The sequence below is a fragment of the Pseudonocardia sp. UM4_GMWB1 genome (genome assembly GCF_017312155.1).
Taxonomy (GTDB): Bacteria; Actinomycetota; Actinomycetes; order Mycobacteriales; family Pseudonocardiaceae; genus Pseudonocardia; species Pseudonocardia alni.
In genome coordinates, this window is sequence record NZ_QJPN01000001.1 from 1298725 (window position 1) to 1354256 (window position 55532).

General features: G+C 74.6%; 64 protein-coding genes (2 of these 64 only partly in view). 51 read left to right on the top strand and 13 right to left on the bottom strand.

Annotated elements, in window-relative coordinates:
• From rpsC to truA, 25 genes are all read left to right on the top strand, one after another.
• Positions 1–546: the 3' portion of a 30S ribosomal protein S3 gene (gene rpsC, locus DMP15_RS06370; protein WP_020622933.1), read on the top strand. The gene continues 300 nt to the left of window position 1, outside the view; 546 of the gene's 846 nt are visible here — the last part of the coding sequence; its start codon lies beyond the left edge, outside the window; it ends in the stop codon at positions 544–546.
• Positions 547–549: 3 nt separating this feature from the next.
• Positions 550–969, top strand: a complete 420-nt coding sequence (gene rplP / locus DMP15_RS06375) for a 50S ribosomal protein L16 (protein WP_020622932.1) — start codon at positions 550–552, stop codon at positions 967–969.
• Positions 969–1214: a 50S ribosomal protein L29 gene (gene rpmC, locus DMP15_RS06380; protein WP_020622931.1), complete on the top strand. Its 246-nt coding sequence runs from the start codon at positions 969–971 to the stop codon at positions 1212–1214. Before rplP ends, rpmC begins: the two co-directional genes overlap by 1 nt.
• The gene (gene rpsQ / locus DMP15_RS06385) at positions 1211–1486 is read left to right on the top strand and encodes a 30S ribosomal protein S17 (protein WP_062397834.1); all 276 of its coding nucleotides are present in this window, start codon (positions 1211–1213) and stop codon (positions 1484–1486) included. The genes rpmC and rpsQ overlap by 4 nt, the downstream gene beginning before the upstream one ends.
• Before the next feature lie 8 nt (positions 1487–1494).
• On the top strand, positions 1495–1863 hold the full coding sequence (rplN, locus tag DMP15_RS06390; RefSeq protein WP_010228481.1) for a 50S ribosomal protein L14: 369 nt from the start codon (positions 1495–1497) through the stop codon (positions 1861–1863).
• A 13-nt stretch (positions 1864–1876) separates the two neighbouring features.
• A complete protein-coding gene (gene rplX, locus DMP15_RS06395; protein ID WP_062403788.1) occupies positions 1877–2203 on the top strand; it encodes a 50S ribosomal protein L24 in 327 nt (108 codons plus the stop codon).
• Position 2204: 1 nt separating this feature from the next.
• Positions 2205–2768 carry a 50S ribosomal protein L5 gene (gene rplE / locus DMP15_RS06400; protein ID WP_073576466.1) on the top strand — a complete coding sequence of 188 codons (564 nt, stop codon included), beginning with the start codon at positions 2205–2207 and terminating at the stop codon, positions 2766–2768.
• Positions 2769–2772: 4 nt separating this feature from the next.
• The gene (locus DMP15_RS06405) at positions 2773–2958 is read left to right on the top strand and encodes a type Z 30S ribosomal protein S14 (protein WP_020622927.1); all 186 of its coding nucleotides are present in this window, start codon (positions 2773–2775) and stop codon (positions 2956–2958) included.
• 121 nt (positions 2959–3079) lie between these two features.
• A complete protein-coding gene (rpsH, locus tag DMP15_RS06410; protein WP_062397829.1) occupies positions 3080–3478 on the top strand; it encodes a 30S ribosomal protein S8 in 399 nt (132 codons plus the stop codon).
• Positions 3479–3495: 17 nt separating this feature from the next.
• Entirely contained in the window at positions 3496–4035 is a 540-nt protein-coding gene (rplF, locus tag DMP15_RS06415; protein WP_062397827.1) for a 50S ribosomal protein L6, read from the top strand.
• Positions 4035–4448 carry a 50S ribosomal protein L18 gene (gene rplR, locus DMP15_RS06420; protein WP_073576465.1) on the top strand — a complete coding sequence of 138 codons (414 nt, stop codon included), beginning with the start codon at positions 4035–4037 and terminating at the stop codon, positions 4446–4448. Before rplF ends, rplR begins: the two co-directional genes overlap by 1 nt.
• 34 nt (positions 4449–4482) lie before the next feature.
• Positions 4483–5118: a 30S ribosomal protein S5 gene (gene rpsE / locus DMP15_RS06425; protein ID WP_062397823.1), complete on the top strand. Its 636-nt coding sequence runs from the start codon at positions 4483–4485 to the stop codon at positions 5116–5118.
• A gap of 5 nt (positions 5119–5123) precedes the next feature.
• A complete protein-coding gene (gene rpmD / locus DMP15_RS06430) occupies positions 5124–5309 on the top strand; it encodes a 50S ribosomal protein L30 (RefSeq protein ID WP_062403786.1) in 186 nt (61 codons plus the stop codon).
• The gene (gene rplO, locus DMP15_RS06435; protein ID WP_312888760.1) at positions 5306–5767 is read left to right on the top strand and encodes a 50S ribosomal protein L15; all 462 of its coding nucleotides are present in this window, start codon (positions 5306–5308) and stop codon (positions 5765–5767) included. Before rpmD ends, rplO begins: the two co-directional genes overlap by 4 nt.
• Positions 5768–6047: 280 nt before the next feature.
• Positions 6048–7358 (top strand): preprotein translocase subunit SecY, encoded by a 1311-nt coding sequence (gene secY, locus DMP15_RS06440; protein WP_161152694.1) that lies wholly within the window; start codon positions 6048–6050, stop codon positions 7356–7358.
• A 128-nt stretch (positions 7359–7486) separates the two neighbouring features.
• Positions 7487–8041 carry an adenylate kinase gene (locus tag DMP15_RS06445; RefSeq protein ID WP_161152695.1) on the top strand — a complete coding sequence of 185 codons (555 nt, stop codon included), beginning with the start codon at positions 7487–7489 and terminating at the stop codon, positions 8039–8041.
• 56 nt (positions 8042–8097) lie between these two features.
• Complete coding sequence (gene map, locus DMP15_RS06450) at positions 8098–8943, top strand: type I methionyl aminopeptidase (protein WP_073576462.1); 846 nt, start codon at positions 8098–8100, stop codon at positions 8941–8943.
• Positions 8944–9229: 286 nt separating this feature from the next.
• Positions 9230–9451 carry a translation initiation factor IF-1 gene (infA, locus tag DMP15_RS06455; RefSeq protein WP_010228514.1) on the top strand — a complete coding sequence of 74 codons (222 nt, stop codon included), beginning with the start codon at positions 9230–9232 and terminating at the stop codon, positions 9449–9451.
• Between the two features lie 61 nt (positions 9452–9512).
• Positions 9513–9626 (top strand): 50S ribosomal protein L36, encoded by a 114-nt coding sequence (rpmJ, locus tag DMP15_RS06460; protein WP_020622917.1) that lies wholly within the window; start codon positions 9513–9515, stop codon positions 9624–9626.
• A 174-nt stretch (positions 9627–9800) separates the two neighbouring features.
• Positions 9801–10181 (top strand): 30S ribosomal protein S13, encoded by a 381-nt coding sequence (gene rpsM / locus DMP15_RS06465; protein ID WP_020622916.1) that lies wholly within the window; start codon positions 9801–9803, stop codon positions 10179–10181.
• The gene (rpsK, locus tag DMP15_RS06470) at positions 10181–10588 is read left to right on the top strand and encodes a 30S ribosomal protein S11 (protein ID WP_020622915.1); all 408 of its coding nucleotides are present in this window, start codon (positions 10181–10183) and stop codon (positions 10586–10588) included. Before rpsM ends, rpsK begins: the two co-directional genes overlap by 1 nt.
• 17 nt (positions 10589–10605) lie before the next feature.
• The gene (gene rpsD / locus DMP15_RS06475; protein WP_060710555.1) at positions 10606–11211 is read left to right on the top strand and encodes a 30S ribosomal protein S4; all 606 of its coding nucleotides are present in this window, start codon (positions 10606–10608) and stop codon (positions 11209–11211) included.
• A 91-nt stretch (positions 11212–11302) separates the two neighbouring features.
• Positions 11303–12355, top strand: coding sequence for a DNA-directed RNA polymerase subunit alpha (locus DMP15_RS06480; protein WP_062397812.1), 1053 nt, complete (start codon positions 11303–11305; stop codon positions 12353–12355).
• Between the two features lie 2 nt (positions 12356–12357).
• On the top strand, positions 12358–13026 hold the full coding sequence (gene rplQ / locus DMP15_RS06485) for a 50S ribosomal protein L17 (protein WP_073576461.1): 669 nt from the start codon (positions 12358–12360) through the stop codon (positions 13024–13026).
• Positions 13023–13925, top strand: a complete 903-nt coding sequence (truA, locus tag DMP15_RS06490; protein ID WP_073576864.1) for a tRNA pseudouridine(38-40) synthase TruA — start codon at positions 13023–13025, stop codon at positions 13923–13925. Before rplQ ends, truA begins: the two co-directional genes overlap by 4 nt.
• A gap of 115 nt (positions 13926–14040) precedes the next feature.
• On the opposite strand, the gene DMP15_RS06495 is transcribed toward truA, so the two are convergent.
• Positions 14041–14511 (bottom strand): hypothetical protein, encoded by a 471-nt coding sequence (locus DMP15_RS06495; RefSeq protein WP_073576460.1) that lies wholly within the window; start codon positions 14509–14511, stop codon positions 14041–14043.
• 125 nt (positions 14512–14636) lie between these two features.
• On the opposite strand from DMP15_RS06495, the gene DMP15_RS06500 reads away from it, so the two are divergent.
• The 3 genes from DMP15_RS06500 to DMP15_RS06510 are packed head-to-tail and all read left to right on the top strand — an operon-like array spanning position 14637 to position 17426.
• Positions 14637–16046 (top strand): purine-cytosine permease family protein, encoded by a 1410-nt coding sequence (locus DMP15_RS06500; RefSeq protein WP_073576459.1) that lies wholly within the window; start codon positions 14637–14639, stop codon positions 16044–16046.
• Positions 16043–16972 carry an isopenicillin N synthase family dioxygenase gene (locus DMP15_RS06505; protein WP_073576458.1) on the top strand — a complete coding sequence of 310 codons (930 nt, stop codon included), beginning with the start codon at positions 16043–16045 and terminating at the stop codon, positions 16970–16972. Before DMP15_RS06500 ends, DMP15_RS06505 begins: the two co-directional genes overlap by 4 nt.
• A 10-nt stretch (positions 16973–16982) precedes the next feature.
• Entirely contained in the window at positions 16983–17426 is a 444-nt protein-coding gene (locus DMP15_RS06510) for a nucleoside deaminase (protein ID WP_073576457.1), read from the top strand.
• A gap of 3 nt (positions 17427–17429) precedes the next feature.
• Here the strand turns inward: DMP15_RS06510 and DMP15_RS06515 are convergent, their stop codons facing one another.
• Positions 17430–18083, bottom strand: coding sequence for a TetR/AcrR family transcriptional regulator (locus DMP15_RS06515; protein WP_301549009.1), 654 nt, complete (start codon positions 18081–18083; stop codon positions 17430–17432).
• Positions 18084–18217: 134 nt separating this feature from the next.
• Between DMP15_RS06515 and DMP15_RS06520 the strand changes: the two genes are divergently transcribed.
• Positions 18218–19120: a metal-dependent hydrolase gene (locus tag DMP15_RS06520; protein ID WP_073576455.1), complete on the top strand. Its 903-nt coding sequence runs from the start codon at positions 18218–18220 to the stop codon at positions 19118–19120.
• A 1-nt stretch (position 19121) separates the two neighbouring features.
• Here DMP15_RS06520 and DMP15_RS06525 read toward each other — a convergent pair whose 3' ends face one another.
• The 5 genes from DMP15_RS06525 to DMP15_RS06545 are packed head-to-tail and all read right to left on the bottom strand — an operon-like array spanning position 19122 to position 24270.
• Complete coding sequence (locus DMP15_RS06525; RefSeq protein ID WP_083658782.1) at positions 19122–19769, bottom strand: ABC transporter ATP-binding protein; 648 nt, start codon at positions 19767–19769, stop codon at positions 19122–19124.
• Positions 19766–20785: an oligopeptide/dipeptide ABC transporter ATP-binding protein gene (locus DMP15_RS06530; RefSeq protein ID WP_083658781.1), complete on the bottom strand. Its 1020-nt coding sequence runs from the start codon at positions 20783–20785 to the stop codon at positions 19766–19768. Before DMP15_RS06530 ends, DMP15_RS06525 begins: the two co-directional genes overlap by 4 nt.
• A complete protein-coding gene (locus tag DMP15_RS06535; RefSeq protein ID WP_062397799.1) occupies positions 20782–21684 on the bottom strand; it encodes an ABC transporter permease in 903 nt (300 codons plus the stop codon). The genes DMP15_RS06530 and DMP15_RS06535 overlap by 4 nt, the downstream gene beginning before the upstream one ends.
• Positions 21677–22678: an ABC transporter permease gene (locus tag DMP15_RS06540; RefSeq protein WP_062397797.1), complete on the bottom strand. Its 1002-nt coding sequence runs from the start codon at positions 22676–22678 to the stop codon at positions 21677–21679. The genes DMP15_RS06535 and DMP15_RS06540 overlap by 8 nt, the downstream gene beginning before the upstream one ends.
• The gene (locus tag DMP15_RS06545) at positions 22675–24270 is read right to left on the bottom strand and encodes an ABC transporter substrate-binding protein (protein WP_337825539.1); all 1596 of its coding nucleotides are present in this window, start codon (positions 24268–24270) and stop codon (positions 22675–22677) included. The genes DMP15_RS06540 and DMP15_RS06545 overlap by 4 nt, the downstream gene beginning before the upstream one ends.
• A 128-nt stretch (positions 24271–24398) precedes the next feature.
• Between DMP15_RS06545 and eccB the strand changes: the two genes are divergently transcribed.
• On the top strand, positions 24399–25820 hold the full coding sequence (gene eccB / locus DMP15_RS06550; RefSeq protein ID WP_179761821.1) for a type VII secretion protein EccB: 1422 nt from the start codon (positions 24399–24401) through the stop codon (positions 25818–25820).
• A gap of 8 nt (positions 25821–25828) precedes the next feature.
• On the opposite strand, the gene mycP is transcribed toward eccB, so the two are convergent.
• Both mycP and eccD read right to left on the bottom strand, forming a co-directional pair.
• On the bottom strand, positions 25829–27190 hold the full coding sequence (gene mycP / locus DMP15_RS06555; RefSeq protein ID WP_167409994.1) for a type VII secretion-associated serine protease mycosin: 1362 nt from the start codon (positions 27188–27190) through the stop codon (positions 25829–25831).
• A gap of 59 nt (positions 27191–27249) precedes the next feature.
• Positions 27250–28638 carry a type VII secretion integral membrane protein EccD gene (gene eccD, locus DMP15_RS06560; protein WP_337825540.1) on the bottom strand — a complete coding sequence of 463 codons (1389 nt, stop codon included), beginning with the start codon at positions 28636–28638 and terminating at the stop codon, positions 27250–27252.
• Between the two features lie 121 nt (positions 28639–28759).
• On the opposite strand from eccD, the gene eccCa reads away from it, so the two are divergent.
• The 9 genes from eccCa to DMP15_RS06605 all read left to right on the top strand — a co-directional run bounded on the left by eccCa (position 28760) and on the right by DMP15_RS06605 (position 38201).
• Entirely contained in the window at positions 28760–32629 is a 3870-nt protein-coding gene (eccCa, locus tag DMP15_RS06565) for a type VII secretion protein EccCa (RefSeq protein WP_337825541.1), read from the top strand.
• The gene (locus DMP15_RS06570) at positions 32626–33909 is read left to right on the top strand and encodes a type VII secretion-associated protein (RefSeq protein WP_337825542.1); all 1284 of its coding nucleotides are present in this window, start codon (positions 32626–32628) and stop codon (positions 33907–33909) included. Before eccCa ends, DMP15_RS06570 begins: the two co-directional genes overlap by 4 nt.
• Before the next feature lie 156 nt (positions 33910–34065).
• The gene (locus DMP15_RS06575; RefSeq protein WP_073576448.1) at positions 34066–34368 is read left to right on the top strand and encodes a WXG100 family type VII secretion target; all 303 of its coding nucleotides are present in this window, start codon (positions 34066–34068) and stop codon (positions 34366–34368) included.
• A gap of 14 nt (positions 34369–34382) precedes the next feature.
• Positions 34383–34673 carry a WXG100 family type VII secretion target gene (locus tag DMP15_RS06580; RefSeq protein ID WP_161152003.1) on the top strand — a complete coding sequence of 97 codons (291 nt, stop codon included), beginning with the start codon at positions 34383–34385 and terminating at the stop codon, positions 34671–34673.
• Positions 34674–34907: 234 nt separating this feature from the next.
• Positions 34908–35351: a 50S ribosomal protein L13 gene (rplM, locus tag DMP15_RS06585; protein WP_062397782.1), complete on the top strand. Its 444-nt coding sequence runs from the start codon at positions 34908–34910 to the stop codon at positions 35349–35351.
• Positions 35352–35380: 29 nt separating this feature from the next.
• Entirely contained in the window at positions 35381–35947 is a 567-nt protein-coding gene (gene rpsI, locus DMP15_RS06590; protein ID WP_073576859.1) for a 30S ribosomal protein S9, read from the top strand.
• An 11-nt stretch (positions 35948–35958) separates the two neighbouring features.
• On the top strand, positions 35959–37296 hold the full coding sequence (glmM, locus tag DMP15_RS06595; protein WP_100878726.1) for a phosphoglucosamine mutase: 1338 nt from the start codon (positions 35959–35961) through the stop codon (positions 37294–37296).
• Between the two features lie 180 nt (positions 37297–37476).
• Entirely contained in the window at positions 37477–37761 is a 285-nt protein-coding gene (locus DMP15_RS06600; protein WP_073576445.1) for a hypothetical protein, read from the top strand.
• A complete protein-coding gene (locus tag DMP15_RS06605; protein WP_337825543.1) occupies positions 37755–38201 on the top strand; it encodes a hypothetical protein in 447 nt (148 codons plus the stop codon). The genes DMP15_RS06600 and DMP15_RS06605 overlap by 7 nt, the downstream gene beginning before the upstream one ends.
• 234 nt (positions 38202–38435) lie before the next feature.
• On the opposite strand, the gene DMP15_RS06610 is transcribed toward DMP15_RS06605, so the two are convergent.
• Positions 38436–39329, bottom strand: a complete 894-nt coding sequence (locus tag DMP15_RS06610; protein ID WP_304580152.1) for a dienelactone hydrolase family protein — start codon at positions 39327–39329, stop codon at positions 38436–38438.
• A gap of 118 nt (positions 39330–39447) precedes the next feature.
• On the opposite strand from DMP15_RS06610, the gene glmS reads away from it, so the two are divergent.
• The 8 genes from glmS (at position 39448) to rimI (ending at position 48612) form a co-directional block, all read left to right on the top strand.
• Positions 39448–41307, top strand: a complete 1860-nt coding sequence (gene glmS, locus DMP15_RS06615) for a glutamine--fructose-6-phosphate transaminase (isomerizing) (protein ID WP_073576442.1) — start codon at positions 39448–39450, stop codon at positions 41305–41307.
• Between the two features lie 87 nt (positions 41308–41394).
• Positions 41395–42981, top strand: a complete 1587-nt coding sequence (locus DMP15_RS06620) for an NAD(P)H-hydrate dehydratase (RefSeq protein WP_337825544.1) — start codon at positions 41395–41397, stop codon at positions 42979–42981.
• 51 nt (positions 42982–43032) lie between these two features.
• Positions 43033–44457, top strand: a complete 1425-nt coding sequence (argG, locus tag DMP15_RS06625; protein ID WP_073576440.1) for an argininosuccinate synthase — start codon at positions 43033–43035, stop codon at positions 44455–44457.
• 38 nt (positions 44458–44495) lie between these two features.
• Positions 44496–45704, top strand: coding sequence for an alanine racemase (gene alr, locus DMP15_RS06630; RefSeq protein WP_435827700.1), 1209 nt, complete (start codon positions 44496–44498; stop codon positions 45702–45704).
• Positions 45701–46951, top strand: a complete 1251-nt coding sequence (locus DMP15_RS06635) for an alpha/beta fold hydrolase (RefSeq protein WP_100878719.1) — start codon at positions 45701–45703, stop codon at positions 46949–46951. Before alr ends, DMP15_RS06635 begins: the two co-directional genes overlap by 4 nt.
• On the top strand, positions 46948–47424 hold the full coding sequence (gene tsaE / locus DMP15_RS06640; protein ID WP_073576438.1) for a tRNA (adenosine(37)-N6)-threonylcarbamoyltransferase complex ATPase subunit type 1 TsaE: 477 nt from the start codon (positions 46948–46950) through the stop codon (positions 47422–47424). Before DMP15_RS06635 ends, tsaE begins: the two co-directional genes overlap by 4 nt.
• 10 nt (positions 47425–47434) lie before the next feature.
• A complete protein-coding gene (tsaB, locus tag DMP15_RS06645) occupies positions 47435–48124 on the top strand; it encodes a tRNA (adenosine(37)-N6)-threonylcarbamoyltransferase complex dimerization subunit type 1 TsaB (RefSeq protein WP_179761834.1) in 690 nt (229 codons plus the stop codon).
• The gene (rimI, locus tag DMP15_RS06650; protein WP_161152245.1) at positions 48121–48612 is read left to right on the top strand and encodes a ribosomal protein S18-alanine N-acetyltransferase; all 492 of its coding nucleotides are present in this window, start codon (positions 48121–48123) and stop codon (positions 48610–48612) included. Before tsaB ends, rimI begins: the two co-directional genes overlap by 4 nt.
• On the opposite strand, the gene DMP15_RS06655 is transcribed toward rimI, so the two are convergent.
• Together DMP15_RS06655 and DMP15_RS06660 are read right to left on the bottom strand one after the other, a co-directional pair.
• Positions 48591–49502, bottom strand: coding sequence for an aldo/keto reductase (locus DMP15_RS06655; RefSeq protein ID WP_073576435.1), 912 nt, complete (start codon positions 49500–49502; stop codon positions 48591–48593). The two genes, rimI and DMP15_RS06655, sit on opposite strands and share 22 nt — an antisense overlap.
• 18 nt (positions 49503–49520) lie before the next feature.
• The gene (locus DMP15_RS06660; RefSeq protein WP_337825546.1) at positions 49521–51113 is read right to left on the bottom strand and encodes an alkaline phosphatase D family protein; all 1593 of its coding nucleotides are present in this window, start codon (positions 51111–51113) and stop codon (positions 49521–49523) included.
• 279 nt (positions 51114–51392) lie between these two features.
• On the opposite strand from DMP15_RS06660, the gene groES reads away from it, so the two are divergent.
• Together groES and groL are read left to right on the top strand one after the other, a co-directional pair.
• The gene (gene groES, locus DMP15_RS06665; RefSeq protein WP_020623960.1) at positions 51393–51683 is read left to right on the top strand and encodes a co-chaperone GroES; all 291 of its coding nucleotides are present in this window, start codon (positions 51393–51395) and stop codon (positions 51681–51683) included.
• A 119-nt stretch (positions 51684–51802) separates the two neighbouring features.
• The gene (gene groL, locus DMP15_RS06670; protein ID WP_073576434.1) at positions 51803–53425 is read left to right on the top strand and encodes a chaperonin GroEL; all 1623 of its coding nucleotides are present in this window, start codon (positions 51803–51805) and stop codon (positions 53423–53425) included.
• A 119-nt stretch (positions 53426–53544) separates the two neighbouring features.
• Here groL and DMP15_RS06675 read toward each other — a convergent pair whose 3' ends face one another.
• Positions 53545–53886: a WhiB family transcriptional regulator gene (locus DMP15_RS06675; protein ID WP_337825547.1), complete on the bottom strand. Its 342-nt coding sequence runs from the start codon at positions 53884–53886 to the stop codon at positions 53545–53547.
• A gap of 117 nt (positions 53887–54003) precedes the next feature.
• Here DMP15_RS06675 and DMP15_RS06680 point away from each other — a divergent pair, with 117 nt between their 5' ends.
• Both DMP15_RS06680 and DMP15_RS06685 read left to right on the top strand, forming a co-directional pair.
• Positions 54004–55026 carry a hypothetical protein gene (locus DMP15_RS06680; RefSeq protein ID WP_337825548.1) on the top strand — a complete coding sequence of 341 codons (1023 nt, stop codon included), beginning with the start codon at positions 54004–54006 and terminating at the stop codon, positions 55024–55026.
• A gap of 202 nt (positions 55027–55228) precedes the next feature.
• Positions 55229–55532, top strand: partial view of a response regulator transcription factor gene (locus tag DMP15_RS06685; protein ID WP_010225624.1) — the 5' portion only. It continues 293 nt past the right edge of the window; the window shows 304 of its 597 coding nt (coding positions 1–304); its start codon is at positions 55229–55231; its stop codon lies off the right edge, out of view.

The window sequence follows — 55532 nt, forward strand, 5'->3', positions numbered from 1 at the left end:
AACATCCTCGAGGTCAAGAACTCCGAGTCCGACGCGCAGCTCGTCGCCCAGGGCGTCGCCGAGCAGCTGTCGAACCGGGTCGCGTTCCGGCGTGCGATGCGCAAGGCCATCCAGTCGGCCATGCGCAGCCCGCAGGTCAAGGGCATCCGGGTCCAGTGCTCGGGCCGCCTCGGCGGTGCCGAGATGTCGCGGTCGGAGTTCTACCGCGAGGGTCGGGTCCCGCTGCACACGCTGCGTGCGGACATCGACTACGGCCTGTTCGAGGCCCGGACCTCCTTCGGCCGCATCGGCGTGAAGGTCTGGATCTACAAGGGCGACGTCGTCGGTGGCCGCCGCGAGGGCGTCCCGGCCGCCGCCGAGGCCCCGGGCCGTGGCCCGCGCCGTGAGCGTCCGGCCCGGCGCCGTTCCGGTGCCTCGGGCACCACTGCGACCAGCACCGAGGCCGGGCGTGCCGCGCAGAGCGCGGGCCAGGCCGGCGGCGCCGCGACGGCGACCGCCGAGGCCCCGGCCTCCGGTGAGAACCAGAGCAACGGTGGGGAGAGCTGACCGATGCTGATCCCACGCAAGGTCAAGCACCGCAAGCAGCACCGTCCCAAGCGCAAGGGCATGGCCAGCGGTGGTACCGCGGTCACCTTCGGCGACTGGGGCATCCAGGCGCTGGAGCCGGCCTACGTGTCGAACCGGCAGATCGAGTCGGCGCGTATCGCGATCAACCGGCACATCCGTCGTGGCGGGAAGATCTGGATCAACGTCTTCCCGGACATCCCGATGACCAAGAAGCCGGCCGAGGTCCGCATGGGTTCCGGTAAGGGTTCGCCCGAGAAGTGGGTCACGAACGTCAAGCCGGGCCGGGTGCTCTTCGAGATGAGCTTCCCGAACCGCGAGGTGGCGCACGAGGCCCTGACCCGTGCGATCCACAAGCTGCCCATGAAGTGCCGGATCGTGTCCCGTGAGGGTGGTGACATCTGATGGCGAGCAGTGGCAACACCAAGGCCGCCGAGCTGCGCGAGCTCTCCGACGAGGAGCTGGTCGTGCGTGTCCGGGAGGCCAAGGAGGAGCTGTTCAACCTCCGCTTCCAGATGGCCACCGGGCAGCTGGACAACAACCGGCGGCTGCGGGCCGTCCGTCACGACATCGCGCGGTGCTACACCGTGATGCGCGAGCGTGAGCTCGGCCTTTCCGCCGCACCGACCGAGAGCGAGGGCGCGGCGTGAGCGACGAGCAGAAGAACGACGAGCGCGGGGAGCGCAAGGTCCGCGAGGGCCTGGTCGTGTCCGACAAGATGGAGAAGACGATCGTCGTCTCCCTCGAGGACCGGGTGAAGCACCCCCTGTACGGCAAGGTCATCCGCCGGACCAGCAAGGTCAAGGCGCACGACGAGGGGAACACCGCCGGTATCGGCGACCGTGTCCGCCTCATGGAGACCCGTCCGCTGTCGGCGACCAAGCGCTGGCGGCTGGTGGAGATCCTCGAGAAGGCCAAGTAGGAGTCGAAGTGATCCAGCAGGAGTCGCGGCTGCGCGTCGCCGACAACACCGGTGCCAAGGAGATCCTGTGCATCCGGGTGCTGGGCGGCTCCGCGCGGCGCTACGCCGGGATCGGCGACGTCATCGTCGCCACGGTCAAGGAGGCCATCCCCGGCGCCGGCGTGAAGCGTGGTGACGTCGTCAAGGCGGTCATCGTGCGCACCAAGAAGGAGAAGCGCCGTCCCGACGGCAGCTACATCCGTTTCGACGAGAACGCCGCCGTGCTGATCAAGGCGGACAACGGACCTCGGGGGACCCGTATCTTCGGCCCGGTCGGGCGCGAGCTGCGCGACCGCAAGTTCATGAGGATCATCTCCCTGGCCCCGGAGGTGCTCTGACATGAAGGCGAAGATGAAGGTCAAGAAGGGCGACACCGTTCTGGTGATCGCCGGCAAGGACAAGGGTGCACGGGGCAAGGTCATCGCGGCCTACCCGGAGCGCCAGCGCGTGCTGGTCGAGGGCGTGAACCGGATCAAGAAGCACACCCGGATCAGCCAGAACCAGCGCGGGGCCGAGAGCGGCGGGATCGTCACCCAGGAGGCCGCCATCCACGTCTCGAACGTGATGGTGTGCGACTCCGACGGCAAGCCGACCCGTATCGGCAAGAAGGCCGTCGAGGGCGAGGACGGCACCACCCGCCGCGTCCGGATCTCCAGGCGCAACGGGAAGGAGATCTGAGATGACCACGGCTGAGAAGACCGCGCCGAGGCTCAAGCAGCGGTACCGCGACGAGATCCTCGACAAGCTCCGCGAGGAGTTCGGCTACACCAACGTCATGCAGATCCCCGGCCTGACCAAGGTCGTGGTGAACATGGGTGTCGGTGACGCCGCCCGCGACTCGAAGCTGATCGACGGTGCGCTGCGGGACCTGGCCACCATCACCGGCCAGAAGCCGCAGCTGCGTCGCGCCACCAAGTCCATCGCGCAGTTCAAGCTGCGCGAGGGCATGCCGATCGGTGCGAAGGTGACCCTCCGCAACGACCGGATGTGGGAGTTCCTCGACCGTCTCCTGACCATCGCGCTGCCCCGTATCCGCGACTTCCGCGGCCTCGAGGGCAACCAGTTCGACGGGCGTGGCAACTACACGTTCGGCCTGAACGAGCAGTCGATGTTCCACGAGATCGACCCGGACTCCATCGACCGGCCGCGGGGCATGGACATCACGGTCGTGACCACCGCGACCACGAACGCCGAGGGCCGGGCGCTGCTGCGCCACCTGGGCTTCCCGTTCAAGGAGAGCTGAGCGAATGGCGAAGAAGGCGCTCATCAACAAGGCGAACGCGAAGCCGAAGTTCGCCGTGCGGGGTTACACCCGCTGCAACAAGTGCGGCCGGCCGCGTGCCGTGTTCCGCAAGTTCGGCCTCTGCCGCGTGTGCCTGCGAGACATGGCGCACGCCGGCGAGCTGCCGGGTGTGAGCAAGTCCAGCTGGTGATCCGACCGCCCCGCGTCCGCGGGGCAGCGGATCCGATCGCCGCAGGCCCGCACCGGTGCGGTGCCCCGCACAGGGGCACCGCGCCGGTACGAGGAACCACGGCGGGAAAGAGACAGACACCATGACGATGACCGATCCGATCGCAGACATGTTGACCCGTCTGCGGAACGCGAACTCGGCCTACCACGACCGCGTCGTGATGCCCCACTCGAAGCTGAAGGTCGCCATTGCGGAGATCCTTCAGAAGGAGGGCTACATCGCGGCACACCACACCGAGGACGCCGAGGTCGGCAAGTCCCTGGTCGTCGAGCTGAAGTACGGCCGCAACCGCGAGCGCAGCGTCGCCGGTCTGCGCCGGGTCTCCAAGCCCGGTCTGCGTGTGTACGCGAAGTCGACGAACCTGCCGCGGGTCCTGGGTGGCCTCGGCATCGCGATCATCTCGACCTCTCAGGGTCTGATGACCGACCAGCAGGCCTACCGGAGCGGCGTGGGCGGGGAAGTCCTCGCCTACGTCTGGTGAGAGAGGGGTAACGAACGATGTCACGCATCGGAAAGCTGCCCATCACCGTCCCGTCCGGCGTGGAGATCACCATCGACGGCCGCACGGTCACCGCGAAGGGCCCCAAGGGCACCCTGTCGCACACCGCCGTAGAGCCGATCACGATCGAGCGCGATGACGACGGCACGGTGCTGGTGAAGCGGCCGAACGAGGAGCGCGAGACCAGGGCCTACCACGGCCTGACCCGCTCCCTCGTCAACAACATCGTGGTCGGCGTCAGCGCCGGCTACGAGAAGAAGCTGGAGATCCACGGCGTGGGTTACCGCGTGCAGCTGAAGGGGCAGAACCTCGAGTTCGCCCTGGGCTACTCGCACCCGGTCGTCATCGAGCCGGCGGAGGGCATCACCTTCGCGGTCGAGTCGCCGACCCGGTTCTCGGTCTCCGGCATCGACAAGCAGCTGGTCGGCGAGACCGCTGCCAACATCCGGAAGCTGCGCCGCCCCGACCCGTACAAGGGCAAGGGTGTGCGGTACGCCGGCGAGCAGGTCCGCCGCAAGGTCGGAAAGACGGGTAAGTGATGGCCGAGACGAACGAGACGGTGTCGGGTTCCGCCCGCCGCCGGATGGCGTCCCAGGTGGCGCGCAAGCGCCGCGACTCGCGCATCCGCCGGCACGCCCGGCTCCGGAAGAAGATCTCCGGGACGCCGGTGCGTCCGCGGCTGGCGGTCAACCGCTCCTCGCGGCACATCACCGTCCAGCTGATCGACGACCTGGCCGGCCACACGCTGGCCTTCGCGTCCTCGCTGGACACCGAGGTCCGAGGCCTCGACGGCGACAAGAAGGCCAAGGCGGCCAAGGTCGGCGAGATCATCGCCGCCAAGGCCAAGGAGGCGGGCATCTCCGCGGTCGTGTTCGACCGCGGCGGGCTGGCCTACCACGGCCGCATCGCGGCCCTGGCCGACGCCGCCCGCGAGGGAGGCCTGGAGTTCTGATGAACCAGACCGAGAAGATCGAAGGGACTGTCTGATGCCGGGACGTACGCGGCGTGACGGCGGAGCCCCGGGTGGTAGCGGTGGGAACGACAACCGCAACAACCGGGACCGCCGGGACGGTGGCCGTGGCGGGGCGGCCCAGGACAAGACCCCGTACATCGAGCGGCTGGTCACGATCAACCGCGTGGCCAAGGTCGTCAAGGGCGGCCGCCGGTTCAGCTTCACCGCGCTGATGATCGTCGGCGACGGTGACGGCCTGGTGGGCGTCGGCTACGGCAAGGCCAAGGAGGTGCCGGCCGCGATCGCCAAGGGCGTGGAGGAGGCGAAGAAGAACTTCTTCCGCGTCCCCCGCATCGGCGGCACGATCGTGCACCGCGTGCAGGGTGAGGCCGCCGCCGGCGTCGTCATGCTGCGCCCGGCCTCCCCGGGTACCGGTGTCATCGCCGGCGGCCCGGTCCGCGCGGTGCTGGAGTGCGCGGGGATCTCGGACATCCTGTCCAAGTCCCTCGGCTCCGACAACGCCATCAACATCGTGCACGCCACGGTGGCGGCGCTGAAGTCGGTGCAGCGTCCGGAGGAGGTCGCGGCCCGCCGCGGCCTGCCGCTGGAGGACGTCGCCCCGGCGAGCATGATGCGCCAGCGCGCCGAGGCCGACGCGGCGAAGGTGTGAGCGACATGGCCACGTGGAAGATCACCCAGGTGAAGAGCCGGATCGGCTGCAAGCAGAACCAGCGCGACACGCTGCGCTCGCTCGGCCTGCGCAAGATCCGGCAGTCGGTGGTGCGTGAGGCGGACCCGCAGACCCGCGGTTACGTCCACACGGTGCGCCACCTCGTGACCGTGGAGGAGGTGCAGTCGTGAGCGAGAACGAGAACTCCGTCATCAAGCTCCACGACCTGCGGCCGGCCCCGGGCTCGAAGAAGGCGCGGACCCGTGTGGGTCGCGGTGAGGGCTCGAAGGGTAAGACCGCCGGTCGCGGTACCAAGGGCACCAAGGCCCGCAAGACGGTGTCCCCGCGCTTCGAGGGCGGGCAGATGCCGCTGCACATGCGGCTCCCGAAGCTCAAGGGCTTCAAGAACCGCTTCAAGGTCGAGTACCAGGTCGTGAACGTCGGCGAGCTGGCCGCCCTGTTCCCGAAGGGCGGCGAGATCGGTCCGGCCGAGCTGGTCGAGGCGGGCGCGGTTCGCAAGAACCAGCTCGTGAAGGTCCTCGGCGAAGGCGAGCTCTCGGGCGTCGCCCTGACCGTGAAGGCTCACAAGTTCTCCGCGTCTGCGCGCGAGAAGATCTCGGCGGCCGGCGGCTCGGTCTCCGAGCTGTAGGCCCCACCGCACGTCCCCCGGCGCCGTCCGTGGCGCCCGCTCCACCCCAGGTGGACCGGGCCCGTGGGCGGCGCCGAGGCGTTTCCGGGCCGCTGTTACAGTCACGTCCGGACCGAGTGTCCACCGATTACCTGGCGCGCCTCGAGGCGCGCAGCCCCCGCCGGTACACACCGGCCCGGGTGTCCCGCGAGGCGCGGAACGCGCGTCGACCAACCCGGCCGACCCCTCAGGGGCCGGCGCAGGCGGTGTCGGGCCGCCGACGTCGTAGGAGGATCACCGAGTGCTCAGCGCAGTCCGGGCGGCCCTGACCACGCCGGATCTCCGCAAGAAGATCCTCTTCACGCTGGCGATCGTGGCGGTGTACCGGCTCGGGGCGAACATCCCCTCGCCGGGGGTGTCGTACCCGAACATCCAGGAATGTGTTCGTCAGGTCGAGGGCGGCGACAACGCCAGCGTCTACTCCCTGATCAACCTGTTCTCCGGCGGGGCACTGCTCCAGCTGTCGATCTTCGCGCTGGGCATCATGCCCTACATCACCGCGAGCATCATCGTGCAGCTGCTGCAGGTCGTCATCCCGCGGTTCGAGCAGCTGAAGAAGGAGGGCCAGTCCGGCCAGGCCAAGCTCACGCAGTACACGCGGTACCTGACGATCGGTATCGCGGTGCTGCAGGCCACCGGCTTCGTGGCGCTGGCCGAGCGCGGTCAGCTGTTCCAGGGCTGCGCGCTGCCGATCATCCCGGACTCGTCGGTCTTCACCCTGATCGTCATCGTGATCGTCATGGTCGCCGGGACCACGCTGGTGATGTGGCTGGGCGAGCAGGTCACCGAGCGCGGCATCGGCAACGGCATGTCGCTGCTGATCTTCGCCTCCATCGCGCACCGCATCCCCGCCGAGGGCCGGTTGATCCTGGAGAACTCCGGCGGCCTGGTCTTCGCCGGCGTCTGCGTCTTCGGTCTCGCGATCATCGCCAGCGTCGTGTTCGTGGAGAACGGCCAGCGCCGGATCCCGGTGCAGTACGCCAAGCGCATGGTCGGCCGCCGGATGTACGGCGGCACCTCGACCTACCTGCCGCTCAAGGTCAACCAGGCCGGTGTCGTGCCGGTGATCTTCGGTAGCTCGCTGCTCTACCTGCCCGACCTGGTCGCCCGGCTCGCCGGGAACGACGGCGGCTGGTTCCAGCAGTTCGTGCAGACCTATCTGGTCGATCAGTCCAATCCCGTGCACATCGTGTTGTACGTAGCACTGATCATCTTCTTCACGTACTTCTACGTCGGCATCACGTTCAACCCCGACGAGCGCGCCGAGGACATGAAGAAGTACGGCGGCTTCATCCCGGGTATCCGCCCGGGGCGGCCCACCGCGGAGTACCTGAACTTCGTGCTCAGCCGCATCACGCTGCCGGGGTCGCTCTATCTGGGCGTCATCGCGGTGCTCCCGAACTTCTTCCTCGGGATCACCGGCAGCGGCCAGAACCAGAACTTCCCGTTCGGCGGCACGGCCGTGCTGATCATGGTCACCGTGGGCCTCGACACCCTGAAGCAGATCGAGAGCCAGCTCATGCAGCGGAACTACGAGGGTTTCCTGCGTTAGGCTCGCCGGAACGTGGCCGAGCGGGAACCCCGGTGCGGGGCCCCGGCCCCGATCGTGGTGCCTCGGGCACCGTGTGCCGGCGAGGACGCCGGTGCCATGGACGACAAGACTTCAGGAGGTCGGGTCTCGTGCGACTCGTTCTGGTGGGACCGCCCGGTGCCGGCAAGGGGACCCAGGCTGAGCAGATGGCCAAGCGGCTCGACGTCCCGCACATCTCGACCGGGGACCTGTTCCGGGCGAACCTGCGTGACGAGACCGAGCTCGGTCGCGAGGCGAAGCGCTACATGGACGCCGGGGACCTCGTCCCCGACGAGGTGACCGTCGGGATGGTGCGCGACCGGCTCGGCGACGCCGACACGGCAGGCGGCTTCATCCTCGACGGCTTCCCGCGCAACGTGGCCCAGGCGGGCTCCCTCTCCGAGATCCTGTCCGACAAGGGCCTGGAGCTCGACGCCGTCGTCCAGTTCGACGTCGACGACGAGGTCGTCGTGCAGCGGCTGCTCGGCCGCGGCCGCAGCGACGACAACGAGGACACCATCCGCAACCGGCAGCGGGTCTACCGCGAGGAGACCGCTCCGCTGCTGGACCACTACCGTGACCGGCTGGTCACGATCGACGCCGTCGGCGAGATCGACGAGATCACCGACCGGGTCTTCTCGGCGCTGCACAACCGCAACGGCTGAGACCCGGTCGGCGCCGGCACCACCGGCGCCACGGCGGGGAACCGAGGGACGGACACATGAACGGTCGCGGCGGCATCCGCGGGGCCATCGCCCGCTACCGGGGGCGGGACATCGAGCTCAAGACCCACGGTCAGCTCGAGGCGATGCGGGTGGCGGGCGCGCTGGTCGCGGCCACGCTGGCCGCGGTCACCGAGCACGCGAAGCCCGGTGTCAGCACGGCGGAGCTCGACGCGCTCGCCGAGCAGACGATCCGCGACGGCAACGGTGTCCCCTCGTTCCTCGGCTACCACGGTTTCCCGGCGAGCATCTGCGCCTCGGTGAACGAGCAGATCGTGCACGGCATCCCGTCGCCGAAGCAGGTGCTCGCCGAGGGCGACCTGATCTCGGTGGACTGCGGTGCGATCGTCGAGGGCTGGCACGGCGACTCCGCGGTGACCATCGCCGTCGGGGACGTGTCGCCGGAGGACCTCGCCCTGTCCGCGGCCTGCCGTGGCGCGATGGAGGCGGGGATCCTCGCCGTCCGCGACGGGGCCCGGCTGACCGACGTCTCGTACGCCATCCAGGAGGCGTGCCGGTCCGCGGCGCTGGCCGACCGCGCCGACTACGGGATCGTCGCCGAGTACGGCGGGCACGGCATCGGCACGTCCATGCACATGGACCCGTTCCTGCCCAACCACGGCGAGCCGGGCAAGGGGCCGCGGCTCCGCCCGGGCATGGCCCTGGCCGTGGAGCCGATGCTCGTCGCGGGGGACCCGGACACCCTGGAGCTCGAGGACGGCTGGACGGTCGTCACCGCGGCGGGCGGCCGGGCCGTGCACTGGGAGCACACCGTCGCCGTCACCGAGGACGGGCCGTGGCTGCTGACCGCGCCCGCCGGCGCACCGGACCGCCCCGGCGCCTGAGCCCCGCGCCTCCGGTGCCCGACGCGCTCCGCGCGGGTACTGGTCGGTGGCCGGGTCGGTCCGTTACCGTCGCCCTCCCGGGCGTCTACCACGCCCGTCACCCCCGCCTGCACCGGCCTTATACGGCCTCCGTACACTGGACCATCGGCGCGTCCTGTGACGTCCGCTCCGTGTGCTCCGTGTATCCCACAGTGTTCCCGGTCCGGCTCCGTCCGCGCGCGCCGAACCGGTCGTCGGCACCGCTGTCGACCGGGGCAACCGACACCTGTCACGGATAGCGGAGGACATGGCCAAGAAGGACGGGGCGATCGAGGTCGAGGGCCGGGTCGTCGAACCCCTGCCGAACGCGATGTTCCGGGTGGAGCTGGAGAACGGCCACCGGGTACTCGCGCACATCAGCGGGAAGATGCGCCAGCACTACATCCGGATCCTTCCGGAGGACCGGGTGGTCGTCGAGCTGTCGCCCTACGACCTCAGCCGCGGCCGCATCGTCTACCGCTACAAGTGACGACCAGCTCCACCACGGTCGGTCGCGAGACCCACACGAACGACACACAGAGGCAGACGACGTGAAGGTCAAGCCGAGCGTCAAGAAGATCTGCGACAAGTGCCAGGTGATCCGCCGTCACGGCCGGATCATCGTGATCTGCTCGAACCTGCGCCACAAGCAGCGCCAGGGCTGAGCAGAGCGGTACCGGTCGCGATCCTCTGATCGCGCAGCAGAAGCCCCCGATGCACCTGCCGGGCCACACGGGCCCGGTAGTACCCCCGGAACCAGGCCGGGGCCCGCTCAGCTCAGCGGCGGAACGGGACGGGCATCGGGAAGACCTGGGACGACAACAAGGAGACCACGCCGCATGGCACGTGTTGCCGGCGTCGACCTCCCCCGCGAAAAGCGGTTGGAGATCGCGCTCACCTACATCTTCGGGGTCGGACGTACCCGGTCCAAGGAGATCCTCGAGGCCACCGCGCTGAGCCCCGACCTCCGGTCGAAGGACCTGACCGACGAGGACGTCAGCAAGCTCCGCGAGTACATCGAGGCGAACCTGCAGGTCGAGGGTGACCTGCGCCGTGAGATCCAGGCGGACATCCGCCGGAAGATCGAGATCGGTTCGTACCAGGGCATCCGTCACCGTCGCGGCCTTCCGGTCCGCGGCCAGCGCACGAAGACCAACGCGCGCGGCCGCAAGGGCCCGAAGAAGACCGTCGCCGGTAAGAAGAAGGCAGGTAAGAAGTAATGCCGCCCCGCGCACGTCAGGGTGCCGGACCCAAGAAGGTCCGCCGTCGCGAGAAGAAGAACGTCGCGCACGGTCACGCCCACATCAAGTCCACGTTCAACAACACGATCGTGTCGATCACCGACCCGACCGGTGCCGTCATCGCCTGGGCCTCGTCCGGGCACGTCGGCCTGAAGGGCTCCCGGAAGTCGACGCCGTTCGCCGCGCAGCTCGCCGCCGAGAACGCCGCCCGCAAGGCGATGGACCACGGCATGAAGAAGTGCGACGTCTTCGTCAAGGGCCCCGGCTCCGGACGTGAGACGGCGATCCGTTCGCTGCAGGCGGCCGGCCTCGAGGTCGGCACGATCTCCGACGTGACCCCGCAGCCGCACAACGGCTGCCGTCCGCCCAAGCGGCGCCGGGTCTAGGGGAAGGGAGAACCACCATGGCTCGCTACACCGGCCCCATGACCCGCAAGTCCCGCCGACTGAAGACCGACCTCGTCGGCGGCGACCAGGCGTTCGAGCGTCGTCCCTACCCGCCCGGCCAGCACGGCCGGATCCGGATCAAGGAGACCGAGTACCTCCTGCAGCTGCAGGAGAAGCAGAAGGCCCGCTTCGGCTATGGCCTGCAGGAGAAGCAGCTCCGCGCCTACTACGAGGAAGCGCACCGTCGCGAGGGCAAGACCGGCGACGAGCTGCTGCAGATCCTCGAGTCGCGCCTCGACAACGTCGTGTACCGCGCGGGCCTCGCCCGCACCCGGCGCATGGCCCGTCAGCTGGTGAACCACGGCCACTTCCTGGTCAACGGGAAGAAGGTCGACATCCCCAGCTACCGGGTGTCGCGCTACGACATCATCGACGTCAAGGACAAGTCGCGGAACACCGACCCGTTCGTCATCGCCAAGGAGACCCAGGGCGACCGCCCGGTTCCGGCGTGGCTGCAGGTCGTCCCGTCGACCCTGCGGATCCTGGTCCACCAGCTGCCCGAGCGCGCTCAGATCGACACCCAGGTCACCGAGCAGCTCATCGTCGAGTTCTACTCGAAGTAGCTCGACACGCCGTCGCCCCGCAGGGAGGGGCGGCGGTTCCCACTGCGACATCAAATAGCGGTTGTCGCAGGTGCGAAGGAGGCACACACCCATGCTGATCTCTCAGCGACCCTCACTGGCCGAGGACGTCGTCACCGAGACCCGGTCGCGGTTCGTCATCGAGCCGTTGGAGCCGGGCTTCGGTTACACCCTCGGTAACTCCCTGCGCCGGACGCTGCTGTCGTCGATCCCCGGTGCCGCCGTCACGTCCATCCGGATCGACGGCGTCCTGCACGAGTTCACCACCGTGCCGGGGGTCAAGGAGGACGTCACCGACATCATCCTCAACCTCAAGGAGCTCGTCGTGAGCTCCGAGGAGGACGAGCCGGTGACGATGTACCTGCGCAAGCAGGGCCCGGGTGCGGTCACCGCGGGGGACATCGTCCCGCCCGCCGGTGTCACCGTGCACAACCCGGACCTGCACATCGCCTCGCTCAACGACAAGGGCCGGCTCGAGGTCGAGCTCGTCGTCGAGCGCGGTCGCGGGTACGTCCCGGCGATGCAGAACAAGGCCACCGGTGCCGAGATCGGCCGCATCCCGGTCGACTCGATCTACTCGCCGGTGCTGAAGGTGACCTACAAGGTCGAGGCCACGCGCGTCGAGCAGCGCACCGACTTCGACAAGCTCATCCTCGACGTCGAGTCGAAGCCGTCCATCACCCCGCGGGACGCGCTGGCCTCGGCCGGCAAGACCCTGGTCGAGCTGTTCGGCCTGGCCCGCGAGCTGAACGTGGACGCCGAGGGCATCGAGATCGGCCCCTCCCCGCAGGAGGCGGACACCATCGCGGCGTTCGCGATGCCGATCGAGGAGCTGGACCTCACGGTCCGGTCGTACAACTGCCTCAAGCGCGAGGGCATCCACACGGTCGGCGAGCTCGTCGGTCGCAGCGAGGCGGACCTGCTCGACATCCGCAACTTCGGCGCCAAGTCGATCGACGAGGTCAAGATGAAGCTCGTCGGTCTCGGCCTGGCCCTCAAGGACAGCCCGCCCGGGTTCGACCCGTCGGCGGCGGCGAGCGACTACGGCGTCGACGGTGGGAGCGGGTTCGACCCGGACACCTTCGGTGACGACGGTCAGGACTACGCAGAAACGGAGCAGTTGTAGCCATGCCCCAGCCCACCAAGGGTGCCCGCCTCGGCGGGTCGCCCGCGCACCAGCGGCTGATCCTGGCCAACCTGGCGACCTCGCTGTTCGAACACGGCCGGATCACCACCACCGAGGCCAAGGCCCGGCGGCTGCGTCCGTACGCGGAGCGGCTGATCACCAAGGCCAAGGCCGGCGATCTGCACAACCGGCGCGAGATCATGAAGGTGATCCGCGACAAGTCGGTCGTGCACCGCCTCGTCACCGAGATCGGCCCGTTCTTCGCGGACCGCAACGGTGGCTACACCCGGATCACCAAGACGATGCCGCGCAAGGGCGACAACGCCCCGATGGCGGTCATCGAGCTGGTCCAGCAGAAGACGGTCACCGACGAGGCGAACCGTGCCCGTCGTTCGGCCGCGTCCCAGTCCGTGGCCGCCGCTCCGGCCGCCACGGACGAGGACACCACGGTCGAGTCGACCGAGGCCACCGAGGCCGAGGTCACCGCCGCCGACGAGGCACAGGAGGCCGCCGAGAAGGCGGTCGACGCCGCGGCCGAGGCCGAGGAGGTGGCCCCGGGTTCCGAGGCCGCCGACAAGGCCGTCGACGCCGCTGCCGCCGCGGAGGAGGCCGCCGACGAGGCTGCCGACGCCGCCGAGGACTCCACGGGCAAGAAGGAGTCCGGCTCCTGAGCCGAGCGCACCACACCGACGAGCCCGCCGTCACCGACGGCGGGCTCGTCGGCGTCTCCGGTGCCCCCGACCCGGGAGCCGGCACCGTCCGGCTACGGCTCGACGTCGCCTACGACGGCACCGACTTCTCCGGATGGGCCCAGCAGCCGAGCCGGCGCACCGTGCAGGGCGTGCTCACCGAGGCCCTGTCGACCGTGCTGCGCACCCCGCTGCGGCTCACCGTCGCCGGGCGCACCGACGCCGGGGTGCACGCGTCCGGCCAGGTCTGCCACGTCGACCTCCCGGAGACGCTCGCACCGCAGATCGACGGCCTGCTCAGGCGGTTGAACCGGCTGCTCCCACCCGACGTGCGGGTGCACGACCTCGGGCGGGTACCCGACGCCTTCGACGCCCGCTTCTCCGCGCTGCGCAGGCACTACCGCTACCGGGTCACCACGGCCCCGTTCGGGGCCGAGCCGCTGCGGGCGCGGGAGACCGTCGCCTGGCCGTACCCGCTGGACCCGGAGCCGATGAACGCCGCCTCGGCACTGCTGCTGGGCGAGCACGACTTCGCCGCGTTCTGCAAGCGCCGCGAGGGCGCGACGACCGTGCGCGCGCTGCAGCGCTTCGACTGGTCGCCCGCGCCGGGCGAGCCGGACGTGCTGGTCGCGGCGGTCTCCGCGGACGCGTTCTGCCACTCGATGGTCCGCAGCCTGGTCGGCGCGGTGTTCGAGGTCGGCCGAGGGCGCAGGCCCGCCGACTGGCCCGCGGGACTGCTGCGCCGCGAGCTGCGCGCCTCCGAGGTGACCGTCGCGCCGCCGCACGGCCTGTCGCTGACCGGCGTCGACTACCCCGCCGACGACGAGCTCGCCGCCCGCGCCGAGCGGACCCGGCGGATCCGGGTACCGGGCGAGGGCTGAGCAGACCCCGCCGGGACCGAGCCGGACGCGGCCGGCCGGGTGGGGCCGGACCGGCCCCGGGTGTGACCGGTCCGGACGGCGCGGACGGGGGCCTCGGGGACGGGGGCGAGCGGCCTCAGGAGACCGGCCGCACCCAGGCCGGGTGCGGCGGCCCGGGGATCCGGTGCGTCCGGCGGGCGTCGAGCGCCAGGGCCACGCCCAGCCAGACCAGCGACACCGACCAGCCGGCCAGGGCAAGCGAGCCGACGACGTACAGCGGCTCGGTCGGCCCGGCGGGCAGCCCGGCCGACTCCAGCAGCACCGTCAGCGGGGCGCGCACCGAGTCCGCGGTGTCGCCGAAGTCGGGCATCAGCAGCCCGCCGGCGAGCAGGAACCCGGCGCAGGCGACGAACGGGGCGGCCACGGCCGGGCCGAGCACACGGCGTCGCAGCACGATCAGCGACAGCACCGTCGGTAGCGCCAGGAGTGCCGGGCCGACCACGGTCACGATCAGGATGATCAGGAACCACCCCGGCGCGGTGAACCGCAGGGCCGCGACGGCCAGGAGGGCGCCGGCCTGCAGGGCCACGTTCAGGTTCGTCCGCATGCCGACGATCGTGGCGGACCGGGCCGTCCGCTGGATCCGCAGGACTACGGGCCGGACGGGGCAACCATGTCAACAGTCGGTTACCGAGGTTCCGTCCCGCCCGGTCCGCGGGTCACAGTGGCGCGGTGACCACCGAGAACACCGTCGGCGCGGCCGCAGACCGCGGGTACGGCGACCGCATCGTCGCCGTCGAGCCCGGCTCCACAGAGCCCGTGCCGGACTCCGAGCGGCACGGCAGACCCCGCCAGCTGTTCTGGACGTGGACCTCGCCGAACCTGGAGTTCGCGACGATCTTCGTCGGCGTGCTGTCGGTGACGGCGTTCGGGCAGTCGGTGCCCGCGGCGGTCGCGGCGATCGTCGTCGGGAACCTGCTCGCCGCGGTCGCCCACGGGATCCTGTCCGCCCGCGGACCGGCCGCCGGGGTGCCGCAGATGGTGCTGGGGCGGCTCGCGTTCGGCCACCGCGGCAACGCACTCCCCGCCGCGTTGATGACGATCACCTCGGGCTTCGGCTGGTTCGCGGTGAACAGCGTCAGCGCCGCCTTCGCCCTGTCGGCGATCACCGGCGGCGGGACGGCCGCGTGGCTGGTGGCGGTGGTCGTCGTCCAGGTCGCCGTCGCGTTCTTCGGGCACAACCTGGTGCAGGCGTTCGAGCGGCTCGCCTTCCCGCTGCTCGCGGTCGTGCTCGGGATCGGGGCGGTGCTGGTGCTCGCCGTGTCGGACCCGGGGGCGGCCGCGTCGCCGGACGGGGTGGGCGGGGTCGGCGGGTTTCTGCTGACCGTCGGCGCCGTCGTCGGGTACTCGGCGGGCTGGGGCCCCTACGCCGCGGACTACTCCCGCTACCTGCCCCGTTCGGTGTCGGCGCGGGCCACCGGGCTCGCCGCGGGCGGCGGCCTGTTCCTGTCCACCACGGTGTTCATGACCGTCGGTGCGGTGTCGGTCGGTGCGGCGACGGCGGCCGGGCTCGACTCGGACAACCCGGTCGCGAACTACACCGGCCTGCTGCCCGGGTGGCTGACCGTGCTGACCCTGGTCGCCATCGCGGTGGGGGCGGTCGCGGCGAACGTCCTCAACGTCTACTCCGGGGCGATGGCGTTCCTCGCACTCGGCATCGACGTGCCGCTGGCGCGGGCGCGGGCCGTCGTCGCGCTGGCGTTCGGGGCGGTCGGGTTCGTGATCGCGCTGGTCGCCCTCGGCGACGCCGCAGCCGGGTACGAGGCGTTCCTGCTGGTCGTCGTGTACTGGGTCGGGCCGTGGCTCGGAGTGGTGCTCACCGACCAGTGGCTGCGCCCGATCGCCCCCGATCTGCTCTACGACCGCACCTACCGGAACCACGCGGGCCCGGTGGCGCTGGCCGTCGGCATCGTGGTGTCGGTGCTGCTGTTCGCGAACCAGGAGCTGTTCACCGGCCTGGTGCCGCGGCTGCTGCCGGGGATCGGGGACGTGACCTTCCTGGTGGGGCTGCTGCTCGCGGCCGGGCTCTACGCCCTGCTGCTGCGCCGCACCGCCGTCGCGACGCCCGGGGGTACCCGGTGAACGCGCTCATCCCGACCGTGGACCTGGCCGCGCCGGACCCGGCCGCGGTGGACACCGCGTTGCAGCGGGCCGGGTTCCTGCAGGTCGTCGGGCACGGGGTGCCGGAGGACGCGGCATGGGTGGTGCGGGCCGCCGCACGGGACTTCTTCGCGCTGCCCGAGGCGGTCAAGCGCGGCTACGCGGTCGGCGTCGGCGGGCGGGGGTGGCTGCCGCCCGGCGTCGAGGCCAACGACCGCGTGGAGGGCGGTGACTCGCCGCCGGACCTCAAGGAGTCCTTCGCGGTGGGACCGTTCGCGCCGACCGGTGACGCGGAGACCGACGCGGTGTGGTTCCCGCCGAACGTCTGGCCGGCGCAGGTCCCGGCGCTGCAGCAGGCGGTGACCGCCTACTGCACGGCGATGACCCGTGTCGCGGGCGCGCTGCTGGAGCTGTGCGCGGGGGCCCTCGGGCAGGAGCCGTCGACGCTGCGCGACCTCGCGACGCACCCGACGTGGACGTTCAACATCAACCGCTACCCGCCGATGAACGAGACCGGGGCCCCGCTGCCCGGGCAGTTCCGGATCGGCCCGCACACCGACTTCGGCACCGTCACCCTGCTCGACCGGGAACCCGGGGCGGGCGGGCTGCAGGTCGACGTCGAGGGGCACGGCTGGACCGACGCGCCGTACACCCCGGGTGCGCTGACGGTGAACGTCGGCGACCTGCTCGCGCACTGGACCGGGCACCGCTGGCGGGCCGGGCGGCACCGGGTGCTGCCGCCGCAGGCCCACGCCCCGGCCGAGGACCTGGTGTCGCTGGTGTTCTTCTTCGAGCTGGACCACGACGCCGTCGTCACGCCGCTGGCCCCGCCGCTCGGCCGGACGGTGCTGGAGCCGGTGGTGTCCGCGCCGTTCCTGCGCGAACGCCTGGACGCGATCTCGGTATAGGTTCGCGCGCATGGATCCGAGCTGGCTCGACGTCGCGGTGGAGCAGGCCCGGGCCGGGCTGGCCTCGGGCGGCATCCCGATCGGCGCCGCACTCGTCGGACCGGACGGGGAGGTCCTCGGGCGCGGCCACAACCGTCGTGTGCAGGACGGCGACCCGACGGTGCACGGCGAGACCGCGGCGTTCCGCGACGCGGGCCGCCGCCGCGACTACCGGCCCACGACGATGGTCACCACGCTCTCGCCCTGCTGGTACTGCTCGGGGCTGATCCGTCAGTTCGGGATCGGCGCGGTGCTCGTGGGGGAGGCCCGGACCTTCCACGGCGGGCACGACTGGCTGGCCGAGCACGGGGTGCGCGTGCAGGTGCTCGACGACGCGCGCTGCGTGGACATGATGACCGCGTTCGTCGCCGAGCGCCCCGACCTGTGGAACGAGGACATCGGCGTCGCGGAGTAGCGCTCAGCCCGCCGTGAGCGGGACGTCCGGGTCGAGCTCGATCGCGACCTCGCGCAGCGCCACGTCGAGCACCGACCAGACCCACCGGGCCAGGTGCTCGGCGAGCTCGTCGAGCGGGAGCGGGTCCGCCGAGGAGAGCCAGCGCTCGGTCGCGCCGTCGACCAGCCCGACCGCGCCGGCGGCCAGCGGCGCCGCGACGGTCGCGGGCAGCCCGGGGTAGCCACCGGTCAGCAGGCCGGTCATCCGGTCGGCGATGCGGTGCCGGATGTCGGTGACGGCCGTCGTGACCCCGGCGGCGCGCAGCACGTACCGGTAGAGCTCGGTGTGCGCGGCGAGCCACCGCACGTGCGCGGCGATGGCGGCGACGAGCATCTCCCGCGGCGTCCCGCGCGGGCTCCACACCGGCGCGAGCGCCTCGGAGTAGAGCTCCAGCGCGGCCTCGGCGATCGCGCCCTGCAGGTCCTCCAGGCCGTCGAAGTGCCGGTACAGCGCGGGCCGGGGCACCCCGGCGCGACCGGCGATCTGCTCGGTCGTGGCCTCCGGTCCGTGCTCGGCGATCGCGGCCATCGCGGCCTCGACGACCTCGGCCCGCCGGGCCGCCCGCTGTCCGGCCCAGCGACGGGCGCGGCCGTCGCCGGGGGTCACGGATCCGCTCACCCGGCCATCATCCCGCGCCCGGTTGACACCGCGCCCGGCGCCACCGATGATTCGGCGATAAGGGGTACGCGCTGTACGGGATACTTTCTGTCACGGATGCGGCCCGACCGTCGACGACGACCGGAGGACCGACCGTGACCGAGACGGCGACCGACAACGGGTCCGGCCCACGCCCCCGCAGGCTGACCGGCGGCGACGTCGGCATCCCGCCGCGGCACCTGGACTTCCGGCTGCCCGAGCAGATGGTCCGCTGGGCCTACGCCGACAACGCGACCGCGACGCTGTTCCTCGCGATGCTCTCGGCGATCTTCCCGCCGGGGGAGGACTTCTTCGTCCGCTCGGTGATCCACTTCCGGGACCGGGTGACCGACCCGGAGCTGCGCGCCCGGGTCGCCGGGTTCACCGCGCAGGAGGTCATCCACAGCCGCGAGCACGACCGGCTCAACGAGGCGTTCCGTTCCCGCGGCTTCCCGGTGCACGTACCGGAGTCCGCGGTCGCGCTCGCGCTGAAGGTCCTCGACCGCACCTCGCCGCGGCAGCAGCTCGCCTGCACCGCGCTGATGGAGCACTTCACCGCGGTGATGGCCGAGGACATCCTCGGCAGCGACGAGTTCGCCGAGCGCGTGCACGCCGACATCCGCGAGCTGTGGCACTGGCACGCGCTCGAGGAGCTCGAGCACAAGTCCGTGACCTGGGACGTCTACGAGCTCATCGGCACCGACGGCCCCGAGCGCGGCCGCGCCGCACCGCTGGTGGTCGCCACCGTGCTGCCCGCGGTCGTGTTCGGGTGGGCGTACCTGCTCGTGCAGCAGGGCGTCTGGCGGCGGCCGCGGGACCTGCGCGAGGGCTACCGGCTGCTGTTCGGGCGCGGCCAGTTCCTGCGCCGCGTGCTGGGCCGGATGCCCGTCTTCGGGCACCCGCGCTTCCACCCCGACCGGCACGACACCCGAGCGCTGGAGCAGCGCTGGCGCGACACCCTCTTCGGCGACGACGGCGCCCTGGCCGAGCAGCTGCGCCGTCCGGTCCGCGAGGCCTGACTCAGCTCCACGGCCGCAGCACCCGCCCGGCCCATGCCGCGAGCAGCGCCTCGTCGTGGCTGACGGCGAGGACGCCGAGCCCGCGGCCGTCGACCTCGGCGGCGACGACCGAGACCAGGGCCGCGGTGCTCGACGCGTCGAGCATCGCGGTCATCTCGTCGCACAGCAGGTAGTCCGGCCGGGGCGCGAGCGCACGGGCCAGGCAGGCGCGCTGGAGCTGGCCGTCGGACACCTCGTGCGGCCGGCGTCCGCGCAGCTCGGCGGTCAGCCCGACCTGCGCGCACACCTCGTCGACGCGTGCGGTGACCCCGGGCGCCCGGGCGGCGCGCAGCGGCTCGGCCACGATCTCCTCGCAGGTCAGCCGCGGGTCGGTCGAGGCCCGCGGGGACTGGAACACCACCCCGATCCGGCGGCGCAGCGGGGCGGGCGCGTCGAAGCGGAACCGGCGGACCGGCTCGTCGTCGACGGTCACCCGGCCCGACCACGGTGCGTGCAGCAGCGCCAGCACCCGGGTCAGCGTCGACTTCCCGCACCCCGACGGGCCGGCCAGCCCGAGCACCGAACCCCGTTCCACGGCCAGGTCCACGCCGTCGACGACGGCGTGCCCGGCCCGCCACCCGGCCCGCACCCCCTCCGCGCGCAGGCTCACCGCGACCCCGCCCCGGACCGGGCCGCCGCGGGGAGCGCGGGGGCGGTCGGCGGATGGCAGGACACGCTCCGCCCACCCCGGCGGACCGGGACGGGGTCGCCGGAGCAGTCGTCGGTGACCGGGCAGCGTGGGGCGAACGCGCAGCCGTCGGGCAGCGCGGACAGCTCCGGCGGGTGCCCGGGCACCGGGGTGAACCCGGCGTCGGGCAGCGCACCGAGCAGGCCGGCGGTGTAGGGGTGCCAGGGGGCCGCGAACACGTCGTCGGCGGGGCCGGTCTCGACCAGCCGCGAGGCGTACATGACGGCGACGTCGTCGGCGACGGCGCGGGCGGCGCGCAGGTCGTGGGTGATCAGCAGGACGGCGCGACCCTCCGCGGCCAGCCCGGCCAGCAGCGTCGTGACGTGGTCGACCAGCGGCCGGTCGAGTCCGGCGGTCGGCTCGTCGGCGAGCAGCACCGGTGGGTCCCCGGCGAGCGCGGCGGCGAGCCCGGCGCGCTGGGCCTGCCCGCCGGACAGCTCGTGCGGGTGCAGCGCGGCGACGTGGCGAGGCAGCGCGGCGCGGTCGAGCAGGTCGGCGACGGTGGCCGTCGCGCCGAGCCGGGTCAGGGTCTCGCGCAGCTGGGCGCCGACGGTGCGGGTGGGGGTGAAGTGGGTGGCGGCGGACTGGGGGACCAGCCCGACCAGCCGTCCGCGGACCCGGTCGCGCAGGGTCCCCTCGGGGGCGGTCAGCAGCTCCACCGGGTCGCGTCGGGTGGACTGCTCCGGCGGGGTCAGCACGGCCGACCCGCGGACCGATGCGGTGCCCGGCAGCAGCCCGGTCAGGGCCTCGGTGAGCACCGACTTGCCACAGCCGGACTCCCCGACGAGCGCGGTCAGCCGCCCGGCACGCAGGTCCAGGTCGGCCTCGGTGACCGCGCGGACCGTGCGGGCGCGACGCCCGCGCCCGACCCGGAAGGCGACGTCGAGGCCGCGCACCGCGAGCACCGTGCCGGGTGCGGGTGTACCGGGCCCGGTCACAGCGCCTGCTCCGACCGTCGGCGCGGGAGTGTGCGGTCCCGCCACCAGGCCGCGATGCCGGCGACGCACAGCGTCGTCGCGGCCAGCAGCACGCTCGGGAACACCACGATCCACCAGGAGCCGAGCAGCACGGCCTGTCTCCCCTCGCCGAGGATGGTGCCCAGGCTCGCCAGGTGTGGTGGCAGGCCGAGGCCGAGGAAGCTCAGTGCGGTCTCGTGCCACACCGCGTGCGGCAGGATCAGCACCGCCGAGAGCACCGCCTGCGGGGCGACCGCGGGCAGCAGGTGCCGGCGCAGGACCCGGCGCCGGGACGCGCCGCCGGAGATCGCGGCGTCGACGAACGGGCGGGTGCGCAGGGTCAGGATCTCCGCGCGCACGACGCGGGCCACCGTCGTCCAGTGGGTCAGCCCGATCGAGGCGATCACCGCGAGCACGCTGCCCCGGTAGAGCGCGACGATCACGATGCCGAGCAGCAGGTGCGGGACGGCGTTGACGGCGTCGACCAGGCGCATCGCGATCCGGTCCCACCAGCCGCCGAGCAGCCCGGACAGCGCCCCGAACAGGGTGCCGATCACCGTCGAGAGCACGGCGCAGGCCGCGGCGACCTGCAGCGACACCCCCAGCCCGGCGAAGCTGCGCAGCAGCACGTCACGGCCCACGGAGTCGGTGCCGAACGGGTGCGCGGGCGAGGGCGGCAGCCGGATCGCGGTGTAGTCCACGGCGCCCTCGTCGAGCCCGCCGAGCCACGGCACTCCTACCGCAGCCGCGACGAGCAGGACCAGCCCGCCGGCGCCGGCGACCAGCCGGGCCCGCCCGGACCGGCGACGGCCGCGGGGCGAGCCGGGGCGCGGCCGGCCGGCCGGGAGCCACGGGCGGGGGGCGACGGCGGTCTCAGACATCGGCGTCCACCCGCGGGTCCAGCAGCAGCACGGTCAGGTCGGCGACGAGCGACCCGGCCAGCACCGCCACCGCCGAGAGGAGGGTCAGCGCGGCGAGCAGCGGGAAGTCCACGGCCAGCGCCGCGGTGACCACGGCCGCCGCGATCCCCGGCCAGGAGAACACCGTCTCCACCAGCACGGCGCCGGTGACGAGCTCCGGCAGCCGGTTGCCCAGCACCGTCACGAACGGCAGCAGCGCGGTCGGCAGGGCGTGGCGCAGCACGACGAGACGCTCGGGCAGCCCGCGGGCCCGGGCGCCGGCGACGTGGTCGTCGTCGAGGGAGGCCAGCAGCGAGGCCCGCACGTGCAGCACCAGCCACGGCGTCTGGGAGACCCCCAGCACCAGCGCCGGCAGCACCAGGTGCCTGCTCACCTGGCCGAACGTGGGTGCGGCGCCGGCATCGGTGAGGCCGGCGACCGGCAGCACGGGCCAGGCCACGGCGAACACCGCGATCGCACCCAGGGCCAGCACGAACGGCGGCAGCCCCTCCAGGGTGTGCCCGACCGCGGTGACGGCCCGGTCGAACCAGCCGCCCTGCCGCCACGCCGCGACGGTCCCGGCGGCCAGGGCCAGCACCAGCGACACGAGCAGGGCCAGGGTGACCAGCAGCAACGTCCACGGGAGCCGCTCGGCGACCACCTGGGCCACCGGCTGCCGCATCGAGAGGCTCTGCCCGAGGTCGCCGGTCAGTAGCCCGCCCAGCCACCGGAGGAGCTGTTCGCCCACGCTCGCGTCCAGCCCGAGCGAACGTTCGGCGGCGGCGATGTCGGCGTCGCTCGCGGAGAAGATCCCGACCCCGAAGTACTGGTACACCGGCCGGAACGGCGACGCCGCCGCCAGCAGGAACACCCCGACCGCGACCAGCAGCACCGTCGGGACGCCGAGCAGCAGCCGCAGCCCGGCCAGCCGGGCCACCGCGCGGCCGCGGTGCCGGCCCGGGAGCACGGCCGTCACGAGCGGGGCGTCCAGTCCTGCAGGTTCCACCACGGGCCCCAGGTGGTGCCGTGGGTGTGCGGCTCGACGACGGGGGTGTAGCCGTCCCAGGCGTCGCGGGTGACGTAGCTGTGGCCGAGGAAGGCCAGGAAGACCATGCCGGGGTCGGCGACGTAGGCCCGCTGGAACTCCTTCACCGCTGCGGTGCGGGCGGCCTCGTCGGGCGCCCGCAGTGCGGTGTCCAGCGCCGCGTCGACGGCGGCGTTGCGGTAGGAGCCGGGGTTGTTGAACCCGTCGGCGGCGTTCGACGAGTGCAGCAGCTGCCACGCCTTGAACCCCGGGTCGAACGGGTCGCCGCCGCCGAGCACGAGCGCGTCGGCGCCCATCCGCGGCTCGATCGCCTCCCAGCCGAGGCCCTCCAGCCGGACGTCGATCCCGGCTGCGCGCACGTCGGAGGCGAACGCCTGGGCCAGGTCGCGGCGCACGGTGTCGGTGGCCGGGTACATCAGCGTGAAGCGCGCGGCCTGCCCGCCGCGGACGCGCACCCCGTCGGGCCCGGGGACCCAGCCGGCCCGCTCCAGGATCCGGCCCGCCTCCGCGGGGTCGAAGGTGAACGTCGCGGAGGGCTCGACCTGCTCGGGCAGCACGCCAGGGATCGGGTGGTGGGCCGGTTCACCCTGCCCCGCGAGGAACGCGTCGATCATGCCCTGGCGGTTCACCGAGCGGTTGAGCGCCGCGCGGATCGCCGGGTCCGCGGTGACCGGGTTCGCGAACGGCAGCGCGACGGTGCGGTAGTCGGCGCTGGCGTGCTCGCGCAGCGCCAGCCCGCTCTGCTGCGCGACCGCGCGGGCCAGTGCCGGCGGCAGCACGGTCCCGTCGAACTCACCGGCGGCGGTGCGCTGGGAACGGGTGTTGTCGTCGGTGGCGAACACGACGGTCACCCGCGTCACCGAGGGTGCACCGCCCCAGTACCCGGGGTTCGACTCCATGACCATCGTGTCGCCGCGCCGCCACTCGGCGAGCCGGTACGGGCCGGTGCCGACGGCCCGGGTGTTCACCGGCAGGTCGGAGACGGGGCCGCCGCCCTCGAGGGCCTCCGACGGCAGGATCCCGGAGGTGAGCCGGGCCGGGAACGCGCCGTAGGGGTAGGACAGCCGGAACCGCACGGCGTCGTCGCCGACGGCCTCGACCCCGGCGAGCATCGGCACGCTCGACCGGATCGTCGCGGCGCGGGCCGGGTCGATGATCGCGGCGTAGGTGGCGACGACGTCCTCGGGCCCGAGGGCCGACCCGTCGTGGAAGGTGACGCCGGGGCGCAGCGGCACCGTCCAGGACAGGCGGTCCGGTGACGAGGTCGCCGGGCCGGAGGCGAGCGCGGGCTGCAGGGTGCGCTGCGCGTCGCGGGCGTAGAGACCGTCGTAGAACTTGCTCGCGCCCTCCGCCCCGTAGCCGAGCAGCGGGTTGAGGTCGTCGGGCTCGTAGCCGTCGGCGAGGGTCATGGTGGTGCCGTCCCCGGCCGGGCCCGCCTCGCCCGGGGCGGCGGTGGGCGCGGAGCAGCCGGCCACGAGGGCGGCGGCCACCAACGGGACGACGATGTTCCGGAGGGTGATCACGCAACGGCACATTATGGGCAACAGAGTGAGGGTGGCAACGAACTGGACCGATCGGTCAGGTGGCGTACTTCTACGCAGTGACCGCGGACCGGCTCCGCCGGGGTCGCGGCCGTCCTACCGTCCGGGCGGTGCGCACCGATCCCGCCCCCGCGCGCGTGCAGCGCGCCCCGGCGACCCGCGACCAGGTCGACGCCCACCGGTTCGGTGTGCGCCGGATGGAGGCCGCGCTGGTGCGGGCGGACCCGGTGCCGCTGCACGAGCAGATCCGCTCGCAGCGGCGCGCCTTGTTCGCCGGAGTGCTGGTCGGGCTGCTCGCGCTCGGGGTGGCGGCGCTGCTGGCCCGGGTCGACCCGGCCACCGACTGGCGCTCCCGGGCGCTGGTGCAGGGGCAGCGCAGCGGCGTGCTCTACGCCGTGGTCCGCGACCCCGACCGGTCCGCGCTGCTCGTGCCGGTGCCCGACCCCGTCGCGGGACGGCTGGTCCTCGCCGCGCACGGTCGCGACGACGGTGCCACCGCCGTGCCCGTCCCGGTGCCCGACGACGCCCTGGCCGCCGCGCCGCGCACCGCGCCGGCGGCCGTCCCCGGCACCGTCGGCGTCCCGCTCGACGGGGTCCCGGTCCCACCCGCGTGGGCGGTCTGCGACACCCGCGGCGAGGGCTCCGGCGCCGGGACCACGACGGTGCTCGCGGGGTCGCTCGGACCCGTCCCGGCCGGGCCGGAACCGGTGGCCCTGCTGACCGCCGAGGGCGGCGCCACCTACCTGGTCCACGACGGCGCCCGGCACCGGATCGACCCGTCCGACCGGAACGCCCTCGACGGGCTCGGCCTGCTCGGCGCGCCCGTCCGCCGGGTCGGTGACGGTCTGCTCTCCGCGATCCCGGAGGGCGCGCCGCTGCGGGTCCCCGCCCCCGGACCGACACCCGTCGCGGGGCTGGGGCGGAACGGGGACGTCGTGCGCAGCCAGTCGCTCGGGGCAGGGTCGACGTACTTCCTGGTGGTCGACGACGGGCTCGCCCGGATCCCGGTCACCCTCGCCGACGCCGTCCGCTCCCGGACCGGGCAGGCCGAACCGGCGACGCTGCCGCCCGGGCTGGTCGACGACGTCGGGCAGACGCGGGTGCCCGGCGCCGAGGCCTGGCCCGCCGCGCGGGCCGAGGTCACCGAGGTGCCCCCGGTGCTGTGCGGGACCTGGCGCGAGGGACGGCGCGCACTCGTCGCGGGCATCGAGGAGCCGGTCGCGCCCGGTGCGGTGCGGGTGCGCCTGGCCGGTGCCGACGACGCCGGGCCGGGTCTCGACGCCGTGGTACTGCCGGGGACCGGCCCGGGGCCACTGCGGACCGGGCCGGTCGACACCGGCGGCGGCGACGGCGGGACGCGCCTGCTGCTCGCCGCGTCCGGCGCGGTGCACGGTGTCGCGGACGCCGGGACCGGGCGGGCGCTGGGGATCGGGGAGGCGGGGGACGCACCGGCGGAGATGGTGCGGCTGCTGCCGCGGGCGGGGGTGCTGAGCGTCGCGGCGGCGCGGGAGGTGGCGGACCTGCCGGGCTGAGCCGCGGTTCAGGGCCGGCGCCGCAGCCCCGCCAGTGCCGCGACGAGCGCCCCGCCGACCGCCGCGACCGCTCCGACCCCGGCCACCACGGGCAGGTCCGCCGGCGGGGCCGACGCCAGCGGCAGCGGCGCCCGGCCCGCCCCGGGGACCCCGGCGCGGCCGCCGGGACCGGCGGGGTCGTCCGGGGTCAGGAGCAGCGGCTCCGCGGTCAGCGCGGCCCCCGGGTCGAGCACGCCGTGGCCGGTGCGGCCGTCGCCCGCGGTGGGGCGGGCCGTGGCGCGCAGCCGGTCTCCGACCTGACGCGGGGTGAGCATCGGGAACCGTTCGCGCAGCAGCGCCGCGGTCCCCGCGACCAGCGGCGCCGAGTACGACGTGCCGCGGACCACCGCACCGTCCGGTCCGGACGGACGGGGCAGGTCCGTCCCCGGAGCGGCGAGGTCCACCCAGGGGCCCGGCACGGAGAAGTCGCCGGGGACGTCGTCGCCGTCGACCGCGCCGACGGCGAGGACCGTGTCGTAGGACGCGGGCAGCGGCCGCAGGTCCGGGTCGCCGGTGCAGGTGCCGTTCCCGTCGACGTTCCCGGCCGCGGCGACGACCAGGACCCCGGCCCGCTCGGCGCCGTCGACGGCCTCGCGCAGCGCGGCCCCCGCGGAGTCGACCTGCGCGGACGGCACGCACACCACCTCGGACACGTTCACGACGCTCGCGCCGAGTGCGACGGCCCGGTCGATCGCCGCGGCCAGGGTGCGGATCTCCCCGGCGGGTCGCTCGGTGCCGTCGGTGCCGCGGACGGCGAAGCGCCCCGAGGACTGGCGCAGCGACAGGATCCGCGCGCCCGGCGCCATGCCCGCGCCGAGCCCGGTGACCGGGTCGGCGGCTCCGGCGAGGAGCAGCGCGACATCGGAGCCGTGGCCGTCGCAGTCGGTGAGACCGTCGCCGCCGGTGAGGTAGTCCCCGCCGCCGCTGAGGCGTCCGGCCAGCCGGGGCAGCGGCGCCACCCCGGTGTCGACGACGGCGACGAGCTGCCCCGCACCGGTCGCGAGATGCGGGGGTGGCTGCGGGACCGCACCGCGGGCGGCGCCCGGGCCGTCGTCGCCGGGCGGGGTGCAGGCGCGGGTCTGCCGCAACCCGTCGGCCGGTCCCGGCGGTCCGGGCTCGGCCGCCGCGGCGACCGACCGCGTCCACACCCCGTCGCCTGCCCCCACACCCGGTGCGGGGGGTGTGGCGACCCCACAGGGGGTGTGGACGGCGCACGACGCGGCGGGGGTGACGGACGGGGCGACGGCGGGCGGGGTGGGGAGGGGGAGCGCGAGCAGCGTCGCGGCCAGCAGCGGGACCGCCCGCCGCGGCGGCGCCGTCCGCGGGCGCACGGTCCGCGGCGGCGCCGTCGGCGGGGTCGGTGGGCCGGCCGACTGCCGGGCCGGGCCGGTCACAGGGTGCGGACCAGGGCGAACAGGCCCATCGCGGCCAGTGCGGCGGGCACGGCGGCGGCGGTGAGGACGAGCTCGCACACGTCGAGCGCCCGGCGGGCCGGCGGCGACGGCGTCGTCCGTGCGGCCGCGGCACCCGCGCCGACGGCGAGCAGCAGCCCGGCCGCCACGGCGAGCCGCGGCGCGGGGTCCAGCGCGAGCGCGGCCGGCACGGCGGCGGTGGCGACCGCGACCACCGCGGCCCCGGTCAGGATGCGGGCCGCCGCGGGCTCGACGAGCGCACGGGCCCGCAGGAGCAGCACCGCCGCCGTCACCACCAGCAGCAGGCCACCGGTCCAGCCCCCGGTCGCGGCGACGGCGGCGGCCCCGGCGGCCGCGACCGCGGTGCCCGCCAGCGTCCCGGTGTGCAGGCCGCGGGCCAGCTCGGCCCGGGCGGTCAGCTCCGCACCGGGCAGTACCCGCTCGGCGCCCGCGACGGACTCGGCGTCGGTCGGGACGGCCGGGGCCGGGATCCGGGCCAGGCGCAGTGCCAGGCGGGGCAGCAGGGGCCCGGCGGCCAGGGCGGGCGCCGCGAGCCCGGCCGCGACGGCCGTCACCGGGGCCTCCAGCAGCAGCCGGGCCAGTGCCGCGGCGGCGGTCCCGGAGGCGGCCAGGGCCACCGCGAGCAGGACCGGGGACACCGCCCGCGCGATCGCCTGACCCGCGGCGGCGGCCAGACCGGTCCCGGCGGCGGCGAGCAGCAGCGCCCCCGCCCCGGCAGGTGCGGGCAGCGCGGTGAGCCCGGCCGTCGCCGCGGCGGGGACGGCGCAGAGTGCGGCGGCGGTCGTGAGCCGGTCGTCGTCGCGGCCGCGGTGGGCGACCAGCAGCGCCCCGACGGCGCCGGCGGCGGCGAGCGCGCACGCCCACGGCCGCCACGAACCGTCCATGGTGGACAGCACGGCGCCCGCGGCGGCCGTCGCCAGCACGGCCGCGGCCGTCCCGGACCAGCGCGCCGTCCCGGCGACGTCGGCCGCACCGCGCACCGCACCGGCGACGGTCTCGGCGGCGTCGTCGAGCACCGGCGGCGCGGGCGCCGGGCGCGGCGGGCCCAGGTGCAGCAGCTCGCCCTCGCGGATACCGAGCTCGTCGAGGGTGGCGTCGGCGGGCAGCGGGCCGCCCGCCGGGCCGGTGAACCGCCAGGCCTGCGGGGTGTCGGTGGATGCGCGGCCCAGCAGCTCGCGCACCATCGGGACCAGCTCGGCGACGGCGACGTCGGCCGGCAGCGCCACGTCGAGGCGCCCGCGCGGGGTGTGCACCCCGACCCGGGTCCAGCGGCCGGGCGCCGGCCCGGTGCCGGACGTCGCGTCGCCGGGGCCGGTCGCGGCCGGTGTGGGCAGGACGGAGGTCACGGGCGGCTCCCTGGCAGATCTCCCCGAACGGCCCCGGCGGGCCCGGGGCGGCTGCGAGTATCCGACGGCCCCGGTGCCGCCGTGGGCGTTCGGGAGAACCGTGAACGGGAGGCGCGTGGCGATGGCGGGGACCGTCGGGATGCGACGTCCGCGGCGCTCGGTGCCCGAGCTGCCCGGCGGTGAGCTGGTGCTCGAACCGCCGCCCGAGCCGGAACGCCCGGTCCCCGGCGGCCTCGTGGCGCGGCTGCTCCCGCTGGCGATGGTCGGCGGGGCGCTGCTGTTCGTCGTGCTGGGCCGCGGGGACACGAGCACCTGGCTGTTCGGCGGGATGTTCGCGCTGTCCGCGCTGGGCATGCTCGCCGGCGGCGGCCGCGGCGCCGGCGCGCGCACCGCGACGATGGACGAGGACCGCCGCGACTACCTGCGCTACCTCGACGTCCTGGGCGGGCGGGCCCGCGCGATCGCTGCCGAGCAGCGGCACGCGCTGGAGACCGTGCACCCCGACCCGGCAGCCTGGCCGGACGTGCTCGCCGCCGACCGGCTGTGGGAGCGCCGCCCCGGTGACGACGACTTCGGCCGCCTGCGCGCCGGGCGCGGCACCCAGCGCCTCGCCACCCGGCTCACCGCCCCGCACACCGGTCCGATGGAGACACTCGAACCGCTGTCCGCGCTGGCGCTGCGCCGTTTCCTGCGCCGTTGGTCCACCGTGGACGATCTGCCGGTCGCCGTCGACACCCGCGCGTCGGCGACGATCTGGCTCGAACCGGACCCGGACGCCGCCCCGGTACTCGACCTCGCCCGGGCACTGGTCGCCCAGTACGTCACCTGGCACGGTCCCGACGACGCGCGGCTCGCCGTCGTGGCACCGGGGGGCGCGGCCGCGCGCTGGGAGTGGGCGAAGTGGCTGCCGCACGTCGCCCACCCGCGGCTGCACGACGCCGTCGGGCCGGTCCGGATGATCACCGACGACCCGGACCGGGTGCGGCGCTGGTGGGTCGACGAGCCGTACGCGGCCCAGCAGCACCTGCTCGTCGTGCTCGACGGGGCCGCCGACGCCCCGGGCGCGTGGGCCGGGCTGCCCGGCGTCACCGTGCTGCGGCTGGGGCCCGCGGGCGGGCGCAGGCCTGCGGCGTCGGTGCTGCGCCTGGCCGCCGGGACCGGGCCCGACGGCGTGCGCACGCTGCGCCGGGGCGGGCCCGGCGGCCGGGAGGTCGGCGTCCCCGACGGGCTCGTCGTCGCCGAGGCGCTGGCACTCGCACGCCGGCTCGCGCGCTACCGCCCGGACGGCGACGCCGACCTCGTCGCGTCCGGTGTGGACAGTGTGGCGACCGGATTGCCGTCGCTGCTCGGACTGTCCACGACGGACCCGGCCGGGGTCGCCGCGCTGCGCGGCCGGCGGGGGCCGGGGGAGCGGCTGCGGGTCCCGCTGGGCACCGACGACGACGGCGGCCGGCCGGTGCTGCTCGACCTCAAGGAGTCCGCGCAGGGCGGTGCGGGTCCGCACGGGCTGTGCATCGGCGCGACCGGCTCCGGCAAGAGCGAGCTGCTACGCACCCTCGTCCTCGGGCTGGTGGCGACGCACACCGCCGAGGAGCTCAACCTGGTGCTCGTCGACTTCAAGGGCGGCGCGACGTTCCTCGGGCTCGCCGGGCTGCCGCACACCTCCGCGGTGATCACCAACCTGGCCGAGGAGCTGACCCTGGTCGACCGGATGGCCGACGCGCTCGCCGGGGAGATCACCCGCCGCCAGGAGGTGCTGCGCGCCGCGGGGAACCTGTCGTCGCTGGCCGAGCACGACGCGCTGCGCCGGGACGGGGCACCGCTGGCGGCGCTGCCGTCGCTGCTGGTCGTCGTCGACGAGTTCTCCGAGCTGCTCGCCCAGCGGCCGGAGATGATCGACCTGATGGTGACCATCGGGCGGCTCGGCCGCTCGCTCGGCATCCACCTGCTGCTGGCCTCGCAGCGACTGGAGGAGGGACGGCTGCGCGGTCTCGAGTCGCACCTGTCCTACCGGATCGCGCTGCGCACCTTCTCCGCCGCGGAGTCCCGCGCGGTGCTGGGCGTGCCCGACGCGCACCTGCTCCCGCCGACGCCCGGCGCCGCGTACCTGTCCGCGGGCACCGACGAGCTGGTGCGCTTCCGGGCCGCCTACGTCTCCGGCCCGGACACCCCGCGGGCCGCGCGCCGCCGCGCACCCGGGGCGCCGCGGCTCGCGCTGCCGTTCCGCGCGGGCCCGGTCGCGCTGCCCGCCTCGGCGCAGCTCCCGGCGCCGGACCACGGGCCCGCGCCCACCGGCACCGTTCTCGACCGCATCGCCGGTGCGGTGTCCGGGCCCGGTCCGCGCGCGCACCGGGTGTGGCTGCCGCCGCTGGCGGAGCCGCCGCCGCTGCCGGTGGTGCTCGGCGACCCGCTGGTCCGGGCCGGGCGCGGGCTGTGTGCACCGGGACCGGTCGGACGGCTCGCCGCGCCGGTCGGGCTCGTCGACCGGCCCTACGCCCAGCGGCGCGACCCGCTGGTGCTGGACCTGTCCGGCGCGGCCGGGCACCTCGCCGTCGTCGGGGGGCCGCGGTCGGGGAAGTCGACCGCGCTGCGCACCGTCGTCACCGCGCTCGCCCTCACCCACACCCCCGGCGAGCTGGGCGTGCACGTGCTCGACCTCGGCGGCGGCACGCTCGCCCCGCTGGCCGGGCTGCCGCACGTCGGGACCGTCGCCGACCGCCGCGCCGGCGACCTGGTGCGACGGGTGGTGGCCGAGACCGTCGCCGCCGTCGACGAGCGCGAGCAGCTGTTCGCCGCGCACGGCGTCGCCGGGATCGAGGAGTTCCGGGCCCGGCGCGCCGCGGGCGGGTTCGCCGGGGTGACCGCCACCGACCTGCTGCTCGTCGTCGACGGCTACGCGGCGCTGCGCGCCGGGTTCGAGGACCTGGACGAGAAGCTGACCGCCCTCGCCGCCCGCGGGCTCGCCTACGGCGTGCACCTCGCGCTGTCCGCCGCCCGCTGGGCCGAGATCCGCCCCGCGCTCAAGGACCAGCTCGGCAGCCGGATCGAGCTGCGGCTGGGCGACCCGTCGGACTCCGAGGTGGACCGGCGTCGCGCCGCCGCGGTGCCCGCGCTGCCGGGGCACGGCCTGTCCGCCGACGGCGAGGCCACCGTCCTCGCCGCGCCCTGCCTGGTCCCCGGCACCGACCCGGCCCGGGAGATCGACGACGCCTGGGACGGCCCGTCGGTCGGCCCGGTGCGGTTGCTGCCCACCCGGATCGAGGTCGCCGAGCTCCCGCCCGGTCCGGGCCGTGGGCCCGCGCTCGGGGTCGACGAGGACCGGCTCGCCACCGTCGAGCTCGACCCGGACGAGCCGCACCTGCTCTGCTTCGCCGACTCCGGCGGCGGCAAGACGACCCTGCTGCGGACCCTCGCCCACGGCATCGCCGCGCGCTGGACGTCCGAGCAGGCGCGGATCGTCGTCGTCGATCACCGGCGGACGCTGCTCGGCGGGGTCCCGCAGAGCCACCTGCTCGCCCACACCTCGACCGCGCAGGCCACCACCGACGCCTGCGCGGAGATCGCGGGCTCGCTCGGACGGCGGCTGCCCGGCCCGGACGTCACCCCGGCCCAGCTGCGGGAACGGTCCTGGTGGAGCGGGCCGGACGTGTGGCTGCTCGTCGACGACTACGACCTGGTCGTCCCCGCGGCGGGGTCGGCCGGAACGCACCCGCTGCTCGCGCTCGCCGAGTACCTGCCGCAGGCCCGCGACGTCGGGCTGCACGTCGTCCTCGCGCGACGCACCGGCGGGGCCGGGCGGGCGCTGTTCGACCCGGTCCTCGGGCGGCTGCGCGAGCTGGGCGCCCCCGGCCTGGTCGGCTCCGGCAGCCCCGACGAGGGCGCGCTGCTGGAGAAGGTCCACCCCGGGCCGATGCCACCCGGCCGCGGCGTGCTCGTCGACCGGCGGACCGGGGCGCGACGGGTGCAGCTGGCCTGGACCGAGCCGGGGTGAGCGGCATCGCGGTCGCCGTCCACGACCGCCGCGACGCGGTGCTGCTCGCCGCCGCGGACGCCGCCGGGCTGCGACTGGTCGCCGCGGCCCCGCCCGGCACACCCCCGGCGACGGCCGTCGCGGACTTCTTCGGCGACGAGCCGCCCGGGGTCGTCGTCCGGGTCGGGACGACGGCGGGCGGCGCCTTCCCCGGAGGCCCGCGGGTGCTGGTGGTCCCGGCGGCGGTCGCGGTGCTCGCGGCGGAACCGGAGCTGCCGGACGGGCCGGTCCTGGTCGTCGACGACGACGTGGTGCTGGTCCGCGACGGGGTGCCGGAGCGGGTGGGGGAGCGGGGCTCCGACCTCGCGTCGCTCGTGCGTGCGACCGGTGCGGAGCTGGTCGTGGTCGCCGGGACGGTCGGCCCGCTCCTCCCCGGGGAGCACACTGCGGCGGACACCCGGGCCGCCGACACCCGGACCGTGGACCCCCGGACCGCGGGCACTCGGGCCGTGGGCAGCCGGACCGCGGGCACTCGGGCTGCGGGGCCGCCCGGCGGCCCGGCCGGGTACCGGCTCCCGTGCCCGGTGCGCGTCGCCGGGCGGCGGCCCGACGGCGGCGACCCCTGGGGCCCGGAGGCAGCGGCGGTGGTCGGGGCTGCGGTGCTGGGCGCCTCCGTGCTCGCCGACCCCGGCCCCGGCACGGTCGTCCCGCCGCCCGGCGCGGGCGAGGCGCCGGAGGAACCGGGCTGGCCCGGTGCGCCCGACCCCGCCACCCCGTCTGCCGAGGGCCCGGACCGCGCCCGGGCGGCGATCGTCGTCGCCGGGGTGCTGGGAGCGGTCCTCCTCGGTGCCGGGCTGCTGCTCGGCGGCCCGCGCCCGGCGACGCCGGCCGGGGCCACGGTCGCCCAGTACGGCTATGCCGCCGCGCTGCCCACCGGCTGGGAGCACACCGGCGGCGACCCGCAGCGCCGACGCGTGCTGCTCACCCCCGCCGGCGGCCCGGACGGGGCCGACCTCCTCGTGCTGGAGCGCAGCCCGCTCGGCTACGACGCCGGACGCGAGCCCGACCGGGCCCGCCGCGAGCTCGCCGCGCTCGTCGGTGACCCCGGGCCGGTGCCTGCGACGGTCGGCGGCCGCGCGGTCCTGCGCTGGACCGAGACACCGGGCGACGGGACCGTCGTCGACTGGCACGTCGTGTTCTCCGGAACCGACGAGCTCGTCGCCGGGTGCCGGCGGCCGGTGGGCGCCCCGGTCGCCGCGGCCTGCGCCGAGGTCGTCGCGACGCTGCACCGGGTGCCCTGAGCCCCCGGCGTTCCCGGTCGCGAACGGTCCGCCCGGAACGGCCACGGCCACCGGCGCGCCCTGCCACTGTGCGCGGGCCGGGGGCACCGCGCCCCCGGGCCCGGGGAGCCGTCGACACGGCCGCGCCGGGTCCGATCAGGGGACGAGGTGGGACGTATGGCCGACGGGTTCGGCACGACGACCGAGGAGATGGTCCGCGCGGCGGGCCAGGTGCGGGCGGTGAGCGACGCCGTCAACGGCGAGCTCGGCCGCCTGCGCAGCCGGCTGGGACCGCTGCAGGGCCAGTGGTCCGGCACCGCGGCGACGGCGTTCGCCCAGCTGATGGCCAAGTGGGACACCGAGGCGCGGCGGCTGAACGAGGCGCTGGGCGCGATCGGTGAGCAGCTCGGCGGCACGGCGACGACGTACCAGCAGCAGGAGGACCAGAACCGCACCGCCATCACGTCGGTGCTCGGGTGAGGGGGAGCCACACCATGGGATCCGAGATCAAGGTCACCTTCAGCGCGCTCGAGACGGCGTCGGCCGACACCGCCGCGACGACCGCGCGCATCACCTCCCAGCTCGAGGACCTCCGGCGGCAACTGGCGCCGATGGTCGCGACCTGGACCGGCGACGCGGCGGCCACCTACCGGGCGTCGCAGCAGAAGTGGGACACCTCGGCGGCCGAGCTGACCGCCACCCTGGGCACCATCGGGAAGCTCGTCGGTCAGGCCGGTCAGAACTACCGGGCCACCGAGCAGGCGAACCGGGCCCGGTTCGCCTGACAGCCGGTCCGGGGGCCCGGACGACCCCCTTGCGTCCGCCCCCGGAACCGGCGGGTACGCTTGGCTCTCGTTGTGCAGCGGTGGAGACCCGCGGGCGCCGTCCTCCGGCGACAGCGGCGGGATCGAGCGTCCCTCCGGCGTCCACCAGCAGCACGCTGAGGAACCAGAGACTAGAGAGTGGGCCGGAACCCGTGCGGACGGCCCACCAGCCGAGAACGACGACGAGGTAGATCCGTGCCCACGTACAGCCCCAAGCCCGGCGACATCCAGCACGCCTGGCACGTGATCGACGCCGAGGACGTGCGCCTCGGTCGGCTCGCCACCCACGCTGCCACGCTGCTGCGCGGGAAGCACAAGCCGACCTACGCCCCGCACGTCGACAACGGCGACTTCGTGGTCATCGTGAACGCGGAGAAGATCTCGGTGTCCGGCAACAAGCGTGCCGACAAGTTCATCTACCGCCACTCCGGCTTCCCGGGTGGCCTCCGCCAGCGCTCCGTCGGTGAGATGATCGACAGCCAGCCCGACCGCCTCGTCGAGAAGGCGATCAAGGGCATGCTGCCGAAGAACCGTCTCGGCCGCGCCATGGCCAAGAAGCTGAAGGTCTACGCCGGTCCGGCGCACCCGCACGAGGCCCAGAAGCCGCAGCCGTTCGAGATCAAGCAGGTCAGCCAGTGACCACCCCGAGCAACGAAGAGGGACAGCCCGTGACCAGCCCCGAGAACGGACCCGACGAGGTCGTCGACGCGGTCGAGACCGAGGGTGCGGCCGCCGAGGCGACCGAGACCGAGGCCACCGAGACCGAGGTCGCCGACGTCGACTACACCATCGGTGACGCCGCCGACTTCGACGCCGACGAGTTCGCCGCCGAGGCACCCGTGCTGGGCGACCGCCCGGTCCAGACCGTCGGCCGCCGCAAGGAGGCCGTCGTCCGCGTCCGGCTGCTGCCGGGCACCGGTGGGTTCACCCTCAACGGCAAGCCGCTCGAGGTGTACTTCCCGAACAAGCTGCACCAGCAGATCGTGAAGGAGCCGCTGGTCCTCGTCGAGAAGACCGAGCGCTTCGACATCTTCGCCAACCTCAAGGGTGGCGGCACCGCGGGTCAGGCGGGCGCGCTGCGCCTGGCCATCGCCCGTGCGCTGGTCGAGCTGGACTCCGAGGACCGCCCGCCGCTGAAGAAGGCCGGCTGGCTGACCCGTGACGCCCGCGCCGTCGAGCGCAAGAAGTACGGCCTCAAGAAGGCCCGCAAGGCGCCCCAGTACTCCAAGCGCTGATCGCACACCGGATGCCTCGTCTCTTCGGAACCGACGGCGTCCGGGGCCTGGCCAACGGCGAACTCCTCACTCCGGAGTTCGCCGTTGGCGTCTGTGCCTCGGCCGCCCGCACGCTCTCGAACGGCTCCGGCCGCCGGCCCCTCGCGGTCGTCGGACGCGACCCCCGCGCGAGCGGCGAGATGCTCGAGGCCGCGGTCGTCGCCGGGCTCACCTCGGCCGGTGCGGACGCGATCCGGGTCGGTGTGCTGCCGACCCCGGGCGTCGCGCACCTGGTCGCCGAGACCGGCGCCGACCTCGGCGTGATGATCTCCGCGTCGCACAACCCGATGCCCGACAACGGCATCAAGCTCTTCGCCGCGGGCGGCCACAAGCTGCCCGACGACGTCGAGGACGCGATCGAGCAGCAGCTGGCCGCCGGGCTCGGCGCCCGCCCCACCGGGGAGGGCATCGGCCGCGTCTGGGACGCCCCGGACGCCACCGACGTCTACGTCGCGCACCTGCTCTCCGCCGCGCCCGGCTCGCTGTCCGGGCTGCGCGTGGTCGTGGACTGCGCGCACGGCGCCGCGGCGCTGGCCGCCCCGGAGGCCTACCGCCAGGCGGGCGCGGACGTGATCGCGCTGCACGCCGAGCCGGACGGGCTCAACATCAACGACGGCGTCGGGTCCACCCACCTGGAGCCGCTGCGGTCCGCGGTGCTCGAGCACGGCGCCGACCTCGGCATCGCCCACGACGGCGACGCCGACCGCTGCCTGGCCGTGGACGGGACGGGCGCCGTCGTCGACGGTGACCGGATCATGGCCGTGCTGGCGCTCGCCATGCGCGACGCCGGCGAGCTCGCCCACGACACGCTCGTCGCCACGGTGATGAGCAACCTGGGCCTGCACATCGCCATGCGCGAGGCCGGGATCACGCTGGACACCACCAGGGTCGGCGACCGCTACGTGCTGGAGCGGCTGCGCGAGGGCGGGTTCACCCTCGGCGGCGAGCAGTCCGGGCACGTGGTGCTGCCGGGCCACGCCACCACCGGCGACGGTCTGCTCACCGCCCTGCGGCTCATGTCGCGGGTCGCGCAGACCGGCACGTCGCTGGCCGAGCTCGCCTCCGTGGTCACCGTGCTGCCGCAGGTGCTGCGCAACGTGGCCGTCGCGGACAAGGACGCGGTCGCCGCGTCGGCGGACGTGGCCGAGGCCGTCGCCAAGGCCGAGGCCGAGCTGGGGGACACCGGCCGGGTGCTGCTGCGCCCGTCGGGCACCGAGCAGCTCGTCCGCGTGATGGTCGAGGCGCCCAGCGAGGGCGAGGCCGACGCCGTCGCGGGCCGGCTGGCCGAGGTCGTCGCCGCCGCGCGCTGACCCGCACACGCCGATCGGGGCCGTCACCCACACCGGGGGCGGCCCCGACGTCGTTGTCCGGGGCCCCGGAGCCCCGCCGGGCGTGGCCCCGTCGGTCGCAGCGGGGGCACACGTTCGCGGTCGCGAACGGGATCGGCGGTTCGTGGGCGGTGCGGGTGCGACCGGGCGCAGGCTGGTCCGATGCGACCGGACGTGCGGCGGGACCCCGAGGCGCTGGACCGTGCCGCGCGCGGGCTGGAGGAGCTGGCCGCCGGGCTGACCGCGGCCCCCGCGACCGGGCCCGGTGACGGGGACCGCGTGGTGCGGCTGCGGCGGGTCACGGACGAGCTGACGGCGCTGGCCGACGCGACGCGGCGCGCCGCGGCCTCGGCCCGGGCGGTGGACGCCGGCGCGGCCACGGCGTTCCGGGCCGTCCCGGGTGTCGATCAGCACCTCTCCGCCCTCGGCGGGGCGGAGACGTGCTGATCGACGGAACGGACGCCGGCGTCGCGGACCAGGCCAGGGCCCTGCGGGCGCTGGTGGGCCGGCTCGACGACACCGCCGGGCTGCTGGCCGGGATCCGCGACGCCGTCGCCGACGCGTGGGACGACCCGGCCGGGCACGCGGTGACGGCCCGGCTCGACCTTGTCGCACGCGAGCTGCACCGGCTCGCCGACGAGGCCGCGCGGGACGCGGCCCGGGCGGAGGACACAGCCCCCGCCGATACGGCGCGGCACGGTCCTCCGGCACACCACGACCCGGCGATGCCCGGACGCCCGTCGCGGTCGGGTGCGACGGAGCCCGAGGCCGCGGGCCCGGTACCCGCGGACGTTCCCGGCATGCGCCTTCCCGGCCTCACCGGTACGCGCGTCACCGGCCGGCGCGGACCCGTGGCCCCGTCGTTCGCGGACCAGCCCGAGCGCTGAGCCGGGCCACCGCGGCCCGGCTCCCCGGACACCGGGACCGCCTCGCTCCCGGTTGCGGCCGCCATCGGCCCTCGGGTCCGCGCGCTGATCGGCGGCCCGCGCGCGTCCGGACGCACGCGAGGAGCGGATCACCGTGCGGGCGGCGGATCACCGTGCGGGCGGCGGATCACCGCGCGGGCAGCGGATCACGGCGCGAGCCACGGATCGCCGCGGCGCGGTGGTCGCGCCGCGGGGTCAGCCGCCGATGCCCAGCAGCCCCGACGACGGCTGCTGGTCCTGCTCGCCGTCGGGCTCCGGCGTGAGGTCCACCACCGGAGCCCCGGGGACGTTCCCCGAGGTCAGCGCGGACACCCGCTTCTCGTTCTGCAGCTCCTGCATGAGGAACGCCGTCACCAGTGCCCGGGCGATCTTGCGGGTCCGGTGCTGCGGGCGGTTCTGCAGCAGGAAGCTCGTCCAGTGCCTGCCCTCGCAGAACCCGAGGTGCCCGGCCTTCTCGATCTCGCGGAGCGTCACGTCGGTGCCGGCCTCGTGCTGGGCGGCGGCGATCCGCTGCGCGTGTCCCTCCATGGGGGCCAACGAGTCGACGGCGGCGGCGAGGTGCAGCGTCGGGACGGTCACCGCGGCGGCCGCCTCGATCGCGGAGGGCTTCACCTCCGACGCGGCGAGGGTCACCAGCGCGCCGAGGCGCTCACGCCGGGCCGCGGCGAGGACGGCGGCGCCGCCCCCGGTGCCGTGCCCGACCAGCGCGGTCTTGCGGGCGTCGACGCTGACGTGGCCGTCGCCGAGCCGGACGCCGACGCACACGTCGAGGACGGTGTTCAGGTCCGAGGCGAACCGGGCGACGCTCGGGACCGGGCCGCGCTGGGTGTTCGGCGCGGCGGCGACGAAACCCCAGGTCGCGAGGTGGCGCAGCAGCTCGTGGTAGCGGTGCGCGGGCTGCAGCCACGCGTGCCCGATCACCACGGCGGGCAGCTGGTAGCCCTCCGCGGGGGTGTAGACGATGCCCGGCAGACCGATCAGGCCCAGGTCGCCGTGCTTCACCGGGTTCGGCCCCGGACGCGACAGCACACCGAGGGCGTCCTTGGCCCCCTTCATCGACGGGGGTCGGGTCACGCTGGTCCGGGCCACGGTCGGCACCGTACCGGTGCAGGTCACCGCGTGCCCGACTCGCACGGACGTACGGCGTGGCGCCGGACCGACCCCGTCGCCGGAAGATCGGCAACCGGGCGTCGATACGCTCATCCGTATGTGTGGCATCGTCGGTTACGTCGGTCATCGGTCCGCACTCGACGTCGTCCTCGGCGGCCTGCGACGACTGGAGTACCGCGGTTACGACTCCGCCGGCGTCGCGCTGCCGGACGGCGGTGAGCTGCTGGTCGAGCGCAAGGCCGGAGCCCTGGCCAACCTGGAGGCACGTCTCGAGGAGATCGGTCGCGACCGGTTCACCGGGACCTCGGGCATCGGGCACACGCGGTGGGCCACGCACGGCCCGCCCACCGACCGCAACGCCCACCCGCACCGCAGCAGCGACGGCAAGGTCGCGGTCGTCCACAACGGCATCATCGAGAACTTCCTGGAGCTGCGCGCCGAGCTGGAGGCCCGTGGCATCTGGGCGGAGTCCGACACCGACACCGAGACCGCCGCGCACCTGGTGGCGCTGGCCCACGCCGACGGCCCGACGAAGGGCGATCTGCCCGCGTCGGTCCGCGCCGTCGCCCGTCGGCTGGAGGGCGCGTTCACCCTGGTCGTGACGCACGCCGACGAGCCGGAGCGGATCGTCGCCGCCCGTCGCAACTCGCCGCTGGTGCTCGGCATCGGCGAGGGAGAGACGTTCCTGGCCTCCGACGTCGCGGCGTTCATCGAGTTCACCCGCGACGCCGTCGAGCTCGGCCAGGACCAGGTCGTGACGATCACCCGCGACGGCTACGACGTCACCGACTTCCACGGGGAGCCGGTCGGGGTCAACCCGTTCGAGGTGACCTGGGACCTCGCCGCCGCCGAGAAGGGCGGCCACGACTACTTCATGCTCAAGGAGATCGAGGAGCAGCCGACCGCGATCGCCGACACCCTGCGTGGGCACCTCGTCGACGGCCGGATCGTCCTCGACGAGCAGCGTCTGACCGATCAGGACCTGCGCGACGTCGACAAGGTCTTCGTCGTCGCCTGCGGCACCGCCTACCACTCCGGGCTGCTCGCGAAGTACGCGATCGAGCACTGGACCCGGATCCCGGTCGAGATCGAGCTGGCCAGCGAGTTCCGCTACCGCGACCCGGTGCTGGACCGCTCGACGCTGGTCGTCGCGATCTCCCAGTCCGGCGAGACCGCCGACACCCTGGAGGCGCTGCGCCACGCGAAGGAGCAGAAGGCCCGGGTGCTGGCCATCTGCAACACCAACGGAGCGCAGATCCCGCGCGAGTCCGACGCGGTGATCTACACCCACGCGGGCCCGGAGATCGGCGTCGCCGCGACGAAGACGTTCACCGCCCAGGTCGCGGCGAACTACCTGGTCGGTCTGGCCCTGGCCCAGGCGCGCGGCACCAAGTACCCCGACGAGGTGGTCCGCGAGTTCGAGGAGCTGGAGGCCGTCCCGGCCGCCGTCGCCCACGTGCTGGAGTCGCTCGGCGAGGCCCGTGCGCTCGGGCAGGAGCTGGCGCCGTCGAAGGCGGTGCTGTTCCTCGGCCGCCACGTCGGCTACCCGGTGGCACTGGAGGGCGCGCTCAAGCTCAAGGAGCTCGCCTACATGCACGCCGAGGCCTTCGCGGCCGGTGAGCTCAAGCACGGCCCGATCGCGCTGATCGAGGACGGGCTGCCTGTCGTGGTGGTGATGCCGTCGCCGAAGGGGCGCGCGGTCCTGCACTCCAAGCTGCTGTCCAACATCCAGGAGATCAAGGCGCGCGGGGCGCGGACCGTGGTCCTCGCCGAGACCGGCGACGAGACGGTGCGCCCGTTCGCCGACCACCTCTTCGAGCTGCCCGCGGTGCCGACGCTGCTGCAGCCGCTGGTCGCGACGATCCCGCTGCAGGTGATCGCGGCCGAGATCGCCCGGGCCCGCGGCTACGACGTCGACAAGCCCCGCAACCTGGCGAAGTCGGTCACCGTCGAGTGATCACCGGTCGTGGAGCGGAGCGTTCGCGACGCGGGCGTCCCGCTCCACAACCGTCGATCATGGTCGCCCGGCGCTAGCCTCGCGGCCATGCACGGGCTCCACACCGCGGACCAGGTACGGGCGGCCGAAGCGGCCATGATGCGCACTGTCGGCGACGGGGTGCTGATGCGCCGGGCCGCGGCGGGGCTCGCGCACCACGTGCGGGAGTTCCTCGGCGCGACCTACGGCCGCCGGGTGGTGCTGCTCGTCGGGGCGGGCGACAACGGCGGCGACGCCCTGTGGGCCGGTGCCGAGCTGCGCCGCCGGGGCGCGCACGTCACCGCGGTGCTGCTGGCGCCGGACCGCGCGCACCCGGCGGGCCTCGCCGCGCTGCGCGCCGCCCGCGGGCGGGTGCTGGCCCTGCACCCGCCCGGTCCGGCCGCAGGCTCCGGCCCCGCCGCGGGCGGCGACACCGGCACCGGCAGCGACCCCGGGACCAGCACCGGGGAGAGGATCGGCACCGGCACCCCGGCCGCCGGCGGGCTCGACTCGGCGCGGGCGCTGGTGTCCGGGGCGGACGTCGTCGTCGACGGGATCGTCGGCATCTCCGGGCGCGGTGCGCTGCGCGACCCGGCCCCGGAGCTGGTCGCCGCCGCCGACGGGGCGGGTGTGCCGATCGTGGCCTGCGACCTGCCCTCGGGCGTCGACTGTGACACCGGGGCGACCGACGGGCCGCACGTCCGCGCCGCGCTGACGGTCACCTTCGGCTGCCGCAAGCCGGTGCACGCCCTCGCCGCCCCGCTCTGCGGCCCGGTGCGGCTGGTGGACTTCGGGCTCGGGCCGTTCCTCGAGGGGATCGAGCCGCACGCGCGGGTGCTGTCCGACGGCGACGTCGGCGCCCGCTGGCCGGTCCCGGGACCCGACGACGACAAGTACAGCCAGGGCGTCGTCGGGATCGCCGCCGGGTCGGCCACCTACCCCGGCGCCGCCGTCCTCGCCGCAGGGGCCGCGGCCCTGGCCACCTCCGGGATGGTCCGCTTCGCCGGGTCCGCCGCCGACGAGGTCCGCAGGCACTGGCCGGAGATCGTCGCCACCGGCGACATCACCGACGCGGGCCGCACCCAGGCCTGGGCGGTCGGGCCGGGGCTGGGTACCGGCGGGCAGGGCCAGGCGGTGCTGGAGGAGGCGCTGGACCGCGGGGTGCCGCTCTGCCTCGACGCCGACGCGATCACCCTGCTCGCACAGCACGCCCACCTGCGGATGCGCATCCACGGCGAGCCCGTCGTGCTCACCCCGCACGCGGGGGAGTTCGCCCGGATCGCGGGCGAGGTCGGGCCCGACCGGATCGGCGCCGCCCGCCGCGCCGCCGCCGACCTCGGGGTGACGGTGCTGCTGAAGGGGAACGCGACCGTCGTCGCCGCACCGGACGGACGGGTGCTGGTCGACCCGGCCGCGGACTCCTGGGCCGCCACCGCGGGCTCCGGCGACGTGCTCACCGGCATGATCGGCGCGCTGCTGGCCGCCGGGCTGGACCCGTGGTGGGCGGCGGGCTGCGCGACGCTGGTGCACGCCCGCGCCGCGACGGCGGCCGCCCGCGAGCACGGGCTGCCGCCGGTCCCGGCGCCGGCGTCGGCGATGCAGGCGGCGATCCCGGTCGCGCTGCGGTCGGTCCGGGCGGCGGCGTCGGGGCACTGAAGCGGCACACCGGCGGACCTGCGCCGGGAGCGGGTTGTTAGCGTTCCGCGCGTGCCGAAGATCCTGACCAGCCTCCCCGTCGGCGAGCGCGTCGGCATCGCCTTCTCCGGTGGCCTCGACACCTCCGTCGCCGTCGCCTGGATGCGCGAGAACGGCGCGGTCCCCTACGCCTACACGGCCGACCTCGGACAGCCCGACGAGCCCGACCTCGTCGCCGTCCGCGAGCGCGCGCTGGAGTACGGCGCCGAGGCCGCCCGCGTCGTCGACTGCCGTCGTGCACTGGTCGACGAGGGCATCGCCGCGATCGCCTGCGGTGCCTTCCACATCCGCGCCGGCGGGATGCCCTACTTCAACACCACCCCGATCGGCCGCGCCGTCACCGGCACGCTGCTCGTCCGCGCCATGGCCGACGACGGCGTCTCCATCTGGGGCGACGGCTCGACCTTCAAGGGCAACGACATCGAGCGGTTCTACCGCTACGGCCTGCTCGCCAACCCCGCCCTGCGGATCTACAAGCCGTGGCTGGACGAGGCGTTCGTCGACCAGCTCGGCGGCCGCGCGGAGATGAGCGCCTGGCTGGGCGAGCGGGAGCTGCCCTACCGGGACTCCGCGGAGAAGGCGTACTCGACCGACGCCAACATCTGGGGTGCCACCCACGAGGCCAAGAGGCTCGAGCACCTCGACACCTCGATCGAGATCGTCGAGCCGATCATGGGCGTGCGGTTCTGGGACCCGGCCGTCGCGGTCGAGACCGAGGACGTCACCGTCGAGTGGGAGTCCGGTCGCCCCGTCGCGATCAACGGCACCCGCTACGACGACCCGGTCGCGCTGGTCGAGGAGGCCAACCGGATCGGTGGCCGGCACGGCCTGGGCATGACCGACCAGATCGAGAACCGGATCATCGAGGCCAAGAGCCGCGGCATCTACGAGGCCCCGGCGATGGCTCTGCTGTTCGTCACCTACGAGCGGCTCGTGTCGGCGATCCACAACCACGACTCGCTGTCGGCCTACGAGGAGCAGGGCCGCCGGCTCGGCAGGCTCCTCTACGAGGGGCGCTGGCTGGAGCCGCAGTCGCTGATGCTGCGCGAGTCCCTGACCCGCTGGGTCGGCAACGCGGTCACCGGGTCGGTCACGCTGCGGCTGCGCCGCGGCAACGACTGGTCGGTGCTCGACACCCGCGGCCCCGCCCTGGCCTACGTCGAGGACCGGCTCTCGATGGAGCGCGTCGAGGACGCCCCGTTCACCCCGGGCGACCGCATCGGCCAGCTCACCCTGCGCAACCTGGACCTGGCCGACTCCCGCGCCAAGCTGGAGCAGTACTCGGCCACCGGGATGCTCGGCGGCGAGTTCGGCACCTTCGTCGGCGAGATCGAGGCCGGGCGTGCGGCGGAGATCACCGCGACGCCGTCGGACCCCGACGCCGAGCAGGCCGAGGAGTCCCTCGACCGCGCCGCGATGGAGGCCGGGACCGACTGAGCCGGGCTCGGGACCGGGTCGCGACGGGCCGGGATGCGATGATCGGGGCCGTGCTACCCACGACCGACCCCGTACCCGGTCCGCGGCCCCGGCCCGGACCGGGCGCACCGGCGGCCGAGGCGGTGGTCGACCTCGACGCCGTCCGGCACAACACCCGGTACCTGTCGGGTCTCGCGTCCGGGGCCGAGACGATGGTCGTGGTCAAGGCCGACGGCTACGGCCACGGCGCCGCCGCCGTCGCACGGGCGGCGCTGTCGGCCGGGGCGACCCGGCTCGGGGTCGCCACCCTGGACGAGGCGCTCGCACTGCGGGCCGACGGTGTCGACGCGCCGTTGCTGTCCTGGCTGCACCTGCCCGACTCCGACTTCGCCGCCGCCGTCGCCGCCGGGGTGGAGCTGTCGGTGTCCGGCCGCGTGCACCTCGCCGCGGTGCTGGCCGGTGCCCGCGCCGCGGGCCGCCGGGTCCGGCTGCACCTCAAGGCCGACACCGGGCTGTCGCGCAACGGCTGTCCGCCCGGCGAGTGGCCCGCCCTGCTCGACGACGTCTCCGACGGCGTCGCCGACGGCACCTGCGAGGTCGTGGCCGTGTGGTCGCACCTGGCCGCCGCCGACGAGCCGGGCCAGCCCGCCGTCGACAGCCAGGCCGCGCGGCTGCACGCCGCCGCCGCGCTCGCCCGGGACCGCGGGTTCGTCCCGCAGCTGCACCTGTGCAACTCGGCGGGCCTGATGACCCGCCCCGACCTGCACCTCGACGTCGTCCGGCCGGGGATCGCCGTCTACGGGCTCGACCCGATCGCCAGCCCCTCCGACAGCCCGCTGCGCCCGGCGATGACGCTCCGCGGCCGGGTCGTGCTCACCAAGACCGTCGAGGCGGGCGAGGGCGTGTCCTACGGCCACGAGTGGGTCGCCCGCGAACCGCGCACGCTGGCACTGGTGCCGCTGGGCTACGCCGACGGCGTTCCGCGCCGGCTCAACGACGGCGGCCGGATGCGCGTGCGGATCGGCGGCACCGTCCGGCCGGTCGCCGGGCGGGTCTGCATGGACCAGTTCGTCGTCGACTGCGGGCGGCCGGGGGTACTGCCGGTCGCGATCGGCGACCCGGTCGAGCTGTTCGGCACCGGCGCCGACGGCGGACCGACGGCCCGCGAGTGGGCCGACGAGCTGGGCACCATCCACTACGAGATCGTCACGGGCGTCCGGGGGCGGGTGCGCCGCACGGTGTCCGACGGGCGCGGGGGAGTCGCATGAGCCGCAGGGGATGGACCGTCGCCGGGATCGCGGGCGGTGTGGTCGGCGCGGCGGGCGCCGCGGCCGGGGTCGGCGTCGCCGCGCAGCGACGCAAGATCGCCGCCACCCGGCGCAGCCTGGCCACCGAGATGTCCGCGCACGCCGGGACGCCGCCGGGCACCGTCGGCGAGGAGATGTCGGTGATGGCCGACGACGGCGTCCGCATCGCCTGCGAGGTGGTCGCGCCGGCCGACGGCTCGGAGCCCGCGCTGACGGTGGTGCTGGTGCACGGATTCGCCCTGGACCGGCGCACCTGGTCCGAGCAGCGGCCGCACCTGGCCGGGCTGACCGGCCCGTCGGTGCGGATGGTGCTCTACGACCAGCGCAGCCACGGCCGCTCCGAGCGGGCGCCCGCGGACTCCTGCACGATCGACCAGCTCGGCCGCGACCTGGACGCCGTCATCCGCGCGGTGGCCCCCGAGGGTCCGCTGGTGCTGGTGTCCCACTCGATGGGCGGCATGACCGTGATGGCGCTGGCCGAGCAGCACCCGGAGCTGTTCCACGAGCGCGTCGCCGGGGTGGCGCTGGTGTCGACCTCGGCGGGGGAGATGGCGTCCTCGGGGTTGCCGGGCACGTTCCTGTCCCGGCGCAACCCGGTCATCCGGACCCTCGGCGGGCTCGCCGCGTGGCAGCCCGGCCTGGTCGAGACGGGCCGGCGCGCGCTGGGCGACATCATCTGGGTGTTCACCAAGCGCTTCGCCTACGGCGACCGCCAGGTCGACCCGCGGATGGTCGACCTCGTCGACACGATGATCGACTCGAACGCCGTCGGCGCGCTCACCGACTTCGTCGACACCCTCGGCACCCACGACCGGCTCGCGGCGCTGCCCGGCCTGTCCGGCTGCGAGGTGCTCGTCCTGGCCGGCGACGGCGACCGGATCATCCCGTGGCGGCACAGCGAGGTCATCGCCGAGGCGGTCCCGACCGCCCGGCTGGTGCGCCTGCCCGGGGTCGGGCACATGCCGATGCTGGAGCAGCCCGAGGTCGTCGACGCCGAGCTCGACGCGCTGATCGCCCGCACCACCGAGCGCACCGCGGGCGGCGGGCTGCGCGCCAAGCGCCCGCCGCAGCTCACCGACACGACCGACGACGAGCAGGCCGAGGCGGGCGGTGCGCTGCAGGGGCTGCTGCGCAGCGCGGGCCGGGTCCGCCGGGGCAGCCGCATCCCGGCCCGGGCCGGCCGGTCCAGGAAGAAGGACCGGCCGTGATCCCCGCCCCCGGCGCGGACGCCGTCGTCACCGAGCTGCCGACCGTCGCCGACACCGAGTCCTTCGGCCGGACGGTCGGGCGCGAGCTGGTCGCCGGTGACGTCGTGCTCCTGGCGGGCCCGCTCGGCGCGGGCAAGACCGCCCTGGTCCGCGGCCTGGCCCGCGGGCTCGGGGTGACCGGCACGGTGGCCTCGCCGACGTTCGTGATCGCCCGCGAGCACCCCTCCGCGGGCGACGGCCCGGCCCTGGTGCACGTCGACGCCTACCGGCTGGGCGGCCCCGACGGGAACGTGGACGTCGCGGCCGAGCTGGACGACCTCGACCTCGACACCGAGCTGGACCGGGCGGTCGTCGCCGTCGAGTGGGGGGTCGGGGTCGCGGAGCGGCTCGCCGGGTCCGCGGTGACGATCACGCTGGAGCGCCGCGACGACGACACCCGGGTCGCGACGCTGCGCCGCACCGCGCGTCCGTAGGCTTGCCGGCGTGCTGGTACTGGCCCTCGACACCGCGACGACCGTGGTCACCGCCGGTCTCGTCGACCTCGGCCCCGACGGCGGGCCGCGGACCCTCGCCGCCCGCGCGCACGACGGCCGCCGCCACGGCGAGCTGCTGATGCCCGCGGTCCGTGCGCTGTGCGCCGAGGCGGGCCACGCGCTCGCCGAGGTCGGGGCGGTGGTCGTCGGCGCCGGTCCGGGCCCGTTCACCGGGCTGCGGGTCGGGATCGCCTCGGCCGCCGCGCTCGGCCACGCCCTCGACGTGCCGGTGCACGGCGTCGTCACCCACGACGCCCTGGCCTGGGGGCTGCACACCGGCGGGAACCTGCTGGTCGTCACCGACGCCCGGCGCAAAGAGGTCTACTGGGCCGCCTACGACGCGTCCGACCCCGCCGACGCCCGCTCGGTCCGCAGGCTGACCGGCCCGGCCGTCGAGGCCCCGGAGGCGCTGGCCGCGCGCCTGGACGAGCTGGCGATCGGCTCGGTGGCCGGCGATCCGTCGTTCGCCCAGCGGCTCGGCCGCGAGATCGGCGGCCCCGGCGCCCCGACCGTCGACGGGCTGGTCGGCGTCGCCGCGGCGGACCTGCTCGCCGGCCGGGCCCCCGCCCCGGTCGAGCCGCTCTACCTGCGCCGCCCCGACGCGGTCGAGCCGACCGGCCGCAAGCGCGTCACCGCGTGAACGCCACCGTCTCGCTGGGCCCGCTGTACCGGGCCGACGCGGCGCGCTGCGCGGAGCTGGAGAAGATCCTGTTCCCCGGGGACGACCCGTGGAACGCGCAGGCCTTCCGCGACGCCGTCTCCTCCGGCCAGCTCTACCTCGCCGCCCGCGCCGGTGACGAGCTGGTCGGCTACGCCGGGCTCGCCGTCGTCGCCGGGCCGCCGATGGCCGAGGCGGAGGTGCACACGATCGGCGTCGACCCGGCCTGGCAGGGCCACGGCATCGGCCGCGCGCTGCTGCGGGGGCTGCTCGCCGTCGCCGACGAGCTGGCGGCCACGGTGTTCCTGGAGGTGCGCACCGACAACGTCCCGGCCCGCACGCTGTACGAGAGCCACGGGTTCACCGTGGTCGGGCTGCGCAAGCGCTACTACCGGCCGTCGATGGCCGACGCCCACACGATGCGCCGCGACCGCGTGCCCAAGGCCGCTCAGGACGTCGCGGACAGGTAGGACAGCAGGCGCAGCTCGTCGTCGGTCAGCTCCAGGGTGAGCATCGGCAGCAGCTGTTCCAGCTGCTCGACGGTGCGTGCGCTCGCGATCGGCGCGGTCACCGCGGGCTGCGCGGCCAGCCAGGTCAGGGCGATCGCCGGGACCGGGACGCCGTAGCCGGCGGAGATCTCGTCGAGCCCGGCCAGCACGGCGCGGCCGCGGGAGTCCAGGTACGCCGCCGCGCCCTCGGCACGCGGGCCCTCCGGGGAGGGGGAGTCGGGCCGGTACTTGCCGGTCAGGAAGCCCTTGGCCAGCCCGTAGTACGGGTGGACGGCCAGCTTCTCCGACTCGGCGAGCGGGGCCAGACCTGCCTCGAAGGCGTCGCGCTCCATGAGGTTGTAGTGCGGCTGGATGGTGCTGAACGCGGTCAGCCCGTCGCGCGCGGAGATCTCCAGCGCCGAACGCAGCCGCTCCGGGGAGAAGTTCGACGCGCCGACCTCGCGGACCAGCCCCTCGCGGACCAGGGCGTCGAACGCGTCGAGGGTCTCCTCCTGCGCGGTCGCCTCGTCGTCGCGGTGGGCGTAGTAGAGGTCGATCCGATCGGTGCCCATGCGGCGCAGCGAGTCCCGCGCCGCGGCCGCGACGTTCTCCGCCGACAGGCCCTCCCGGCCGGGCAGGGCACCGACCTTCGTCGCGAGGTGCAGCGCGTCGCGGTTGCCGCGGGCGGCCATCCACTCGCCGAGGATCGTCTCGGACTCGCCGCCGGAGTTCCCCGGTGCGCGCCACATGTAGGAGTCCGCGGTGTCGATCATCCGTCCGCCGGCGGCGACGAACGCGTCGAGGACGGCGAACGAGGTCTCCCTGTCCGCCGTCCACCCGAAGACGTTCGCGCCGAGAACCAGGTCAGCCACGCGTCCCAACCTACTCCGCTACAGCGGTCGCAGGCCCGGCCGACGGTCCTCGGTCACGAACCGTCCGCGGGTCTGCACCGGGGCGCCCGGCTGCCTCACGAACGGCACCACCTTGAACTCGGCCTCCATCCGGTCCGCGGTGAACCGGGTGCTGACGTAGCCGCGGCGGTTGTTGTGGAACCGGATGTGCGGATTGTCGGCGAGGACGGCGTCGGAGCCGTTCTGCTTCTCCGAGCCGTCGCCGCCCGAGGTGATCGAGCTGGACACCAGCTCGGTGCCGACCACCGGCGAGGCGGGGTCGTCGAAGCGGCGCTTCACGTCGGCGCCCCAGTGCGCGTGCACATCGCCGGTGAGGACGACGAGGTTGCGTGCGCCGCCGCGCCGCGTGGCCGCGGTCCAGGAGTCGACGACGCGGTCCCGGGAGCCGGGATAGCCGTCCCACGCGTCGGGGTTGAAGCCGCGCCCGGCGCCCGGGGTGAAGTCGACCTGGGAGAAGAACACCTGCTGGCCCAGCACGTCCCAGCGGGCGCGGGAGCGGGCGAAGCCGTCGGCGATCCAGCGTTCCTGTGCCGACCCGGGCAGCGAGCGGGCCGGGTCGGTGCGTTCCGCGCAGTCGCTGCGGAAGGTGTCCCCGCACGGCTGGTCGCCGCGGTACTGGCGGGTGTCGAGCATGTGGAAGGTGACCAGCCCGCCCCAGCCGACGCGGCGGTACAGCCGCATGGCCGCGCCGCGGGGGCGCTGGGCGGCGCGCAGCGGCATGTTCTCCCAGTAGGCGCGGAACGCGGCGGCCCGCCGCGCGGTGAAGTCCCCGGGCGGGTCGAGCGGGAGCTCCCGCACGTCGCCGGCCCAGTTGTTCTCGACCTCGTGGTCGTCGAACACGACGAGCCAGGGCGTGGCCGCGTGCGCGGCCTGCAGGTCGGTGTCGGCGTGGTACTGGGCCAGTCGCTGCCGGTAGCCGGCCAGCGTCGTCGTCTCCGGTCCGGCGTGGTCGCGCACGTTCCCGCCGGGCGCGACGTAGTCCTGCGCCGGGTACTCGTAGACGTAGTCGCCCAGGTGCAGCAGCACGTCCGGACGCTCCTCGGCCATCCGCCGGTAGGCCGTGAAGAAGCCGTGCTCGAACTGCGAGCACGAGGTGAAGGCCATGTGCACCGGTGTCATCGACGCCGGTGGGGGCGCGGTGCGGGTGCGGCCGGAGTCGGAGACGGTGCGGCCCACCCGGAAGCGGTAGTGGTAGTCGCGGCCGGGACGCAGCCCCGGCACCTCGACGTGCACGCTGTGGCCCGCGTCCGGCCCGGTGCGGACCCGGCCGCGACGCACGACCCGGGTGAAGCGCTCGTCGTCGGCGACCTCCCACTCGACGTCGGTGGCGCGGTTCCCGAGCCCGCCCAGGCCGTCCTCGGCGACGGGGTCGGTGGCGAGCCGGGTCCACAACACGACCGAGGTCGGATCGGGTTCCCCGGAGGCCACGCCGAGCCCGAACGGGTCGCCCGGCGGCCGGGCCGGGGCGGGTCCGGGCGCCGCGGCGGCGGCGCCGGGCAGCAGGGGTGCGGCGGCGGTGACGGCGGCGGCGCTGAGTCCGGCGCGCAGCAGCGAACGGCGGGAGGTGATCACGATGTGCAGTGCAACGCTCCCGATCGAGTGACACCGGGCCGTCGGTCGACGAGTACGTGAACAACGGGCGACGACCGGGAACTCCCGACACGCCCGAACGGCGCGGTTGAGCCCCCGCTCGGCTTCTGGCACTCTCATGGATAGAGTGCCAACGCGCGCGGCGGACGACCTCCGCCCCGGCACCCGCGACGGCGGGGCGGGAGTCGCCACGTGCGCGCTGCTGACACCGCTAGAGAACCCGTGACACCGGATTCACCCCAGGAAGGGGAGGTCATCGTCGTGGCGAACATCAAGCCGCTCGAGGACAAGCTCGTCGTCCAGGCCAGCGAGGCGGAGACCACCACCGCCTCCGGCATCGTCATCCCGGACACCGCCAAGGAGAAGCCCCAGGAGGGCAAGGTCTTGGCCGTCGGCCCGGGCCGGGTGGACGACAACGGCAACCGCGTCCCGCTCGACGTGGCCGTCGGCGACGTCGTCATCTACTCGAAGTACGGCGGCACCGAGGTCAAGTACAACGGCGAGGAGTACCTGATCCTCTCCGCGCGCGACGTGCTGGCCGTCGTCAACTGACGCGAGGCATCGCCTGACGTACCGCCCCGGGTGGTCCACCCTCACGGGTGGCCCGCACCGGGGCGGTCGCGTCTCTCCCCCGAGAACCCGAGTATCCCGAGAGGTAGCGAGAACAAGACATGGCGAAGCAGATCAGCTTCGACGAGGAGACCCGTCGCGCGCTCGAGCGCGGCGTGAACCAGCTCGCCGACGCGGTGAAGGTGACGCTCGGCCCGCGCGGCCGGCACGTCGTCATCGACAAGAAGTTCGGCGGCCCGACCGTCACCAACGACGGCGTCACCATCGCCCGTGAGGTCGACCTCGAGGACCCGTACGAGAACCTCGGCGCGCAGCTGGCGAAGACCGTCGCCACCAAGACCAACGACGTCGCGGGCGACGGCACCACCACCGCCACCGTGCTCGCCCAGGCGCTGGTGAAGGAGGGACTGCGCAACGTCGCGGCCGGTGCCGCACCGTTCGCGCTGGGCCAGGGCATCGCCGCGGCCTCGGCCAAGGTGTCCGAGGTGCTGCTGGCGAAGGCCACCCCGGTCGACGCCAAGAGCCACATCGCGCAGGTCGGCGCCATCGCCTCGCGCGAGCAGGAGATCGGCGACCTGATCGCCCAGGCCATCAACACCGTCGGCAAGGACGGCGTGATCACCGTCGAGGAGGGCTCCACCCTCTCGACCGAGCTGGAGATCACCGAGGGTCTGCAGTTCGACAAGGGCTACCTGTCGCCGTACTTCGTTACCGACTCCGAGTCCATGGAGGCGGCGCTCGACGACCCGTACATCCTGCTGCACCGCGACAAGATCGGGTCCATCCAGGATCTGCTGCCGCTGCTGGAGAAGGTGCTCGGCGAGGGCAAGCCGCTCCTGATCATCGCCGAGGACGTCGAGGGCGAGGCGCTGTCCACCCTGGTCGTCAACTCGATCCGCAAGACCGTCAAGGTCGCCGCGGTCAAGTCGCCGTTCTTCGGTGACCGCCGCAAGGCGTTCATGGACGATCTCGCGGTCGCCACCGGCGGTCAGGTCATCAACCCCGAGGTCGGCCTGAAGCTGAACGAGGCCGGGCTCGAGCTGCTGGGCCGCGCGCGGCGCGTCGTCGTCACCAAGGACGCCACCACGATCGTCGAGGGCGCCGGCTCCAAGGCCGACGTCGAGGGTCGTGTCGCGCAGCTCAAGCGCGAGATCGAGGAGTCCGACTCCGACTGGGACAAGGAGAAGCTCCAGGAGCGCCTGGCCAAGCTCTCCGGCGGCGTCGCGGTCATCAAGGCCGGTGCCGCCACCGAGACCGCGCTCAAGGAGCGCAAGCACCGCATCGAGGACGCCGTCGCGGCGACCCGTGCGGCGGTCGAGGAGGGCATCGTCCCCGGCGGTGGCTCCGCGCTGGTGCACGCCGCGGCGGAGCTCGCCGATGGCCTGGGCCTGACCGGTGACGCCGCGACCGGTGTCGCGATCGTCCGCAGGGCACTGTCGGCGCCGCTGTTCTGGATCGCCGAGAACGGTGGCGACGAGGGCGCGATCGTCGTGTCCCGCGTCGCCGAGGGCGGCTGGGGGACCGGGTACAACTCGGCCACCCGCTCCTACGGCGACCTGCTGGCCGACGGCGTCATCGACCCGGTCAAGGTGACCCGGTCGGCGGTGGAGAACGCCGCGTCCATCGCGCGCATGGTGCTGACCACCGAGAGCGCCGTGGTGGACAAGCCGGAGAAGGCCGACCCGGCCCCGGCCGGTGGCCACGGGCACGGCCACGGTCACTGATCCGGTCCGAGCACGACGACGGCGGGCGACCCTCGGGTCGCCCGCCGTTGTGCGTTGCGGGGCAGGGAGTGTGTGTGCCGTCCGACGGGAGATGGGAGCCCCCGCGGGTCGGGGCCCTCTCAGGCGGTGTGAACGGGAATCCCCACCGGCTGGACGGTCGCCTCGGCGGCGACCTTGAGCGTGCGGCGCGGACCGCGGATGATCGCGTCCCGCTCGGACTCGGACAGGCCGCCCCAGATGCCGTAGGGCTCGTGCACCTTCAGTGCGTGCTCGCGGCACTGCTGCACCACGGGGCACTCGGAACAGACCTGCTTCGCTCGGGTCTCACGACGGGCCCGGGCGGGACCTCGCTCACCCTCGGGATGGAAGAAGAACGCGCTGTCCATCCCCCGGCAGGCTCCCTCCATCTGCCAGTCGTAGATGTCGGCGACCGGGCCGGGAAGCCTCCGGATGTCCGCCATGTTCGTCACCTGCCTTCGCTATCGAACCTGACGACGCTCAGATTCCCTGGCCATGGCGGCCGCAAACCTGATTCGAGGTGAACGATGGTGCACGTCCGACAGGGTGGTGCACGGCGAGTGCCCTCGGCGGAGGTACGGGCCCTGCTCGCCGGGGCGGCGACGGACCGGGAGGTGGCCGCGGCGGGCCGCCCGGACGGGCCGGCGGAGCTGCGGTGGGCGGCCGCCGTCGCCCGGGGCGGCTCCGGGCACTACGCGGCCGCGGCCGCGCTGCTCGACGGGGTGCGCCGCGACCCGTCTACCGGGGTCGTGCCGCGGGCGCACGCGACCGTCACCCGGGCCTCGCACCTGCGCCAGCTCGGCGGGCACCGCGCAGCGGCCGCACTCGACGGCGCCACCCTCCGGCTGGTGCTGCCGGGCGCGGGGACCCCGGGCGACCCCGGGCCGTGGGGCCTCGACCGCGCCGCGGCCGTCGCCGACGCGCTGACCGGGCTCGCCGCCGACGCGCTCGGCCGCCTCGACGCGGCGACCGCCGCCGTGCTGCTGCGCCGGGCCGGGCCGTGGTGCGGCCCGCACGGTCACCGCACCCGGGTGCGCCATGGCTGGGTGACCGCGGAGACCGCACTGGTCGCGGGCGACCCGGCCGCTGCGCTCGCCGCCGCCGACGAGGCGCTGGCCGGGGCGCGGGCGCTCGGGTCCGCGCGGCACGTGCTCAAGAGCCGCCTGGTCCGGGCGGTCGTCGCCGGGGTGGCGGGGCAGGTCCGGGCGGACGTCGTCGCCGAGCTGGACGCGGTGGCCGCGGACGCGCTCGTACACGGACTGCTACCGCTGCACCGCCCTGCGCTGCTCGCCCGGGCCGACCTCACCGGGCCGGCACCGGGGCCGGACGGGGCACCGGACCCGGCCGGAGGTGGTCCGGATGCCGTACCCGCTCGGCCGCACCGCGGGCGCCGCGGGGCCGATCGGGCGATGCCGGAGGCCGGTTCCGGACCGGTCGCCGGAGCGCGACACGCCGGAGCGTCACCGTTCGATACGCGCAGTCGCCGAGCGGGTGCGGAGGGTCGCCGACATGCGGTGTTGCACACGGTGAGCGTCCTCTATACGCGAAGTGACCGTAGCGGGCGAGAACTGCTGCGGGAGTAGTGCCCGGAGCCGGGCCCGGACGATGTACCGTACGGACTACTCCATTCGGCGACGCTTCACCCACATGACGCTGATGCACGTGGGTCAGAGCGCCGAACGGAGGGCACAAAATCGCCCCGACCGTGTCAAGGTGAGAGTGTCACCCGCCGATTCGGAGGGTGAAGAATCACCCGGCTGCAGGAAGCTGCAGGAAGGAATCGTCGTGACGACGGTACTCATCTGCGACGATCGTCGCAGCGTCCGCGAGGGACTGACTCGCGTCATGTCCGCGGTCCCGGGGGTCCAGCGCATCGACTGCGTCGCCCACGGGGACGAGCTCCTCGCCCGCTACGCCCGCCAGTCCGTCGACGTCGTCCTGGTCGGGACGCAGCGTGCTGTGCCCACCGGGGTGGAGGCCACCCGGCGACTGGTGGCCGCCCACCCGCAGGCCAACGTCATCGTCTTCGGAGCCCCGGACGACGCCGGCAGCATCGCCGCCGCCATCGCCGGTGGGGCACGCGGTTACC

Bases quoted from the DNA above. Each gene is read 5' to 3' on its own strand.
- rplP (WP_020622932.1), top strand. From the start codon at position 550: ATGCTGATCCCACGCAAGGTCAAGCACCGCAAGCAGCACCGTCCCAAG.
- rpmC (WP_020622931.1), top strand. From the start codon at position 969: ATGGCGAGCAGTGGCAACACCAAGGCCGCCGAGCTGCGCGAGCTCTCC.
- rplX (WP_062403788.1), top strand. From the start codon at position 1,877: ATGAAGGTCAAGAAGGGCGACACCGTTCTGGTGATCGCCGGCAAGGAC.
- rplE (WP_073576466.1), top strand. From the start codon at position 2,205: ATGACCACGGCTGAGAAGACCGCGCCGAGGCTCAAGCAGCGGTACCGC.
- DMP15_RS06405 (WP_020622927.1), top strand. From the start codon at position 2,773: ATGGCGAAGAAGGCGCTCATCAACAAGGCGAACGCGAAGCCGAAGTTC.
- rpsH (WP_062397829.1), top strand. From the start codon at position 3,080: ATGACGATGACCGATCCGATCGCAGACATGTTGACCCGTCTGCGGAAC.
- rplF (WP_062397827.1), top strand. From the start codon at position 3,496: ATGTCACGCATCGGAAAGCTGCCCATCACCGTCCCGTCCGGCGTGGAG.
- rplR (WP_073576465.1), top strand. From the start codon at position 4,035: ATGGCCGAGACGAACGAGACGGTGTCGGGTTCCGCCCGCCGCCGGATG.
- rpsE (WP_062397823.1), top strand. From the start codon at position 4,483: ATGCCGGGACGTACGCGGCGTGACGGCGGAGCCCCGGGTGGTAGCGGT.
- rpmD (WP_062403786.1), top strand. From the start codon at position 5,124: ATGGCCACGTGGAAGATCACCCAGGTGAAGAGCCGGATCGGCTGCAAG.
- map (WP_073576462.1), top strand. From the start codon at position 8,098: ATGAACGGTCGCGGCGGCATCCGCGGGGCCATCGCCCGCTACCGGGGG.
- infA (WP_010228514.1), top strand. From the start codon at position 9,230: ATGGCCAAGAAGGACGGGGCGATCGAGGTCGAGGGCCGGGTCGTCGAA.
- rpsM (WP_020622916.1), top strand. From the start codon at position 9,801: ATGGCACGTGTTGCCGGCGTCGACCTCCCCCGCGAAAAGCGGTTGGAG.
- rpsK (WP_020622915.1), top strand. From the start codon at position 10,181: ATGCCGCCCCGCGCACGTCAGGGTGCCGGACCCAAGAAGGTCCGCCGT.
- rpsD (WP_060710555.1), top strand. From the start codon at position 10,606: ATGGCTCGCTACACCGGCCCCATGACCCGCAAGTCCCGCCGACTGAAG.
- DMP15_RS06480 (WP_062397812.1), top strand. From the start codon at position 11,303: ATGCTGATCTCTCAGCGACCCTCACTGGCCGAGGACGTCGTCACCGAG.
- rplQ (WP_073576461.1), top strand. From the start codon at position 12,358: ATGCCCCAGCCCACCAAGGGTGCCCGCCTCGGCGGGTCGCCCGCGCAC.
- DMP15_RS06495 (WP_073576460.1), bottom strand. From the start codon at position 14,511: ATGCGGACGAACCTGAACGTGGCCCTGCAGGCCGGCGCCCTCCTGGCC.
- DMP15_RS06510 (WP_073576457.1), top strand. From the start codon at position 16,983: ATGGATCCGAGCTGGCTCGACGTCGCGGTGGAGCAGGCCCGGGCCGGG.
- DMP15_RS06535 (WP_062397799.1), bottom strand. From the start codon at position 21,684: ATGTCTGAGACCGCCGTCGCCCCCCGCCCGTGGCTCCCGGCCGGCCGG.
- eccCa (WP_337825541.1), top strand. From the start codon at position 28,760: ATGGCGGGGACCGTCGGGATGCGACGTCCGCGGCGCTCGGTGCCCGAG.
- DMP15_RS06575 (WP_073576448.1), top strand. From the start codon at position 34,066: ATGGCCGACGGGTTCGGCACGACGACCGAGGAGATGGTCCGCGCGGCG.
- DMP15_RS06580 (WP_161152003.1), top strand. From the start codon at position 34,383: ATGGGATCCGAGATCAAGGTCACCTTCAGCGCGCTCGAGACGGCGTCG.
- glmM (WP_100878726.1), top strand. From the start codon at position 35,959: ATGCCTCGTCTCTTCGGAACCGACGGCGTCCGGGGCCTGGCCAACGGC.
- DMP15_RS06600 (WP_073576445.1), top strand. From the start codon at position 37,477: ATGCGACCGGACGTGCGGCGGGACCCCGAGGCGCTGGACCGTGCCGCG.
- glmS (WP_073576442.1), top strand. From the start codon at position 39,448: ATGTGTGGCATCGTCGGTTACGTCGGTCATCGGTCCGCACTCGACGTC.
- DMP15_RS06620 (WP_337825544.1), top strand. From the start codon at position 41,395: ATGCACGGGCTCCACACCGCGGACCAGGTACGGGCGGCCGAAGCGGCC.
- alr (WP_435827700.1), top strand. From the start codon at position 44,496: ATGATCGGGGCCGTGCTACCCACGACCGACCCCGTACCCGGTCCGCGG.
- DMP15_RS06635 (WP_100878719.1), top strand. From the start codon at position 45,701: ATGAGCCGCAGGGGATGGACCGTCGCCGGGATCGCGGGCGGTGTGGTC.
- groL (WP_073576434.1), top strand. From the start codon at position 51,803: ATGGCGAAGCAGATCAGCTTCGACGAGGAGACCCGTCGCGCGCTCGAG.
- DMP15_RS06675 (WP_337825547.1), bottom strand. From the start codon at position 53,886: ATGGCGGACATCCGGAGGCTTCCCGGCCCGGTCGCCGACATCTACGAC.